A 42,525-nucleotide genomic window follows, 5' to 3' on the forward strand; every position below is an offset into this window, starting at 1 on the left:
CCCCGGCTTCCCCCGGCCGGAGGCCCCCTGGTGGGACCCGGGCGCGGACGCCTCCGTCGACCCGGCCAGGGACCACGTCCTGATCGACGGACAGAAGGTCCGGGCCGGAAGCCGGGTGGTGCTGCGGCCCCGGCTGCGGCACACCGACGCCCAGGACCTCTTCCTCGACGGCCGACGGGCCCTGGTGGAAGCGGTGCTGCACGACGTCGACGGCGGGGTGCACCTCGCGGTCACCGTCGAGGACGACCCGGGCGCCGACATCCGCCGGGAACAGGGCCGGTACCTCTACTTCCAGCCCGACGAGGTCGTCGTCGCGAGCACCGAGGAGGACGCGTGAGCAACGGGTCCGGCAGTCCCGCGCGCACCCTGGTCGCCGGGGTGGGCAACATCTTCCTGGGCGACGACGGCTTCGGCGTCGAAGCCGCCCGCGTCCTGGCCGGGCAGGACCTCCCGGAGGGCGTCGAGGTCGCCGACATCGGCATCCGCGGCGTGCACCTGGCCTACCAGCTGCTCGACGGCTACGACACGCTCGTCCTCCTCGACGCGACGGCACAGGGCGGCGAGCCGGGCACGCTGTACCTCATCGACGCCACCGACCCCGGGACCCGGCAGCAGCCGGACGGTGTCGCCCTGGACGGCCACCGCATGTCCCCGGACGCCGTACTGGCGCTGCTGGACGCCCTGTGCGCGGGCACCGGCGCACGACCGCCGCGGCGCACCCTGGTGGTGGGCTGCGAACCGGCCGCCGTCGAGGAGGGCATCGGCCTCAGCCCCCAGGTGGCCGCGGCGGTGCCCGAGGCGGTGCGCATGGTCGGTGAACTGATCCGCGCCGAGGCCGTCGTGACATGAACCACGTACGGACGAGCCGCCCATCCCTCCCATCCCCTTCACGGAGAGCACCATGAAGAAGCGAGTCATCGGCGGCGCCGCCGCCATGGTCACGGCCACCGCGCTCGCGGCGGTCGTCGCAGCCGTCTGGCCCGACGTGCAGCGTTATCTGCGCATCCGCAGGATGTGACCGCAGGATGTGCGCCCGCCCGCAGAGCGGTCCGCGCAGGGGCCTGCACCGATCGGGTTGTCCGGCCGGCCCGGCGCGGCGTGCCGGTCGGTGCACCGCAGCCGTCCCGCCTCTAATGGGCGGGGAGCACTTCCCGGCCCAGGACGGAGCGGCGATGCACGAGATGTCCGTCGCGCTGTCGGTGGTCGACCAGGTCGAGCAGGCGGCGCGGGCCAACGGGGCGCAGGGCGTGCGGCAGGTCGGGGTGGACATCGGCGAACTGGCCGGAGTCGTCCCGGACTCGCTCGCCTTCTGCTTCGAACTGGCCTGCGCCGGAACGGTACTGGAGGGCGCCCGGCTGGTGATGCGCTCCGTGCCGGGCCGGGCGAGCTGTCAGCCGTGCGGGCGCACCTGGGACACCGGGATGCCGCCCGACCTGGTGTGCGCGCAGTGCCACTCGGCCGCGACCGAGCTGCTGTCGGGGCGCGAGCTGCGCATCACCGAAGTGCAGTGGACCACGGAGGCCGACGCGCCCCCGCCCACACCCGCCGGTCGATCCGAGGAGAACTGACCATGTGCCGCACAGTCGACCTCCGGCAGGCCGTGCTCGCCAAGAACACCAGGGCGGCGAACATCCTGCGCACCGAACTGACGGCCCGCGGCACGACAGTGATCAACCTCCTGTCGAGCCCCGGCAGCGGCAAGACGGCCCTGCTGGAGCGTGAACTGCTGCTGGCCCGGGAACGCGGCATCGCCGCCGCTGCCCTCACCGCCGACCTCGCCACGGAGAACGACGCCACCCGCCTCGCCCGTTCCGGCGTCCCCGTCAAGCAGGTGCTCACCGACGGGCTGTGCCACCTGGAGGCGGACATGCTCGCCGGCCATCTGCACGACTGGCTGCCCGAGGACACCCGTCTGCTGTTCGTGGAGAACGTGGGCAATCTGGTCTGCCCGGCCTCCTACGACCTGGGCGAGTCGCTGCGCGTGGTGCTGGCCTCGGTCACCGAGGGCGAGGACAAACCGCTGAAGTACCCCACCGCCTTCGGCCTGGCCAACCTGGTGGTCGTCACCAAGTCCGACCTGGCCGGACCGGCCGAGTTCGACGAGGCCGCGTTCCGAGACCATGTGGAGCGGGTCAACCCGGGCGTGGAGGTGGTGCTCACCTCCGTGCGCAGCGGCGAGGGGGCCGGCGTGCTGGTCGACCGGGCGCTCGCCGCCGCCGAGGGGCAGGCCGTCCACGCCCCGGTGATGGCCCGGACCGAGGCGTGAGCGGCACCCCGGGCGTCGACGCCCCCGAGCGGGACGGACAGACCGTCCGTCGGGCCCGGATCGTCGTACGGGGCGTGGTGCAGGGCGTGGGGTTCCGGCCGTTCGTGTACGGGCTCGCCACCCGGCTGCGGCTCGCGGGGCATGTCACCAACACCGGCGAAGGCGTCGTGGTGGAGGTCGAGGGCCCGCCGGACGCGGTGGACCGCTTCCGCTCCCGGCTCGCCCCGGAGGCGCCACCGCTGGCCTCGGTCGAATCGGTCGAGTCGGCCGAGCTACCGGCCATCCGGGAGAGCGGCTTCCGCATCGTGCCGTCCCGTACGGACGGACCCGTCCGCACGCTGGTGGCACCCGACACCGCCACCTGCGACGCCTGCCTGAGGGAACTGTCCGACCCGCACGACCGGCGCCACCGCCATCCCTTCATCACCTGCACGCACTGCGGGCCGCGCTTCACCATCGTCACCGGCCTCCCCTACGACCGCGCGCACACGACGATGGCGCGCTTCCCGCTCTGCCCGGACTGCGACCGCGAGTACCACGACCCCGCCGACCGCAGATTCCACGCACAGCCCGTGGCCTGCCCGCACTGCGGCCCGCGGCTGAGCTTCGTCCCGGCGGAGGCCGCCACGGGCCCCGTGCACGGGGAGCCGGCCCTCGCCGCGGCCCGGGCGCTGCTCGCGGCGGGCGGGATCCTCGCCGTCAAGGGCCTCGGCGGATACCACCTCGCCTGCGACGCGACCCGGGCCGGCACAGTCGCCGAACTGCGCCGCCGCAAGGCACGCGGGGACAAACCGTTCGCGCTGATGGCCAGGGACGTCCACGACATCGAGCACCTGGTCCACCTGGGCCCGCTGGAACGGCAGTTGCTCACCGGGCGGGTACGCCCCATCGTCCTGCTGCGCCGACGCGCCGTCACCGAGCACTCGACCGGACGGCCCGTGCCCGCCGACGCGGTCGCCCCGGGCAGCCCGGACCTCGGGATCATGCTCCCGTACACGCCGCTGCACCATCTCCTGCTGGCCGAGGCCCGTCCGGGCACCGACGACGGCCCGGCGCCGGGCCTGCTGGTGATGACCAGCGGAAACCTCTCCGGAGAGCCCATCGTCACCGACGACGAGGAGGCCCTGGAACGCCTTGCCGTCCTCGCCGACGCCTGGCTGACGCACGACCGGCCGGTCCATGTGCCGTGCGACGACCCCGTGGTGCGGGTCTGCGACGGCGAGCCGCTGGTGCTGCGCCGCTCCCGGGGCTACGCCCCGCTGCCGGTCACGCTGCCCGTGCGGGTCGACGCGGCGCTCGCGGCCGGCGGCGACCTGAAGAACGTCCTCTGTCTCGGCCAGGGCGACAAGGCCTGGCTGTCCGCCCACATCGGCGACATGGACGACCTGGCCACCCAGCGCGCCTTCGGCCGCGCCGAGCGCCAACTGGAGTCGATCACCGGCGTCCGCCCCGGCCTCCTCGTCACCGACACGCACCCGGCCTACCGTTCGGCCGCCTGGGCGCGGCAGCACGCCGACGGCCGGACGGTTGCCCGGGTGCAGCACCATCACGCCCACATCGCCTCGGCGCTGGCCGAGAACGGCGCACCGGCGGGCACCGAGGTGATCGGGGTCGCCTTCGACGGCACCGGGCACGGCGACGACGGGGCCGTCTGGGGCGGCGAGTTCCTGCTCGCCGGCTACGGAGGCTTCCGCCGGTTCGCCCACCTGTCCTACGTTCCGCTGCCCGGCGGGGACACCGCCGTACGGCGCCCGTACCGCATGGCGCTGGCCCACCTGCACGCCGCGGGCGTGGCCGCCGACCCGGACCTGCCCTGCACGGCCGCCTGCCCGCCTCCCGAACTCGGCTTCCTTCGCCGTCAGTTGGAGCGTGGCCTGAACTGCGTACCGACCTCCAGCATGGGCCGGCTCTTCGACGCCGTCGCCTCGCTGGCCGGGGTCTGCCACTGGGCCGGCTACGAGGCCCAGGCCGCGATCGAGCTGGAGGCGGAGGCCGTCTCGGCGGGCACCGTGCCCGAGGACCCGCGCTACGTCTTCGACGTGGCCGGTGACGCATCGCAGGAGGGCGCACCGCTGACCGCGAACCCGGCGCCGCTGACCGCGAATCCGGCGCCGCTGCTGGCGGCCGTCGCGGCGGACGTGCGGCAAGGAGTACCCGCTCCCATGATCGCCGCCCGCTTCCATCTGGCCGTCGCCCGGATGGTGCGGGACGTGTGCCGCGCCGCCCGCGAGGCGTCCGGCCTGCACACGGTGGCGCTGACCGGCGGCGTCTTCGCCAACACGCTGCTCTCCTCGGCCTGCGCGCGGGGGCTGCGGGAGGACGGATTCACCGTGCTGCGCCATCGCGAGATCCCGCCCAACGACGGCGGGCTGGCCCTCGGGCAGCTCGTCGTCGCCGCACGGACAGGTGCGCCGGGCGCGGCAGTTGAGCATCAGCAGTGAGGAGACACGCATGTGCCTGGCGGTACCCGGCAGAGTGCTGGCCGTCGAGGAACGGGACGGCACCCGGATGGCCACCGTCGACTTCGGCGGGGTGGTCAAGGACGTGTGCCTGGAGTACCTGCCCGATCTGAAGGTCGGGGAGTACGCCATCGTCCACGTCGGCTTTGCCCTGCAACGGCTGGACGAGGAGTCCGCACGCCGGACCCTCGAGCTGTTCGAGAACCTCGGCATGCTCGAGGAGGAGTTCGGCGACCCGTGGGAACAGGCCGCGCAGGCCGGATCGGCAGACAGTGACCTGGCCGGGGAGGTGCGGCAGTGAAGTACATCGACGAATTCCAGAACCCTCAGCTCGCGCAGCGGCTGCTCGACGACATCAAGGCCACGGTGACCAGGCCGTGGGCGCTGATGGAGGTGTGCGGCGGGCAGACGCACACCATCATCCGGCACGGCATCGACCAACTGCTCCCCGAGGGAGTGGAGTTGATCCACGGCCCCGGCTGCCCGGTGTGCGTGACACCCCTGGAGGTCATCGACAAGGCGCTGGAGATCGCCTCCAGGCCCGACGTGATCTTCTGCTCCTTCGGTGACATGCTGCGCGTGCCCGGCACCGGACGGGACCTGTTCCAGGTGCGCGGCGAGGGCGGCGACGTACGCGTCGTGTACTCCCCGCTGGACGCGCTCCGCATCGCCGAGGAGAACCCGGACCGGCAGGTGGTCTTCTTCGGCATCGGCTTCGAGACGACCGCGCCCCCCAACGCCATGACGGTGTATCAGGCACGCAAGCGCGGCATCCGCAACTTCAGCCTGCTCGTCTCGCACGTCCGGGTCCCGCCCGCGATCGAGGCGATCATGCAGTCGCCCGACTGCCGGGTGCAGGGCTTCCTGGCCGCCGGCCATGTCTGCAGCGTGATGGGTACGCAGGAGTACCCGGAGCTCGCCGAACGCTTCAAGGTGCCCATCGTCGTCACCGGCTTCGAACCACTCGACATCCTCGAGGGGGTCCGGCGCACCCTGCAGCAGCTGGAGCGGGGCGAGCACATCGTCGACAACGCCTACCCGCGCGCGGTGCGGGCCGAGGGCAACCCGGCCGCGCAGGCCATGCTCGACGACGTCTTCGAGGTCACCGACCGCTCCTGGCGCGGCATCGGGGTCATCCCCGACAGCGGCTGGCGGCTGTCGTCCCGCTACCGGGACTACGACGCCGAGTACCGCTTCGACGTCGGCGACATCACCACCCGGGAACCGGCCGCCTGCCGCAGCGGCGAGGTGCTGCAGGGCCTGCTCAAACCCCATGAGTGCGAGGCGTTCGGCACGACCTGCACGCCGCGGACCCCGCTCGGCGCCACCATGGTCTCCAGCGAGGGCGCCTGCGCGGCCTACTACCTCTACCGGCGTCTCGACCTGCCGTCCCGCCCGCCCGCAGCCGCATCGACCGCCGACTCGACGTCCGCTCCAACCCCCGCTTCAACCCCTGCTTCAACCCCCGCTCCGACCTCCGCTTCGACCCCGGACCTGGAGGGCAGCTCCGTTGTCTGACACGAACGCTGTCGTGGACGCCCTGTCGTGGACGTGCCCGGCACCCCTGCGCGACCGGCCCAGGGTGGTGATGGGTCACGGGGGCGGCGGCGCCATGTCCGCCGAACTCGTCGAACAGGTACTGCTTCCCGCCCTCACCGGGCCCGAGCAGGCTTCCGCCCCGCTCACCGACTCCGCGGTGGTCGAACTCGGCGGCGCCCGCCTCGCCTTCTCCACCGACTCCTTCGTCGTCCGCCCGCTGTTCTTCCCGGGCGGCAGCATCGGCGACCTGGCCGTCAACGGCACCGTCAACGACCTCGCCATGAGCGGCGCCCGCGCGGCCTTCCTCTCCTGCGGGCTGATCCTGGAGGAGGGCGTCGGCATCGACACCGTCACCCAGGTCGCCGAGGCGATCGGCGCCGCCGCCCGCGCCGCGGACGTACGGGTGGTGACCGGCGACACCAAGGTGGTGGAGGCGGGCCACGGCGACGGCGTCTACATCAACACCGCCGGCGTCGGCCTGGTCCCGGCCGGGGTCGACCTGCGCCCCGACCGGGTGGTGCCGGGCGATGTGATCCTGCTCAGCGGCCCCATCGGCCTGCACGGCGTGGCGATCCTCAGCGAGCGGGAGAACCTGGCCTTCGAGAGCGACGTCCTCAGCGACTGCGCCGCGCTCGGCGGGCTGGCCGAGGCGATGCTGTCGGTCACCACCACGGACCTGCACGTCCTGCGCGACCCGACCCGCGGTGGCCTCGCCGCCTCGCTCAACGAGATCGCCACGGCCGCCGGCTGCGGGGTCGTCGTCCAGGAACGCGCCGTCCCCGTGCCGCCCTCCGTGGCCGGGGCCTGCGCCATGCTGGGCCTGGACCCGATGTACGTGGCCAACGAGGGCAAGCTGGTGGCCTTCGTGGCCCGCGAGCACGCCGACGCCGTCCTCGCCGCGATGCGGGCCCACCCGCTGGGCGCCGAGGCCGCGATCATCGGCGAGGCCGTCACCGACCACCCGGGCATGGTGGTGGCCCGGACCGGCCTCGGCGGCACCCGGGTCGTGGACATGCCGCTCGGCGAGCAACTACCCCGGATCTGCTGAACGCACGGGTACGTCATGGGCACCTAGCTAGGTGGCCGCGACCCCGGCCTTGGCGTAGGGAGGACAACCCCCGCAGGCGCGGGGACGACCGCACGATCAGGCTGCGGCCCGGCCGGGTGGCCGGACAACCCCCGCAGGCGCGGGGACGACGGTCAGGTGGCCAAGGGGCCCAGCGCGATCCAGGGACAACCCCCGCGGGCGCGGGGACGACGGCGCGACAGAGCAACCCCCGCGGGCGCGGGGAGGACAACCCCCGCGGGAGCGGGGACGACGCGGCGGATGCGGGTGCCTTCTCTGCCGCGGAGGGACAACCCCCGCGGGAGCGGGGACGACGCTTTCTGACCTGGGGTGTTGTTACGTGATCATGCTGTTTTGCTTCACCTCGTTCATGGGCCGCCACGGATGCCCGCTCTGACGTGTACGGGCGATCAGCGTGAGGCCATCGAAATCCACCGGTGTCCACCGCTCGCGGCCAGCGGTGCGGGTGGTCCAGCCCTGTTCTGTCGTCGCCGGTTCGATCATGACCGCTTGGCCGTCGTGGATTCGTTCGGCGAGGACGTTCTACAGCCGGTCGCGGATGCGGGGGTTCGGGTTGCCGACGTAAACGCCGGCGGCGACTTCGACGAACCACCGGGTGAGGTGGCCGCGCAGGCCGGGCGGGGCTGCGATGAGGACGATCACGGTCGTGCCGGCGCTCATGGTGGTGCCTCCCCGTGGGCGGAGTCGTCCGGTTGGGCGGGCTCCGGGATGATGTCGAGGTGGTCCGTGGCGCTCCAGTTGCGGCCGCTGGTGACGACGGTGTCGCCGTCGTCCCACAGGGCGCCGAGGCCCTCGTCGGGGAGTGCGGTTCCCTCAGGGACCAAGAGGTGTTTGATGTCGGCGACGATGCGGGGCAGCAGCTTGCCTTCGACGACTGCGTCGCGCAGGGCGGTTCGGGCGTCCCGTTCCGAGGTCAAGCCCTGGGCGGCGAGGTCGAAGGCCAGCGGGATGGTGTACTCCGCCTTGTAGAGGTCGGCGATGTCCAGGACGAAAGACGCGTTGATTCCTCGCCGACCTGTCGACTTACTGCGTGACCAGCGTGCAGCTGGCGCTGGCCTTCCCGGACCCGGGCAGCGGATTCCTGGGCGCGCTCGGCAAGCTGTGAGTGCTTGGCGTAGAGACTGCTGATGCGGTCCTCGAGACGGTGGACGTCCTGTGGCCCGGTACGCCACCACGGGTCAGCCATGGGCGGCTTCCTCGGTGGTGCGAATCGGAGCCAGCGTGAGGAGGCCCTGTCCGTAGCCCTTGGCGGGGCCGATGCCGCCGAGGAGAGTGGCGCGCAGGGCATCGGGGTCGGTGACGCGCAGACGCCCTTCGAAGGTGGCGGTGGACAGAGTGACGCGGGGGCCGTCCTTACGCTTGTTGAAGCGCAGGATGTCCCGGCTGACGACGGCGACCGCCGGCCCCGCAGTCGGTGCCTGGTCACCAGCCCCGTCCTCCCGAAGACCGGGGCCGGGAGGTGTGGCGATGGCTTCGGGGATGACGAAGCCATGGCGTTCGCACCGCTTGAGGAGCCACTCGAGCTGCTGGGCCACGGTGCGGTGGGCGACGCGGAAGCCACGGGTGCGGCCGCCGTTGTCGGCGTCTTCCTTGAGGCGGGCGGCCTGCTGCTCGCTTGGCCGGGCAGGTCGGGGGATGCTCTGGACGGGGTTGGCGGTGAGGCGGAAGCCGAAGTCCCGTCCGCGAGCGATGCGTTCGAGCAGGGGCGTGTAGTCGGCGATGAGCGGGGTGCCTCCGTCGGCTCCGGGCCAGCCGGCGTCGTCGACCAGGTGTGCCCAGGAAGGGTGACTCTCGGTGAGGACGAGAATCTCGGCCCGATGAGGATTGCTGTTCTCCAGTCTCCACAGGACGCGCTCGGTGACGGGCTGGACGGCCAGCCCAGCCAGGATGACGGCATGCAGGCGGTGTGGGTTGGAAAGAAGGGACACGGCGGCCCGGCGGCGCGGGTTGAGAGCGATCTTCGACAGGTAGGGCATGTGGTCACCAGCCCAGGAGGGCGAACGGGTCGTGGCCGGACTGCCCGGCGGCGCCGGCGTCCTGGTGGGGTGGCTGAGTGCGGCCGGTGGGGACGGTGACCCAGAGGTGTCGCACGGCACGTCGACCGAAAGTGGTTCCGGTCTTGAGGTTGTAGGTGTCGGGGACGTCGACGGCGAGGTGATCGCCGGCCGGGTCCTCCACGGTGGCTTCCAAGGACACGGTGGAGTCCTGGACTTGGCGACGGCGGTGCCTGCCCGCCTGCCAGGGCACCTCCCGGAGCGCGTCCTCCAGCCCCGTGTCGGGCCGCAGGCCGAGGCTGACGGGGCCGGTGGGCGGACAGGATCGGCGGCCGAGGGCAAGCGGGTGGACGGGATGCCGGACGGCTTCCTCCAGGCCCTCCACGAAGACCTGCGGACCGCGGAGGGCTACGACGAAGACGGCGTCCTGGAGGTAGAAGCGCTGTGTGACGCCGGTGTACTTGGCCGGTGTGGTCCGGGTCTGCTGTCCCTTGGCGTTGGTCTTGGCCGACAGCAGCGGGAGCCGTCGGTAATCGCTGAACGTGTGGTAGTCCCGCAGGAGGGTGCCCGGCTGGTCGACCCTGACACCGAGCTGCAATCCGACCAGGTCGGCAATGGATGCCTCACGGTCGCGGCCCTCGGCGGCTGCCAGGAGACCGAGGACTCCGGACTTGGTGGGCTGGGGGCGGGTTTCGCGCCGGTTGTAGCGGGACGGGCCGCCCCAGGACTGCAGGGGCGCAGCCAGGCGCAGCAGCAGGATCGCGTTTTCGGTGCCGGCCATCAGGCACCGGTCTCCGCGGCGTCACCGGTCTCTGCGGCGTCACCGGTCCGCGCGGCGTCACCGGTCCGCGCGGCGTCGGCCGGGGCCAGTTCCCTGCCGTCGAGCCAGTCGCCGAGCAGGGTGTCCACGGAGTCGAGGAGCACGGGGAAGGACAGGGAGGGGCCGAACACCTCGGTGATCTTGTCGCCTTCGGCGGTGTAGGTGGCCAGCGTCCGCAGCGGCTTGTTGCCCCACGTCTCGCCGACGGCCCTGAGCTCGTCGGCGAGCCGTGCGACGGATTCCGTGGCCAGGCCGGTGACACCGGTGACGGGCTCCTCGTATGCGGAGACCAGGTTCACCGGCTGGTCGGTGCGGAGGGTCAGCAGTACCAGGTGAGGCAGGGTGCGGTGGGCGAAGGAGTTCTGGTGCCCGGTGGGCATCGAGCGCGCGAACGCGTCGATGAAGCGGACCGCCGTCTTGCGGGTCTCGGCACTGTCGGAGAGGTTGTCGCGGAGCTGGTGCACACCCAGGACGGCGTACCGGTACAGAGTGGAGGAGTTGAACTCGACGGTGCCGATCATTCCGGCGCCGTGGTCTTCGGTGTTCTCGTCGTCGACCGCGGTGTAGTAGTCGAACTCGGTGCGCACGGCGTGGGTGGACAGGGCGTGCGCGACCTGCACGGAGGCGTCCACGTTCAGCGCGGGCAGGTCGGCGACCATGCGGCCGAAGAGAGCGACCTCCGCCGGGTGTCCGGTGGACAGCGTCTGGATGACGGGGAGCTTCTTCACCTCGCTCTTCAGCTCGTCGTCGGGCAGCGCGGCCAGTTCCGCGGCACGACCGTCGAGCAGCTTCACCAGGGCGTCGAGCTGCTTCTTGCCGAAGAACAGCAAGTACGCCGACTGCTCTTCCTTCTTCGAGGACTTGGTGATGCCGAGCGGCTCCAGCAGCGCGGCGGCCAGGCGGTCGGCCTGTTCCTCCGCGAGACCGGCTCCGCCCCTGTCGGCAGGGCTGGCGAGGCGCTGTCCGAGCAGGGCGGCGATTCGCTTGGTGCGGGTGGCCCGGTCGGCCTCGGGCACCTGCCGGGCGTACTCGGTGCGGGTAGCACGCTTCCACGCCTGTGAGGAGACGCGGGCACGGCGGGCACCGCCGAAGACGGCCTGCTTCGGGGTGCCGGAGTCGTCGCGGTTGACGTTGGACGGCGGCAGGCTCTGCAGGATGTGGACCTCGACGAACAGGTTCGGCTGGTTCATGGAACGGCTCCTTGAAGGCATGAGGCACCGCCGAGGCGGCACGCAGAAGTGAAGGTCGAAGTGGTAGGGGTGCGCGGGGTTCCGAACACGTCGGGAACCCTGGACGCCAGGGCAGCCGGGTGACCGGCTTTCCCAGGGAGTGGTGTCAGGACGTGGCCGCGGCGTGGAAGTCGCGGTCCCAGTTCTGTCGGAAGTACACAGCGGCGTCCGGACGACGTGGGTCGTCCCAAGCGCGCAGGGCGTCGTGGAGCAGGTCGTAGTCGAGTCCGATGCCGGCCTGGTGCAGCAGGGGTACGAGGGAGCGCAGGTGCATGGCGAGTTCGTCGGAGTCGGTGGATGTGAGCAGGACTCCGAAGCGCCGCTGGAGCGCCGCGGTGGCGTTCTTGCCCTCGCTGCCGGTGGCCGCCTTCCTGGCAAGCGAACCGGCGGCGATACCGGGGCTGTTGCCCGGGACGTGCATCCGGCGGGCATGCGTCTGCTGGTGACGGGCGAAAAGGGTGAGTGCCGCGTGTTCGGCCGCCAGCTCCCGAGTGAGGGCTCCCCTGTCGCGCCACGTGGACTCCATGTGGGTGCGGTGGAACGTCCACATGGCGGCCACTGTCCCCGCCTCGCGCCCGGTACCAGACCTCAGCGCGGCCAGTTCCGCGCCGGCGCTGCCACTGCCGGGGTCGAACGTCGCCCAGTACGGGGCGGACTCACGACACGGCCCGGCACCCTGCCCGTCCGTGTCGGCCTCGGCAGTGCGGGGAAGGAGGGTTCCAGGGTCGGTGTACTGCAGGCCCCAGGACCGCAGCGTGCGATTCCTGTCCGGTCCGTCCCACCGGGCAAGCTCACGGAACAGGCGTGTGTAGTCCAGTCCGACGCCCGCCCGTTGCAGGAGCGGCACGAGCCGCTGCAGGTGCTGCGCCAGTTCATGTACGTCCTGGGCGGTGGCGGCCGCGAACAGCCGCCGTTCCAGGGCGGCCTGCGTCAGCGTTTCGCCGCGCCGCAGTCTCAGACACGCGCTGCCCAGTCCGACGCCGGGGCGGTGGACAGGTTCGGACGCGCCGTGCTGGTGAAGGCCGAACAGCGTCAGTGCGTAGTGCTCGGCGACGTAGGGGCCGGGAAGACAGTCCAAGCCCTCGTCCGGGAGGGAGACGCGGTGGACGGTACGCATGGACGCGACAGCGCCGGCCTCTCGGCCCACCCCTTCGCGCACGGCCCTGAGGCTTCGCACGACGTACTCGGAGAATTCCGGCCGTCGTCCCTCGGCCTGCTTCGACTGCCAGTCCTGGGCAGCCTCCTCCCAGAAGAACTGCCGTGCGCGGCGCGTCGATGATCGCGTCCGGAAAGTGCTGTGGAGCGACGTCATACCGCGGCCTCCTGCGTCATGGCGCGCCGTTCGTCAGCGGCTCGATCCAGAATCTCGGCGAGCTTCGCCCGGAATGCGCCGATGGCCTTGCCGCTGCGGTACACGAACTCCTTGTCGCCGTTTCTGACGGTGCGGCCCACGACAGCACGCGGTGGGGCGGCTGCGAGCAGTTGGTCGGCTTCCCGGTTTGCGGCAATCTGCACGGACTGCTCCCAGGCCAGCTGAGCGCGCTCCAGGAGATCATCGTCGTCGTCCCCGACGGTCCGCAGCCCGACGAGGAGGCGTCGCACGGTCTGGTCGAGGGAGTGCAGGAAGCATGCGGACGGCCTGCTGCCCTTGTCCCTGGGCAGCGGATCACCGCCTGCGGCGCGCCGCACGTCGTTGTTGAGAGCGTCGAGCGCTCGGGCGACCCGGTCGGCCTGGCCGACGCACTCCAGCAGGGCTTCACGCAGCCACTTGTCCTGAGCCAGCAGGGCGTTGACGGGCAGAGGCAGGTCGTCGCCGATGGCGTTCTCCACGACTGCGGACTGCGTGCCGTACTCGAGACCCGAAGTCTCCGCGCCCAGTGGGTACCCCTGGGAAAGCACTTGGTCGGTCTGGAGATCCCCGATCTGCCGGAGCAGCAGCGACGTGTAGGGTCCGTCGCCCTGCTCGGGCAGGTTCATGGCCAGGAGGGTGCTCAGTCCCTGCCAGGCCGCCCGGCCCGAGGTGTGCCGACGGGGCCGCCGGTGCGGCTGGTCCTTCTTCGGCTTGGCCGTGTGCTGCCACGCGGTGTGCGGCTCGTACAAGGGGGTCCGCGCCAGCCGGTCACCGGCGGACACGATCACCCGGTTCACCCGCACCCCCTGCTGGGTCTCGCAGGTGAACAGACGCACCCGGCGCGCCTGGAAGGTCAGCAGGTCCAGCAGTCCGCTCGCCGGACGCTCCGACCAGGTGGGGCCAGCCGGTGACGTGCAGCCGAGCCTCGCCGGCCGCTCGTCCCAGGCCCATTGCGGCCGGTCACCGGCTTCCAGACCGTCGGGCAGCACCGGCGTGTTCAGCAGCAGCGTCTCGTACAGTGTCGCTCCGGTGGGAACGACGACACCGAGCTGGCCGAGAGGCCCAGTGGGGTTTCCGGTGGTTTTTCCGTTCTTCGCCTGAGGGTCACCCTCGGCGCCGGTCTTGATCGACGCGGTGTCCCAGCAGTGCACATGCAACAGCCACAGCGCGGCGTCGCCGGGCGTCAGCAGCAACTCGTCCGCCTCGCTCAGCGCACTGAACAGGGGCACGTTGTTGCCCGACGCCACGGACGGCACCAGCTGCGCGGCGGACTTCGTTTCTCCGTTCAGCGCCTTGAGTCCCGCGACCTGCGCGAACGGGCGCTCGGTGTCGAAGAGCCGGAACCGGTTGCCGTAACGGCCCGGTCCCAGGTACTCCCTGAGGCGCGTGAGCTCCTCCGCGGAGAACATCCCGCGGCGGAACCGCTCTCCCCACTCCTGCCGACTCCGTGGAACCCCGAGGGCGTCGAACGTGATCGGCAGCAGCAACTGGCGGAGCACCACCGGCAGCATCGTGTGCACCGGGAATTCCAGGCGCCGGATCCTGTGCGCTTCTGATAACGCGCTCAGCAGACCGTCCTGCCGAGCGTGGCCGTCCACATCGACCCCGGTGAGCATCGGGCCGTGGACCAAGTCTCCATTGACATCCATGGCGGCTTCCCCCCTCCATGAGGCAACCCCACGTCCCCCCGGACGTGAGGACGGCAATCCGATGCGGTTCTCCCCAAACCAGCATCTCCTTGCCGTTCGTCACGCTTCCACACAACTTTCAATGCTTGCAAGCTGGTTGACTGTTTTCGCGGTGGCGAATCGTTGCACCCCTGAGCCGTGGCCAATGGTTCAGTAGGCTCTGCGTGGGAGTGTGGAGCGTTCTCGCCTCCCCGCAATACCGGGGGTGCTCCGTTTCACTGCTTCATGTGGTCCCCGCACCTGCGGGGGTTGGTGGACTTGCGGGAGCGCTCCGCACTCTCCAGGCTCACTCACGTACGACGACGAGGCCCAGCACGTTGTCGTACGAGACCCGGTCCGCCCTCAACAACGCCGTTCCGTCACCCTCCAGCACCAGCGCCCGCCGGTACTTGAGCCATGGGCGATCCATCCATCCCGGCAGCGGGCGCAGCTCGGCCTCGGCGGCGGAGGTGAGACGAGCCGGGAGGCGGACGGTCCCGCCCATCAGCCGGTCGGTCGCCTCGTCGTCGTCCACTTCACCGTGCACGCCGAGCCAGGTGCCGTCGTACGCCCGGTAACCACCGGGAACCCGGTGGACGATCACCACCTCGATGGTGGGGTCGCCGTCCCGGACGACGGCGTCGAGCTGCTCCTGGGTGGCGGCTCGGCTGCCCGCATAGTGGAGACCCTCGAGTGTGGGAAAGGCCCACTCCCGCTGACGGCAGAGAAGGAACTCTTCGGCCTTCTCCTGCCGCTTCAGTTCCTTTGCCTGGCAGTGTTCCCAGGCTTCGGCCTCGTGCCAGTCCGGCGGGCAGATCTCATCGCCGTCGTAAGCCCGGTACACCAGAGCCGGTACGTCGGCGGGGATGCTCCACCCCTTCCCCGGCCGTGCATGCGCGGGGTGCGGATCCGCGGCGGCCGAAAGGGGGCCGGCGCTCTCCTCGACCAGGGCCGCTGCCCGCAGCAGGGACCATCTGCCGTAGATCGCCTCCGAAGCCCCGAGAAATCGCGGGACACCGTCCCGTCCTGCCGCCACACCAGTGACCAGAACCCTCGGCACGCTGTGGACTTCGGGGCGGCGAGTGCCGCTGTGCCGGTGCAGCCGGCCGATGCGCTGCAGGAGCAGGTCCGCAGGGGCGAGGTCGGTGATCAGCACATCGGCGTCCACGTCGAAGGACTGCTCCGCGAGCTGCGTGGCGATCACCACCATGCGCTCCGGCCGGTCCGCGCCGGCCTGCGGCCCCATCAGGCGCAGGCATTCCGCGGTCCGGTCGGCGCGGTGTGCGGCGCACAGCCGCGCGTGCAGCAAGTGCAGTTGTCCGTGGAAGTCTGCCTCTCGCAGTTCGGCGTAGATCGCTTGTGCGCGGGCGACCTGGTTGACCACGACCAGGGCCACTCCACCGTCGGCAACGGCGTCACGCGCCGCCTCCGCCACCCGCGCACCCGAGACCTCGGTATCGGGCAGCCAGGCGAGTTCCACCGGCATCGGCTCCCGCCAGGACTGCACTGCTTCACGCGACGTCTCTGCGACTGCCCGGCCGCCCACACCGTAGGCGACCGTGACACACGGGTACCCGGTCGGCTCCGGCGCCGGTTCGTGCACATCCGCCCGGCCCAGGACGCCGGAGAGGTAGGAGTCCACGAACAACTGGCGCTGAGCGGGCGGCAACGTGGCCGAAAGCAGCACCACCGGAACCCGCGCCTGGCCCAGCCAGCGGAGTGCCTCCACGAGGAACTGCCGCATGTAGACATCCGCGGCATGCACCTCGTCGATGATCACGACCTTCTGGGCCAGCCCGGCGAAGCGGAGCATGACGTGACGGGTACGGGTCGCCGCGTGGAGCAGATGGTCGACAGTGCCGACTGCGAACGCGGTGAGCAGGCCCCTCTTGTTGTCGAGGAACCAGTGGGCAGGGCCGTCCGCCTGGGAAGACGAGCCGCCCCCCGTCAACGGCTCGGCCGGGGCCATACCGTAGTCGGCATCCTCGTCGATGGCTCCGAAGTCGTCGTACCCGCCCGCGGTCCCGAGGTCGGCTTCTCCCCGCTCACACCCGCATCCGTCACTGTCGCTGTCGTCACTGTCACTGTCCGGACGCGGCTTCCCCTCCCAGATCGCCCGCCACCAGGCACTGAACCGCCGGCGTCCGTGCAGGAGAGCGACCTGCGACTCCAGCTCCGGGTCGAACGTGCGCACCCACTGCAGCACCTGCTCGTACATCGGGTCGCTCGTTGCCTGGGTCGGCATCGCCACGAATACACCATCGAGGCCGAACCGCGCTGCCAGGACCTCAGCGGCCGCAAGGGCCGCCTTCGTCTTGCCCTCCCCCATGGGGGCCTCGGCAATCAGGAGCCCCGGCACCGGAATCGACCACGCCCGTTCCACCAGCTCCCGCTGCGACGCCCGCGGAATCACACCCAGCCGGTCGGTCAATGGCGCCAGTTGGGTCTGCGGCAGCGGAAGACCCCGCCAGCCGCCGCGCAGCCGCAGCCCCGCCCACCACTCCTCCATGCAGCGCTGAGCCTCGTCGAACGAAACCAGTCCGGCGTCCGCCAGCCCTCGTCCCATGCGGCCGCCACTCGCGATCCAGTCCGCCATCACGATCAGACCCGACAGCGCGAGCTGCTCCGCCTTCTTCAGAGCACCCACCGGCCGCACGTCCGCCAAGTCCGCGAATCCGACAGCACGGGTGAACACGTCCACCACCGCACGCTGCGCCTCGGCCCAAGCAGGCCCGCGTCCTTGCACCTCCCGGTGCGGCGGCACAATGCCGCGAACGGACGGAAACGTGCCGTGATGCCCGGCCACCAGCGGCCATACCCATCCGACAGCTTCTTCGCTCCCCCATTCGGCAATCAGCCGCGGCTTCAGCAAGGCAGCGCCGGCGACGTCGTGCCGCCACATCTTCCGCCGGTCGGTCGGCAGCCGCCCCCAGTTCAGCCCGGCCGACAGAACCGAGGCGGCCTCGACCGCGTCCACGGCCTGGAACGCCGGACACGCCTTACCGCAGTCGTGGATGCCGCACACCCACATGAACCACAGCCGACCCCGACCACCGCTGATCTCATCCAACCTCTGCCGAAACGCCGGCGACAGGAACTGATCCCACATCAACTCCGCCACCGCTGCCGTGTCCAGCAGATGCCCCAGCAGCAGATGCCTCCGTCCGCCATTCCTCGCCGCCGACTTCCCCCAAAGCTGCGAAACCCGCTCCACAGTCTCCGGCGATAACCCCATCGCCTTCATCAACTGGACGACGGAACCCCCACGGTCCACCATGAAACCCCCTACTCATATGCCCTGGCACAATAGGCTGTGCCACTGACAACGGCCCCGGCCAAGACACAGGAACAGAACGCTAGTGAAGGAAAACCGCCCTCTTCACTAACATCACCGCAGGTCACGAAGTGTCGTCCCCGCGCCCGCGGGGGTTGCTCCCTGCTACGGCTCGGCGTGCCGCAGGACCCCAAGTCGTCCCCGCGCCCGCGGGGGTTGCTCTCTCGCGCTGACCGCGGTGTGCGTGACCGCGCTGTCGTCCCCGCGCCCGCGGGGGTTGCTCCCGGCTGTACCTGACCAAGCGCGAGGCGATCCGGTCGTCCCCGCGCCCGCGGGGGTTGCTCCGGCGTCTACACCGTGACCACGGGGTCGGGTGCGTCGTCCCCGCGCCCGCGGGGGTTGCTCCGTGAGGTCGGGGCCGATGGCCGAGGCGTCGACGTCGTCCCCGCGCCCGCGGGGGTTGCTCGCGAAGGTGCCCGCGTGCATGGCCCTGCTGATGGTCGTCCCCGCGCCCGCGGGGGTTGCTCCCCGTTCTCCGCGCCCGGCTGCAGCCCGAAGTCGTCGTCCCCGCGCCCGCGGGGGTTGCTCGCCCGAGGCGGTCCGGTTCCAGCTCCACGAGACGTCGTCCCCGCGCCCGCGGGGGTTGCTCGCTCGGCACCACCGCTGACGGGGCGATCCGCTAGTCGTCCCCGCGCCCGCGGGGGTTGCTCTCCGGAGGCACTCCTGTGAGCGAGCAGCAGACCGTCGTCCCCGCGCCCGCGGGGGTTGCTCCCACATCGGGCCACTCCGGCCCGAACTTACCGGGTCGTCCCCGCGCCCGCGGGGGTTGCTCCCCTCGAGGCGCTGTACGCCGCGCCCGCCGCAGGTCGTCCCCGCGCCCGCGGGGGTTGCTCCTCGTCGGCGGTGCCCTGCTCGATGGGGTGACCGTCGTCCCCGCGCCCGCGGGGGTTGCTCCGCGCAACCGGTGGACGACACGTCCACCACGGGGTCGTCCCCGCGCCCGCGGGGGTTGCTCGCGAACCATTCGAAGTTCGTGGTGAAGTTGGTGGTCGTCCCCGCGCCCGCGGGGGTTGCTCGAGCAAGCCAACGGCCCCCCGGTGCCACGGGGGGTCGTCCCCGCGCCCGCGGGGGTTGCTCGATCGGTGAGCAAGGAAGTGGTGAGCCCCTGAAGTCGTCCCCGCGCCCGCGGGGGTTGCTCCCGCAACGCGAGCGCCACCTTCAAGCTCAAGATGTCGTCCCCGCGCCCGCGGGGGTTGCTCGCCGTCCACGTTCGTCGCCGCGGCCATCGCGCAGTCGTCCCCGCGCCCGCGGGGGTTGCTCTCGCGATACCGCCACCGCCCGTACCGAGGCGCAGTCGTCCCCGCGCCCGCGGGGATTGCTCGTGCGTGCGCGCAGGGTGCGGCAAGCCCCCCTCGTCGTCCCCGCGCCCGCGGGGGTTGCTCCTGTGGGCCACGGCGGGCGCGGTCGCCTCGGCGGTCGTCCCCGCGCCCGCGGGGGTTGCTCCTGGTCCTGGGCGTCCTCGGTGAGGGTGTTGTAGTCGTCCCCGCGCCCGCGGGGGTTGCTCTGCCGAGTTGTCGGAGCGGGACGCTGTCCTGGCGTCGTCCCCGCGCCCGCGGGGGTTGCTCGCGGCCTGCGGCGATGTGCCGGGAGCAGCCGGCGTCGTCCCCGCGCCCGCGGGGGTTGCTCTGCTCCACATCCGTATCTGATCCATGCCTTTACGTCGTCCCCGCGCCCGCGGGGGTTGCTCCGCCATGTTGATCTCGGCGGCCACGCGATACTTGTCGTCCCCGCGCCCGCGGGGGTTGCTCGAGGCCATTGGCCGCTGGGCTATCCAGTTCGCCGTCGTCCCCGCGCCCGCGGGGGTTGCTCTCCGGTCACGGGTCCGGGCGAAAATGCCCCGGTGTCGTCCCCGCGCCCGCGGGGGTTGCTCGGGGTGCGGCTTCACTGGTCGTTGATCGCGAACGTCGTCCCCGCGCCCGCGGGGGTTGCTCCTTCCTTGACATCACGTGCAAGACCGGAAGTGGGTCGTCCCCGCGCCCGCGGGGGTTGCTCCTCCTCCTCGCACATCCAGCAGGCCCCGGCCGCGTCGTCCCCGCGCCCGCGGGGGTTGCTCCGCGGTACTGGTGTCCGCGTCGTCCCAGAGCGGGTCGTCCCCGCGCCCGCGGGGGTTGCTCTCCCAGCAGGTAGACGGGCTCTCGTCCGAGGATGTCGTCCCCGCGCCCGCGGGGGTTGCTCGACGCCTGGGACCAGCTCGACCCCGCGCTTCGCGTCGTCCCCGAGGCCGCGGGGGTTGCTCCTGGAGCCAGTGACATGCCGCCCACCTATGTCCGTCGTCCCCGCGCCCGCGGGGGTTGCTCCGTCGAAGAACATCAGCTGATATGGCCAGAAGCGTCGTCCCCGCGCCCGCGGGGGTTGCTCTCGAGCCAGGTGGACGCCCGCCGGCACGGTGAAGTCGTCCCCGCGCCCGCGGGGGTTGCTCTCCGTCACGTGACGGAATGCGGCCTCCGGTGGAGTCGTCCCCGCGCCCGCGGGGGTTGCTCGACGGGCCCGGGACATGAGCAGCCACACCATCAGTCGTCCCCGCGCCCGCGGGGGTTGCTCGCTGACCGTGACCGGCGGCGCCAACATCCTCACGTCGTCCCCGCGCCCGCGGGGGTTGCTCCGGATGCCGCCCACGCGCGGCAGCCGAGGGCTGGTCGTCCCCGCGCCCGCGGGGGTTGCTCCGGCGGCGGCTGGGTGGCCCCCATCGGCACGACCTCGTCTCCGGCTCGCGGGGGTTTGCTCCTAGACGTCCCGCCGGAGCAGCGCCAGCCCACGTGTCGTCCCCGCGCCCGCGGGGGTTGCTCGATCGTGACCACGGCTGAGGTCATCCGGTGGATGTCGTCCCCGCGCCGAGCCGCCCGCGCAGCCGCAGCGGCGCGTCAATGCCCACCGGCGGCCCGCGGGGGTTGCTCCTCAGCCGCCGGTGGACGTTTGCGCACACCGCCGTCCGGCTGCCCCCGGCGGGCAGCCCGTAGCTGGGCTCGATACTGGAGGACCTCAGGCAGGGTGCCCTGATCGACCTCTTCTAGCTGTCAGACATCCGGACCGCGCCGGACGCCCTCGGGGAGATGGCGATCGCGTCCCCTCGCGTCGAGAGCACCGCCCGGACGGTCTTCCCGACCGGCGGGAACGGTACGCAGTCCCAGTGATCGGCGAGGGCGGCGACCAGCGCGAGACCCCGGCCGCCGGACCGGAGCGCGTCGGCGTCGGCCGGGCCGGCCGGGAGCCGCGGGTGGAGGTCCCCGCGGGCGTCACTGACCTCCACCCGAAGCAGCCCGGCAGCCGGTTCGTGCACGAGCGTCAGCCGGAAGCAGCGGCCCGGCACATGCGCGTGCAGCACGGCGTTCGCCGCGAGCTCGGCGACGACCACCTCGGCACGCTCCACGAGGTCCTGCGGCATCTCCCAGGAGCGGAGCTGCCCCACCCCGAGCAGGCGGGCGAGCCGGGCGCCGCGCCGCGTGGCCGAGAGCAGCTGGGTGAAGCTGCCCGAACAGGCGGCGGGGTGAGGGGTGGTGTGCGGGGGAGCGCTCTGGTTCATGACGCCAGCGTGACGTCCGCTCACGGCCGTACACGAGCCTTCAGGTCCGTACGCTGAGTGAGCGTACGGGCGCAGAGGGTGGACGGTACGGAAGACCGACGGCCACGATGACGGGCGGCGTGGGGGCAGACGGGCCGTAGAGCCGACTGGAGAAAGGGGCGGCGGATGGACATTGCCGAAGCGGAGGTGGCGGCCACGGGCGTCGGCACCCGGGCGGTACCGCTGGGGGAGGGGGAGAGGGAACCCCACCCGTCGGACAGTCTGCGCACGTTCGGCGCGGTCGTCCAGGCGTTACGCGAACACGCGGGGCTCAGCAGGACCGACCTCGCGGCGGTCGTCCAGTACTCCAAGCACACCGTGGAATCGGTGGAGTTGGGACGCCGGATGCCCGACCAGGCCTTCGTCGAACGGGCGGAGGAGGCCCTGGGGAACACGGGCGCGCTGCGCAGGGCGGCGCGGCATCTCACCCGGGGTGAGGTGGGCCTGGCCGCCTGGTTCCGCCGGTGGGCTCGGCTGGAGCGGGAGGCGGTGAGTCTGTGCACCTACGAGTGCCGGCTGGTGCCGGGGCTGTTGCAGTCGGAGGCGTATGCGCGGGCGGTGTTCGAGGGGACGATTCCGTTGCTCACCGATGCACAGACGGAGGCCCAGCTCAGCGCGCGCATGGAGCGTCAGCGGATGATGCTGGAGCGGCCCACCGTGCCGTTCAGCTTCATCGTCGAGGAGTATGTCTTCCGGCGCAGGTTCGGGAGCGCGGAGGCGATGCGCGGGCTCGTGGACCACGTGCTGGAGCGGAGCGCTCTGCGCAACGTTACTCTGCAAGTGGTGCCGCTGGATGCGGGGTTGCACGCCTGCCTTGATGGACCGGTGCGCATTCTGGAGACCCCCGCCGGGCAGAAGCTCGGCTACTCCGAGGGGCAGGAGAATGGTCGGCTGATTGCGGACCGAAAAGAGATGAGCCTGCTCTGCCAACGCTATGAAACACTGCGCTCGCAGGCCCTGAGCCCTAGGGAGTCGAGGGACTTGCTGGAGCGACTGCGAGGAGAGCTATGAGCAGCGATACGACGGAACTCACCTGGTTCAAGTCCAGCTACAGCGGCAGCCAGGGCGACGACTGCGTGGAGATCGCGATCGCCGAACACGCTGTTCACGTGCGGGACTCCAAGGACGTGACCCGCCCGGCCTTCGCGGTGGACCGCGAGCGCTGGGCGCCCTTCGTCAGGTTCGTCGCGGAGGGCTCGCAGGCGCCCTGAGCCCCAACGAATCCAGGGCCCTGCTGGAGCGACTCCGAGGAGAGCTATGAGCAGCGACACGACGGAACTCGCGTGGTTCAAGTCCAGCTACAGCGGCACGCAGGGGGACAGCTGCGTGGAGATCGCAATCGCCGAACAGGCCGTTCACGTAAGGGACTCCAAAGACCTGACCCGTCCGCCCTTCGCGGTGGACCGCGAGCGCTGGGCGCCCTTCGTCAGGTTCGTCGCCGAGGGCACGGAGGCGTAACCGGCGCCGGTTCCCCTCCTGACCGATGGACACGGACCCACGGTCAGGAGGGGAGCGGCATGCAATACCGGGGACCTCAGATGTCCCGGAAGATCTCGATCTGCGCCCCGATCGAGTTCAGGCGCTCGGCGAGATCCTCGTAACCCCGGTTGATGACGTACACGTTGCGCAGGACCGACGTGCCCTCCGCCGCCATCATCGCCAGCAGGACGACGACCGCGGGGCGCAGCGCGGGCGGGCACATCATCTCGGCCGCGCGCCAGCGGGTCGGGCCCTCGACCAGGACGCGGTGCGGGTCGAGCAGCTGCAGGCGGCCGCCGAGGCGGTTGAGGTCGGTCAGGTAGATGGCGCGGTTGTCGTAGACCCAGTCGTGGATCAGCGTCTTGCCCTGCGCCACCGCCGCGATCGCCGCGAAGAACGGCACGTTGTCGATGTTCAGGCCGGGGAACGGCATCGGGTGGATCTTGTCGATGGGCGCCTCCAGCTTGGAGGGGCGCACCGTCAGGTCCACCAGGCGGGTACGGCCGTTGTCGGCGAAGTACTCGGGCGTGCGGTCGTGGTCGAGGCCCATCTCCTCCAGGACCGCCAGCTCGATCTCCAGGAACTCGATCGGCACCCGGCGGATCGTCAGCTCCGACTCGGTCACCACGGCGGCGGCGACCAGGCTCATGGCCTCGACCGGGTCCTCGGAGGGCGAGTAGTCGACGTCCACGTTGATGTCCGGGACGCCGTGCACGGTGAGTGTGGTGGTGCCGATGCCGTCGATCTTCACGCCCAGTGCCTCCAGGAAGAAGCACAGGTCCTGGACCATGTAGTTGGAGGAGGCGTTGCGGATGACGGTGATGCCGTCGTGCCGCGCGGCGGCAAGGAGGGCGTTCTCCGTGACCGTGTCCCCGCGCTCGGTCAGCACGATCGGGCGGTCGGGGCTGACCGAGCGGTCCACCACCGCGTGGTACTGGCCCTCGGTGGCGGCGATCTCCAGGCCGAACCGCCGCAGCGCGATCATGTGCGGCTCGACGGTGCGGGTGCCGAGGTCGCAGCCGCCGGCGTAGGGCAGCTTGAAGCGGTCCATGCGGTGCAGCAGCGGACCGAGGAACATGATGATCGAGCGGGTGCGGCGGGCGGCGTCCGCGTCGATGGCGTCCAGGTCCAGCTCGGCCGGCGGCACGATCTCCAGGTCGGTGCCGTCGTTGATCCACCGGGCGCGCACACCGATGGAGCCCAGCACCTCCAGGAGGCGGTAGACCTCCTCGATGCGGGCGACGCGGCGCAGCACGGTGCGTCCGCTGTTGAGCAGTGAGGCGCACAGCAGTGCCACGCAGGCGTTCTTGCTCGTCTTCACATCGATGGCGCCGGAGAGCCGGCGGCCGCCGACCACGCGCAGATGCATCGGACCGGCGTAACCCAGGGACACGATCTCGCTGTCCAGGGCCTCGCCGATGCGGGCAATCATCTCAAGGCTGATGTTCTGGTTGCCGCGCTCGATGCGGTTGACGGCGCTCTGGCTGGTGGCGAGGGCCTCGGCCAGCTGCGCCTGCGTCCAGCCCCGGTGTTGCCGGGCGTCGCGGATGAGCTTGCCGATGCGTACGAGGTAGTCGTCTGCCATGGGGTTGAGGTTATCTCAGATATGAGATGGCACCTCTTGGGGGGTCCATTCGGGTGACGTGGCGTCAAAGTTGCCCGATTCATCCCCTGGTGCTACGTGTGTCCCGCGTCCGCCGCCAGCCGAAAGGTCCCGGCAAATCCATGGATGTCGTACGACGTCCGGTACTGCTCCGAGTGTACCGGGGGCCCTTGCCGCCGCCGGTGGTGATGGACCAGGACCGCTTGTTGATGTTCAGCCGCACCCCGGGAAGGATCCGGAAGCTCTTGCGGAAAGTGAGCGGCACCCCTGCCTCCCTCGTATGAGTATCTGACCCTGCCTCAGTGCGGCTACCCCGAATGTACGGGGTCATGGACCGGGGATGCGGAGCTCGGGGTGCCGGGGTGCACTGGAGGGGGCCGTTCGGTCGTGCGCGGGTGTCGCGCCAGGGCATGCCGCAGGTCGCGCCGGGGCGCGCCGAGAGCCTGGGCATGACCATTCGGCGCCCGTGTACTAGAGTTATCTCGACATCGAGATATCTGCCGAGGCGCACCGCGATCGCCACTCGAGTTAGGCAAGCCTAACTTAGCCTGACCTCACCGGAACGGCCAAGCCGGCGTGGCGGCACGATTGACGGTGGTACGCGCACATCTATGAAGGAGACTGTCGTGTCGGCGAACAGCTTCGACGCCCGCAGCACGCTGCAGGTGGGCGACGAGTCGTACGAGATCTTCCGGCTGGACAAGGTCGAAGGCTCCGCGCGCCTTCCCTACAGCCTGAAGGTGCTGCTGGAGAACCTTCTCCGCACCGAGGACGGCGCGAACATCACCGCCGACCACATCCGCGCGCTCGGCTCCTGGGACTCCCAGGCCCAGCCGTCGCAGGAGATCCAGTTCACGCCGGCCCGCGTGATCATGCAGGACTTCACCGGCGTCCCCTGTGTCGTGGACCTCGCCACCATGCGTGAGGCCGTGAAGGAGCTGGGCGGCGACCCGTCGAAGATCAACCCGCTGGCCCCGGCGGAGCTGGTCATCGACCACTCCGTCATCGCCGACAAGTTCGGCACCAGCGACGCCTTCAAGGTGAACGTCGACCTGGAGTACGGCCGCAACAAGGAGCGCTACCAGTTCCTGCGCTGGGGCCAGACCGCCTTCGACGAGTTCAAGGTCGTCCCGCCCGGCACCGGCATCGTGCACCAGGTGAACATCGAGCACCTGGCCCGCGTGGTGATGACCCGCGACGGCAAGGCGTACCCCGACACCCTCGTCGGCACCGACTCGCACACCACGATGGTCAACGGCCTCGGCGTCCTCGGCTGGGGCGTCGGCGGCATCGAGGCCGAGGCCGCCATGCTCGGCCAGCCGGTCTCCATGCTGATCCCGCGCGTCGTCGGCTTCAAGCTCACCGGTGAGCTGCAGCCCGGCACCACCGCCACCGACCTGGTGCTCACCATCACCGAGATGCTGCGCAAGCACGGCGTCGTCGGCAAGTTCGTCGAGTTCTACGGCGAGGGCGTGGCCGCCACCTCGCTCGCCAACCGCGCCACCATCGGCAACATGTCCCCGGAGTTCGGCTCCACCGCCGCGATCTTCCCGATCGACGAGGAGACCATCAGCTACCTGCGCCTGACCGGCCGCAGCGAGAAGCAGATCGCGCTGGTCGAGGCGTACGCCAAGGAGCAGGGCCTCTGGCTGGACCCGAAGGCCGAGCCGGACTTCTCCGAGAAGCTCGAGCTGGACCTGTCCACCGTCGTCCCGTCCATCGCCGGCCCGAAGCGCCCGCAGGACCGCATCGTCCTGGCGAACGCCGCCGAGCAGTTCAAGCAGGACGTCCGCAACTACGTCAGCGACGAGTACGAGGCCAGCAAGGAGTCCTTCCCGAGCTCCGACGCCCCCTCGTCGATCCCGAACGGCACCCCGTCCAACCCGGTCCGGGTGACCGCCCCCGACGGCACCTCCTACGAGCTGGACCACGGTGCGGTGACGGTCGCGGCCATCACCTCCTGCACCAACACCTCCAACCCGTACGTCATGGTCGCCGCCGCCCTGGTCGCCAAGAAGGCGGTCGAGAAGGGCCTGACCCGCAAGCCGTGGGTCAAGACCACCCTCGCCCCGGGCTCCAAGGTCGTCACCGACTACTTCGACAAGGCGGGCCTGACCCCGTACCTGGACAAGGTCGGCTTCAACCTCGTCGGCTACGGCTGCACCACCTGCATCGGCAACTCCGGCCCGCTGCCGGAGGAGGTCTCCAAGGCCGTCAACGACCACGACCTCGCCGTCGTCTCGGTCCTGTCCGGCAACCGCAACTTCGAGGGCCGGATCAACCCCGACGTCAAGATGAACTACCTGGCGTCCCCGCCGCTGGTCGTCGCGTACGCCATCGCCGGCTCGATGAAGGTGGACATCACCAAGGACGCCCTGGGCACCGACCAGGACGGCAACCCGGTCTACCTCAAGGACATCTGGCCCTCCGAGGCCGAGGTCAACGACGTCGTGGCCAACGCCATCGGCGAGGACATGTTCTCCAAGTCCTACTCCGACGTCTTCGCCGGCGACGCCCAGTGGCAGGCGCTGCCCATCCCGACCGGCGACACCTTCGAGTGGGACCCGGAGTCCACCTACGTCCGCAAGCCCCCGTACTTCGAGGGCATGACGATGGAGCCGGCGCCGGTCGAGGACATCACCGGCGCCCGCGTCCTCGCCAAGCTGGGCGACTCGGTCACCACCGACCACATCTCCCCGGCCGGTGCGATCAAGGCCGACACCCCGGCCGGCAAGTACCTCACGGAGCACGGCGTCGAGCGCCGCGACTTCAACAGCTACGGCTCCCGCCGCGGCAACCACGAGGTCATGATCCGCGGTACGTTCGCCAACATCCGCCTGCGCAACCAGATCGCGCCGGGCACCGAGGGCGGCTACACGCGTGACTTCACGCAGGAGGGCGGGCCGGTCTCCTTCATCTACGACGCCGCCCAGAACTACCAGGCCGCCGGCATCCCGCTGGTCGTCCTGGCCGGCAAGGAGTACGGCTCCGGCTCGTCCCGCGACTGGGCCGCCAAGGGCACCGCGCTGCTCGGCGTGAAGGCCGTCATCGCCGAGTCCTACGAGCGCATCCACCGCTCCAACCTCATCGGCATGGGCGTCCTGCCGCTGCAGTTCCCCGAGGGACAGAGCGCCGACACCCTCGGCCTGACCGGCGAGGAGACCTTCTCCATCTCCGGCGTCACCGAGCTCAACAGCGGCACCACGCCGCGCACGGTGAAGGTCACCACCGACACCGGCGTCGAGTTCGACGCGGTCGTCCGCATCGACACCCCCGGTGAGGCGGACTACTACCGCAACGGCGGCATCATGCAGTACGTGCTGCGCAGCCTGCTCCGCAAGTAAGCGGCAGGTGCTCCGCAAGTAGGCGGCAGCGCACGGCAGTTGGGCCGCACCTCCGGCGCCGGAGGTGCGGCCCTCGCCGTGCTCCCCGTTGTACGCTGGAGCGACACCAGGCGACGGGGGGTGGCGGTGAGCCGCGGCAGGGAACACATGCAGCTCGTCCTGACCGGGCGTCAGGACAGCGACCAGGAAGAACTCGACGAACTGACCCGCCGGTTACGCGACCGGCTGCTCGAACTGGACGTGGACGACGTCCAGCTGCGCCGCGCCGGCGACCTCCCCGAGGGGGCCAAGCCGGTCGACGCGATCGCCGTGGGCGCTCTCGCGGTGACCATGGCGCCCATCGCCCTGCGCTCGGTGGTGAGCCTCGTACAGACCTGGATCGAGAACCGGCCGCTGCGCACGGTCAGCATCGCCCTCGGCGACAACAGCCTGGAACTGGAGGCCGTGTCCTCCGCCGACCAGCAGCGCCTCATCGAGGCTTTCCTCGCCGCCCACGAGGCCAGCACGGCAGGGGGCGGCTCCGACGACGGGGACGACCCCGACGAGGACCCCGACGACGGTCCCGAGGACCCCGGCCCCGCCGGCTCCTCCGCCGGCACCGGCCAGGGCGGCTGAAGGGCGGCCCCGAAGTGTCCGCGGGCCGCTTCGCCCTGCTCATCGCGACGGGCCACTACGAGAACAGGGAACTGAGCCGGCTGCGCTCACCCGCCCGGGACGCCGAGGGACTCGCCGGGGTGCTGCGCGACCCCGCCATCGGCGGCTTCACCGTGAAGCCGGTCGTCGACCGTCCCCACCACGAGGTGGCCCGCGCCATCGAGCACTTCTTCCTCGACCGGGCCCGCGACGACCTGCTCCTGCTGCACATCTCCAGCCACGGCGTGAAGAACGACGACGGCGAGCTGTACTTCGCCGCCGCCGACACCGACCGCCGCCTGCTCGCCTCCACCGCCGTCTCCGCCGAGTTCCTGCGCACCCAGATGCAGCGCTGCCGGGCCCGGTCGGTCGTGCTGCTGCTCGACTGCTGCTACAGCGGCGCCTTCCTGCCCGGCGCCAAGGGCGACACCGCCGTGCACCTCAGGGACGAACTGGCCGGACACGGCCGGGCGGTGCTCACCGCGACCAACCGCACCGAGTACGCCTGGGAGGGCGAACGCCTCGACGAACTCGACCCCGAGCCCTCCAGGTTCACCGGCGCGGTCATCAAGGGCCTCCGCTCGGGCGAGGCCGACCGCAACGGCGACGGCCTGATCAGCACGCAGGACCTCTACGAGTACGTCTACGACGAGCTGCGGGCGGCCGGGGTACGCCAGCGCCCGCAGCTGTGGGCGCAGGTGGAGCGCCAGCTGGTCATCGCCCGGTCGGTGACGGCCCCGCGGCAGCACCCGCTGCCCGGCATCCCGGCCCAGCCGGAAAGCCCGGCACCGTCCGTCCCTCCTCCGGCACCGTCCGTCCCTCCTCCGGTGCCGGAGGAGCCGGGGCCCGCCAACGGGCTCGCCCGGCTGCTGGTCCTCGCCAAGCTGCTGGGCGAACTGCCGTCCCTGGCGGACGTGCAGACCCGGATGCGGTTCGCCGTCGTCCTGGGCGAACAGCTGGGGCGCACCGTCGACCTGCGCGGTGTCCGGCTGCAGGAGGACGCGGCGATGCTGGCCCGGAGCGCCCAGACCGCCGAGGGCGGAGAGGACGCGCTGCTGCAGGTGATCGAGCTGTACGAGGGAGGCGCGGCGGCCGACCGCATACGGCAGCGTCTTCAGCGGGCGAGCGGGGAAGCCGGCGGGGCGGTCGGCGGCGGCGCGGGTGCCATGCGGCTGCTCCTCGACCTCACCGACGCCCTGTGCGCCCTGCCGTCCGTGCAGGACCCCCAGGGCCGCCAGAACGTCGCCTCGCTCCTCGCCGAGGTGCTGGGACGGACGGTCGACGTGCGCGGAATGCGGCTCCGCGAGGACGTGGTGGCCATCGTCCGTGCGGCGCTCAAGGCCCCCGGCGGTGAGCACGCGCTGGTGGACGTGATCCGTGTCCTCGACGGCGAGCAGCAGGCCGCCGAGCTCGAGCGGCGGCTCCAGACCGCCCCCTGAACATCGCTGCACAACGCACAGCGGGTCCGGGCCAGGCCCGGACCCGCCTCATGGCGTGGGTGGCGCCGCGTCAGCCCAGCAGCTCCACCTCCGTCAGCGTCGCCTCACCGCTCAGCACCAGCCGGTAGTGGCGGTAGGCGGCCGGCTTGTCCACCGAGAAGGCCCGGGTCTGCCGCTCCCAGCGGAAGGTCTCACCGGACCGCTCGTCCAGGTCCTTCCACGTCGTGCCGTCGGCCGAGCCCTGCAGCACCCAGCCGGTGGGCGCCTTCGCCGGGTCCGCGGAGGTCAGCGTGTACTGCACCGCCTCGGTGTCGCCGGTGACCGGCAGCTCGACCGTGGACACCGTGGCCCCGGTCCCCGAGGTGTTGTCGAACAGGGGACCGTCGCCCTTCAGCAGGTCCTTGCGCGGGCTGGGCACCTTGTCGTCGCGGGTGATGGACACCGGCGCCGCGTTCTTGCCGGTGCCCCACGTCGACGGGCGCGGGCCCATGTCGAACTCCAGGACGCCGCCCTTGGCGATCAGCGCGTGCGGGAGCGCGGTGGAGTTCCAGCGCTTGCCGTTGACCTTCAGGCCCTGCACATACACGTTGCGCGTGCTGTTCTCCGGGGCCTTGACCACCAGCGTGCGGCCGTTCTCCAGGTGCACGGTCGCCTTGGTGAACAGCGGGGAGCCGATGGCGTACTCGCCGCTGCCCATCACCAGCGGGTAGAAGCCGAGCGCGGAGAAGAGGTACCAGGCCGACTGCTCGCCGTTGTCCTCGTCGCCGTGGTAGCCCTGCCCGATCTCACTGCCGGTGTAGAGCCGCTGCAGCACCTCGCGCACGTTCTTCTGCGTCTTCCAGGGCTGCCCGGCCGCGTCGTACATGTACAGGGCGTGGTGGGCGACCTGGTTGGAGTGGCCGTACATGCCCATCCGCACGTCCCGCGCCTCGGTCATCTCGTGGATGACACCGCCGTAGGAGCCGACGAACTCGGGCGAGGCCGTCTCCGGGGTGGAGAGGTACTCGTCGAGCTTGTCGGCGAGGCCCTTCCGGCCGCCGTAGAGGTTGGCCAGGCCCCGGCTGTCCTGCGGTGCGGTGAAGGCGTAGCCCCAGCCGTTGGTCTCGGTGTAGTCGTAGCCCCACACCCGCGGGTCGTACTTCTCCGACGGCACCCGCCAGTCGCCCTTGAGGTTCCGGCCCTGGAAGAATCCGGCCTTCGTGTCGAAGAGGTTGACGTAGTCGCGCGCCCGGTTCAGGAAGTAGGCGGCCTCCTCCTGGTAGCGCTTCTTGCCGGTCTTCTTGTGCAGGGCCTCGGCCATCTTCGCGATGCCGTAGTCGTTGATGTAGCCCTCCAGCGCCCAGGACAGGCCCTCGTGGGTCTCGGTGGAGGTGTAGCCGAGGAACGGCGAGGTGGCCATGCCCTTGCGGCCCACGCCCGAGGAGGGCGGCACCACGGTGGCGTTCTTCACGGCCGCGTCGTACGCCGCCTCCGCGTCGAAGCCGACGCCCTTGACGTAGGCGTCCGCGAACGCCACGTCCGAGGAGGTGCCGGTCATCAGGTCCGCGTAGCCGGGGGAGGACCAGCGGGAGGTCCAGCCGCCGTCCTTGTAGTGCTGCACGAAGCCGTCGACCAGCTCACCCGCCCGGGACGGGGTGAGGAAGGAGTACGCCGGCCACGTCGTGCGGTAGGTGTCCCAGAAGCCGTTGTTGACGTACACCTTGCCTTCGACGATCTTCGCGCCGGTGTGGGTCGGGGTGTCCGGTCCGGTCATCCTCGAGAACGGGGAGGCGTACTTGTAGGTGCCGCCGACCTTCTCGAAGCCCGAGTTCGGGTACAGGTACAGCCGGTAGAGGCTGGAGTAGAGCGTGGTCAGCTGGTCCGGCGTGGCGCCCTCGACCTCCACCGTGCCCAGCAGCTCGTCCCACTGGCGCTGGGCGGCCTTCTTCACCGACTCGAAGGACCGGCTCGCGGGCAGCTCCTGGCGCAGATTGTCCTTCGCCTGGTCGACGCTGATCAGGGAGGTGGCAAGGCGCAGCGTCACCGTGCGGTCCTCGCCCGCGTCGAAGCGCAGATGACCCTTGACGCCGCTCGAGGCTCCGTCGACGACCTTCTTGTCGAACTCGCCGTAGACGAACAGCCGGGTGGCTCCGGTGGACAGGCCGGACTTGACGTCCGAGTAGCCGGTGACGACGCCGTTCTCCTGGTCGAGCGTCAGCCCCGCCTGGTCGGTGACGTTGTCGAAGATCACGCTCGCGTCGTCGCCGGGGTAGGTGAAGCGCAGCGCCGCCGCGTGGTCGGTCGGGGCCATCTCCGCCTTCAGGCCGTTCTCGAAGCGGACCCCGTAGTAGTACGGCCGGGCCGTCTCGTTCTCGTGCCGGAACGCCAGCTCCCGCGCCTCGCGGCCGGTGTCCGGGGTGCCGGCCGCGGCCGACGGCATCACCTGGAAGGTCTGCCGGTCACCCATCCACGGGCTCGGCTCGTGGCTGGCGCTGAACGCCTGGACGGTCGGCAGGTTGTCCCCGTTGTTGCCGCGGGCGTAGTCGTACAGCCAGGTCAGCGAGCCGGCGTTGGTCACCGGCGTCCAGAAGGTGAAGCCGTGCGGCACGGCGGTGGCCGGGAAGGTGTTGCCGCGCGAGAAGCCGCCGCTGGAGTTGGTGCCGCGCGTGGTCACCGCGTAGTCGGACAGGTGGGCCTTGGGCCCTTCGGGCGCCACCGGCTTCAGCTCCACGTCGTCCACCCAGCCCCGGAACTCCGCGGGGCCCTTGGGGGAGTCGTAGGCCACCAGGATCCGGTCGACCGTCTTGCCGCGGGCCACCGAGCCGATCCGGGAGACCACGTTGTTCCACTGGTTGACGTAGAGGACCTTCGCCGCGCCCTGGCCGCGCGGGGTGAGCGGGAAGCCGTGCTGGTCGGTGGCGCGCAGGTCGCTCAGGTACGTGCCGTCGGTGAAGGCGAGGTCCACCGAGACGTTGGTGGCGTCGTAGTCGAGGTCGCCGTCGGCCATCGAGGGGAAGATCCGGTACGACAGCCGGGTGTCCCGCTCCACCTTCACATGGACGTCGAAGACCTTGTTGTACGAGTAGGCCCGTCCCTCGGATGTGTGACGGCCGGCGTAACGCAGGGCACGCTTTCCGGTGAATCCGGCGCCCGCCTTCGCGGTGGGCGACCCGCTCGGGCCGCGGTCGGTCAGCGTCAGCATGTCCGGGGGCACCGGGCCGTCCTTGCCGCCGGTGGAGAACTGCACGTCGGCGAGCTGGACGATGGTGCCGCTGCCGTTCTTGGTGATCTCCAGCCGGAAGTGCCGGTACTCGGCGACCGCGCCGGCGTCCAGATCGTAGGTCTTCGTCTGGAACCGCTCGCCGAAGGTCTCGCCCGTCCGGGTGTCGAGGGTGGTCCACTCCTTGCCGTCCGCGGAGCCCTTCAGCGTCCAGTCCCGCGGGTCGCGTTCGGCGTGGTCATTGGCCGATGTGAGGGCGTATCGGGTGATCTTCACCGGTTCGTCCAGGTCGAACTCGGCCCAGCCGGTGGGCTCGAACGTCAGCCACTTGGTGCTCGGCTCGCCGTCGACGAGGTTCTCCTTCACCTCCCCGCCGCCGGTGTTCTCGGCGCTCGCCCGTACGTCGGTCACCCGGTCGGTCACATTCCCCGGGATGCCGCTGGTGTAGCCGCCGTCGACGCCCAAGGCGCGCTTGCCGCCGCCCGGTGCGGTCTCCACGGTGCTCACCCAGTCCGGGGCGGGGTCGCCCTGTTCGAACGAGGAGGCGAACGCCCGGTCGGTCTTCGCCGGTGCTCCTGGCAGGGCCACGGCCGCGCCCTGGGAGCTCACGGCCAAAGCGAAGGCGGTCGCCGCGACGACCGCCGTACTCCATCTGTGCCGTACTCCGTGCCGGACTCTGTGCAGCATGCGCGAGCACCCTCCCTGCGCCTGGACAACGTTGTCAGTTTCACTGCGCAAGGAACAGTAGTGGGTCAAGTGGCCCACGGTGTCAAGGTGTTGAATGCGGCATTCGAGATCGGAGGCCCGGATAATTCCGCCGAGAAGCGTGCCGGGAGCACATATTTCCGGCAGGTCTCAACTCGGAAAAGACCGGCAGCGAACCTTGCATTCGATCTTGCTCCGCTGGCGGGAAGTGGACTATACCTGTCGGCACTCCGGGGCATCTTCACCGCACCCGGCCATCAGTGACGTGTCACCGGGAACGTCCAGCACCACAGCACCTCGACAGCACTTCCAGCACGACCCAGCTTGACCCGAACGCGGTGCCGGGAAGGATCCGGTTCACCGCCTGAGTCCTGGAGAAGGCGAGGACTTGAGCATGGGATCCACCTCCGCCGAGAACAACGGCACCGGCGAGTTCGCCACCAGCGGCGTCGACCGCCGCAGTCTGATCAAGCGGTCCGCCGCGCTGGGGCTGGTCTCCGTACCCGCCATGGGCTTCCTGTCCGCGTGTGCCAGCGGGGGAGGGGGCGGCGATCAGGACAAGGCCAAGGCCGGCAAGAAGACCGCGAAGAACCCGCTCGGTGTCAATGACACCGCGCAGATGGAATTCGTCCTCTTCGACGGCGGCTTCGGCAAGGAGTACGCCCAGGACGCCGTCAAGATCTATGAGAAGAACTTCCCCAAGGCCAAGGTGAAGTTCTCCGCGACGCAGAAGATCCAGTCGACCCTGCAGCCGCGCTTCAACCAGGGCAACCCGCCCGACCTCATCGACAACTCCGGTGCCGAGCAGATGGACATGGGTGTCCTCGTCGGCAAGAACCAGCTCGCCGACCTCACCCCGCTCCTCGACGCCCCGTCCTACGACGACCCGAACAAGAAGGTCCGCGACACGCTGCGCCCCGGCATCGTCGAGATGGGCCAGTTCGACGGCGACAAGGTCTGGATCCTCTACTACGCCTACACGGTCTACGGCGTCTGGTACTCGAAGAAGGCCCTGGACTCGCTGGACGAGGAGTACCCGAAGACCTGGGACCAGATGCTCGCGGTCTGCGCCAAGGCCAAGAAGAAGGGCATGGCGGGCTGGACGTACGCGGGCAAGTACCCGTACTACATCCCCTTCTCGCTCTACCCGATGATCGGCAAGGTCGGCGGCCGCGAGGTGCTCGACGCCATCGACAACCTCGAGCCGAACGCCTGGAAGCACCCGGCGGTCAAGGACTGCTTCGAGGCCTACTACGAGCTCTACAAGAAGGGCTACATCCTCAAGGGCACCCCCGGCCTCGACCACATCCAGTCCCAGACCGCCTGGGCCCAGGGCAAGGCGCTGTTCCTTCCCAACGGCTCCTGGGTGGAGAACGAGTCGGCCAAGGTGATCCCGGCGGACTTCGAGGTCACGGTGTCCGCGCCCACCGGCCTCGACGACAACGACAAGATGCCCTTCGGCACCATCTGGGCCTCCGGCGGCGAGCCCTTCATCGTCCCGGCCAAGGCGAAGAACGGCCTGGGCGGCATGGAGCAGCTGCGCATCATGCTCAGCGAGGCCTCCTCGAAGAACTTCACCAGCAAGGTGAAGTCGCTGACCGCCTACAACGGCGGCACCGACGGCATCGAGCTCACCCCCGGCCTCAAGTCCGGTGTCGCGGCGCTGGAACTGGCCGGCGAGAACGTCCTGAACCCGCGCATCCAGGACTGGTACGTGCAGCTGCAGAAGGAGAAGATCGGTGTGGCGGGCCTCGGCGAGATGATGGCCGGCCGCATCACCCCGGCCGAGGCCATCAAGAAGATCCAGGCCTTCGCCGACGAGACCGCCAAGGACTCGTCGATCAAGCACTACAAGCACCAGTGAGAACCCGTCCCCAGGGCCTGTCCGGCGCACCCGCGCCGGGCCGGCCCTGGCGGCACCCGCGCGCAGATCGGGGTCGCTAGGAATGCAGCACGGCAAGTACCGGTTCATCGTGGGGTTCCTCGCGGTTCCCCTGGGGCTGTATGCGCTCTTCGTCATCTGGCCGTTCATCCAGTCGATCTACTACTCGTTCACGGACTGGACCGGTCTGAGTCCCGAGTTCTCGATGGTGGGCTTCGCCAACTACGAGCGCATGTGGGACGACTCCATCTTCTGGAAGTCGCTGCAGCACAGCCTGCTGTTCGCGCTGCTGGTGCCGGTGGTGACGATCGGTCTGGCGCTGTTCCTGTCGTTCATGATCAATGTGGGCGGCCGGCGGCGCCGGGGCGGACCGGTGATCAGCGGGGTCCGCGGCTCCGGCTTCTACAAGATCGTCTACTTCTTCCCGCAGGTGCTCTCGATCGCGATCGTCGCCCTGCTGTTCGCGTTCGCGTACAACCCGGACAGCGGTGCGGTCAACTCCGTCCTGCGGGCGGTCGGCCTCGACGACGTCCAGCCGCTGTGGCTGGGCGACCCGGACCTCGCCCTGTGGGCCGTGATGGCGGTGCTCGTCTGGTCCACGGTGGGCTTCTTCGTGGTCCTGTTCTCCGCGGGCATGGCCTCCATCCCGGCGGACCTGTACGAGGCCGCGCTGCTGGACGGGGCCGGCCGCTTCACCATGTTCTTCCGCATCACCCTGCCGCTGCTGTGGGACACCGTGCAGTCCGGCTGGGTGTACATGGGCATCCTCGCCCTGGGCGCCGAGTCGTTCGCGGTCGTACAGATCATGACGACCGGACCCGGCGGGCCCGACTACTCGACCACCGTCATGGTCCTGTACGTGTACCAGAAGGCGTTCCGTGACGGTCAGGCCGCCTATGCCACCACCATCGGTGTCGCCCTGCTCATCGTCACGCTGGCCTTCGCCGCCATCGTGATGCGGCTGGGGCGGCGCGAGCGGCTGGAGTACTGATCAGATGAAGACGACCGAGACCTCCGCTCCGGTACCCGCCGAGTCCGGCGCCCCTGTCACCAAGGCCGACCTGCCGGCGGCCGGGCCGACGCGTGGGAAGAAGGAGGGCACCGTCCTCAATGTCTTCTCCCACGGCATCCTCGTCATCTGGGCGATCATGGTGGTCATGCCGCTGGTGTGGGCGGTGATGACGTCCTTCAAGGACGACGCCTCCATCTTCGGCTCCCCCTGGTCGCTGCCCGACCGGCTGCACTTCGAGAACTGGTCGCGGGCCTGGACCCAGGCCCATATGAGCGACTACTTCCTCAACACCGTCCTGGTGGTGGGCGGCTCGCTCATCGGCACCCTCGTCCTGGGCTCGATGGCGGCCTATGTGCTGGCCCGCTTCGAATTCCCGGGCAACCGGTTCATCTACTACCTGTTCATCGGCGGCATGAGCTTCCCGATCATGCTCGCCCTGGTCCCGTTGTTCTACGTGGTCAACAACATGGGACTGCTGAACACCATCCACGGCCTGATCCTGGTCTACATCGCCTACTCATTGCCGTTCACGGTGTTCTTCCTGACCGCCTTCTTCCGCAGCCTGCCGACCTCCGTCGCCGAGGCCGCCTTCGTGGACGGCGCCTCGCACAGCCGGACGTTCTTCCAGATCATGCTGCCGATGGCCAAGCCGGGCCTGATCAGCGTGGGCATCTTCAACTTCCTGGGCCAGTGGAACCAGTACATGCTGCCCACCGTGCTGAACACCGACGAGGACAAGCACGTCCTCACCCAGGGCCTGGTGCAGCTGGCGGTCAGCCAGGGCTACAAGGGGGACTGGTCCGGGCTGTTCGCCGGGCTGGTGATGGCGATGCTCCCGGTACTCGCCGCCTACATCATCTTCCAGCGCCAGGTGGTCCAGGGCCTCACCGCGGGTGCGCTGAAGTAACGCTGCGCAGCCGAGGGACGCTGAGGTAACGCTGCGCATCCGCTCCCGCACGCGCCGCTCCCGGCTCCCGGGGGCGGCGTCCGTGTATGTGACCGTTCTCCCTGTCGTCCCCCGAAACGGTTCAACCTCTTGACGGGAGGCAACCCGAACAGCTCAGCTTAGAGTTCACTAGTTGGACATGAACGGGGCCTCACCGAAGCGGCCCCGCGCGCAGGAGGTCGTCGTGGAGACTCCGGGGTCGCAGTCGTCGCTGCACCGAGCCAACCTGGAGCGGGTCGTCCGAGCAGTACGTCTTGCGGGTTCTCTCACTCAGGCCGAGATCGCGAGGACGACAGGCCTGTCGGCGGCGACCGTATCGAACATCGTCCGGGAACTGAAAGAGGGCGGAACGGTCCAGGTCACCCCCACCTCGGCGGGCGGACGCAGGGCCCGCAGCGTCTCGCTGAGCGGGGACGCCGGCATCGTCATCGGGGTGGATTTCGGCCATACGCATCTACGCGTGGCGATCGGCAATCTCGCCCATCAGGTGCTGGACGAGAAGTCCGAGCCACTGGACGTGGACGCCTCCGCCACCCAGGGCTTCGACCGGGCGGAACAGCTGGTCAACAGGATGATCGACGCCACCGGGGTGGACCGTTCCAAGATCGCCGGGATCGGCCTCGGCGTGCCCGGCCCGATCGACGTGGAGTCCGGCACCCTGGGCTCCACCGCGATCCTGCCGGGCTGGGGCGGCACCAGACCGGCCGAGGAGCTGCGGGGGCGCCTCGGAGTGCCGGTGCACGTGGACAACGACGCCAACCTCGGCGCCCTCGGCGAGATGGTCTGGGGCAGCGGCCGGGGCGTGCGCGACCTGGCATACATCAAGGTCGCGAGCGGTGTCGGCGCCGGCCTGGTGATCGACGGGAAGATCTACCGGGGGCCCGGCGGCACCGCAGGCGAAATCGGGCATATTACACTCGATGAGTCCGGCCCCGTCTGCCGCTGCGGCAACCGCGGCTGCCTGGAGACCTTCGCGGCGGCCCGCTATGTGCTCCCGCTGCTCCATTCCAGCCACGGTACGGATCTGACCATGGAAAAGGTCGTGAGACTGGCGAGGGACGGCGACCCGGGCTGCCGTCGGGTGATCGCCGACGTCGGCCGCCATGTCGGCAGCGGAGTCGCCAATCTCTGCAACCTGCTGAACCCGAGCCGGATCGTCCTCGGCGGTGATCTCGCCGAGGCCGGTGAGCTGGTGCTCGGGCCGATCAGGGAGTCCGTCGGCCGCTACGCGATCCCCAGTGCGGCGCGCCAACTGTCCGTTCTCCCCGGGGCACTTGGGAGCCGTGCGGAGGTCCTCGGAGCGCTCGCCCTCGCCCTCAACGAAATGGGCGATTCGACCCTTTTGGACGGGACTGTGGCGGGGGCGCCGATGGCTGGTACACCTGCCTTCACTTAGAGAACGGATGGCACCGTTGCCATCTCGTTAAGTATTTACTTCTTGACGTCGCACGTGTGGCCGAGTTGACTTCCAGCCACCTCGGCCGCAACGACGCGGCCTCGTCAGGGAGGTTTGAAGAAGTGAACGCACGTATGCGTCGTGCCGCCGTTGCCATTGCCGCCGGTGCAATGGCCGTCTCGCTGGCCGCCTGTGGCAGCGCCAAGGAGTCGGGCGACAAGGACAATGGCGGCTCGGCCGCCAAGGGTGACGAGATCAAGGTCGGTCTGCTCCTGCCGGAGAACCAGACCGCGCGCTACGAGAAGTTCGACAAGCCCTTGATCGAGAAGAAGATCAAGGAGCTCACGAACAACAAGGCCGAGGTGGTCTACGCCAACGCCAAGCAGGACGCCAGCCTGCAGGCCCAGCAGGTCGACACCATGGTGACCAACAAGGTCGACGTGCTGATCCTGGACGCGGTGGACTCCAAGGCCATCGCCGGCTCGGTGAAGAAGGCCAAGGACGCCAAGATCCCGGTCGTCGCCTACGACCGTCTCGCCGAGGGTCCGATCGACGCCTACACGTCGTTCGACAACGTCACCGTCGGCAAGACCCAGGGCGAGGCCCTGCTGAAGGCGCTCGGCGACAAGGCCAAGGACGGCCAGATCGTCATGATGAACGGGTCCTCCACCGACCCGAACGCCGCCCAGTTCAAGAAGGGCGCCCACTCCGTCCTCGACGGCAAGGTGAAGATCGGCCGCGAGTACGACACCAAGGAGTGGAAGCCGGAGAACGCCAACCAGAACATGGAAGGCGCCATCTCCGCCCTCGGCAAGAAGAACATCGTCGGCGTCTACAGCGCCAACGACGGCATGGCGGGCGGCATCATCACCGCCCTGAAGGCGGCGGGCATCGACGACATCCCGGTCACCGGCCAGGACGCCGAGCTCGCGGGTGTGCAGCGCATCGTCACCGGTGAGCAGTACATGAGCGTCTACAAGCCGTACGCCCCGGAGGCCAACGCCGCCGCGGAGATGGCCGTCGCGCTCGCCCAGGGCAAGTCCCTGGACTCCATCGCCAAGGACAAGGTCGACAGCCCCACCACCAAGGGCGTCCCGGCCGTGCTGGTCCCGGTCGTCTCGCTGACCCAGGACAACATCAAGGACACGGTGGTCAAGGACGGCGTCTACACCATCGACGAGATCTGCGCGGGCAAGTACAAGGCCGCCTGCGACAAGATCGGTCTGAAGTAAGCAGCAAGGAGTCCCACGCAGTACGGGAGTCCACCCGATGACTCCCGTACGGGACCCGCTGCCCCGAGTTTCCGCCGGCGCCCCGCACACACCAGCCCCGCAAGCTACGCGGGGCGCCGGACGGAACACCCCCCGAAAACTTCTGCACAACCTCCCGCCGGGTCAGGCGGCGAAGGAGATGGTTCACGTGTCCGCTACGCCCGTGCTGGCGTTGCGCGGGGTCTCCAAGCGATTCGGTGCCGTCCAGGCGCTCACCGACGTAGAGCTTGAGGTCCACGCCGGTGAGGTGGTCGCCCTGGTCGGCGACAACGGCGCCGGAAAGTCCACGCTGGTCAAGACGATCGCCGGCGTGCATCCCATCGATGAGGGCGTCATCGAGTGGGAGGGCAAGCCCGTCCAGATCAGCAAGCCGCACGACGCCCAGAACCTGGGCATCGCGACGGTGTACCAGGACCTCGCGCTGTGCGACAACATCGATGTCGTCGGCAACCTCTTCCTCGGCCGGGAGATCCGCCGCCGCGGCGTCCTGGACGAGGTGGAGATGGAGCGCCGCTCCCGCCAGCTGCTCGACACCCTCTCGATCCGCATCCCCAGCGTCCGCATCCCGATCGCCTCGCTCTCCGGCGGTCAGCGCCAGGTCGTGGCCATTGCCCGGTCCATGCTCGGCGAGCCCAAGCTGGTGATCCTCGACGAGCCCACCGCAGCCCTCGGTGTCGAGCAGACCGCCCAGGTCCTCGACCTGGTGGAGCGCCTGCGCGAGCGCGGACACGCGGTGATCCTCATCAGCCACAACATGGCCGACGTCAAGGCCGTGGCGGACAAGGTCGCCGTGCTGCGCCTCGGCCGCAACAACGGCGTCTTCGAGGTCAAGTCGACCTCGCAGGAAGAGATCATCTCCGCCATCACGGGCGCCACGGACAACGCCGTGACCCGTCGTGCGGCGCGCACCAATGGGGAGATCAAGAAATGAGCACCGAGAAGACCACCACCCCCGCCGAGGACCACGTCGTGGAGAACCCCGAGGCGGCGGCCGCAGCGGTCACCGCCGTCGACCCCCGGCTGCTGGTGCGCGAGCAGGGCCTGAAGGGCTACGTCAACGAGTTCAAGCGGAAGATGAAGGCCGGTGACCTGGGCTCCCTCCCGGTCGTGGTCGGCCTGCTGATCATCTGGGGCATCTTCACCAGCCTGAACTCCAACTTCCTCACCGCCGGCAACTTCTCCGACATGTCGATCGCCATGGTCGGCACGGGCATGATCGCCGTCGGTATCGTCTTCGTTCTGCTGCTCGGCGAGATCGACCTGTCGGTCGGTTCGGTCAGCGGTGTCGCCGGCGCCACCTTCGCGGTGCTCAGCGTCACCCACGGGATGAACGAGGCGCTGGCCCTGGTGCTGGCGATCCTCACCGGCACGGTCGCCGGCGCCATCCACGGCTTCGTCTTCGCCCGCATCGGTGTGCCGGCCTTCGCCGTGACCCTGGCCGGTCTGCTGTTCTGGCAGGGCTTCATGCTCCAGCTCCTGGGCGAGAACGGCACCATCAACCTCGACGCCGACGGTCTGGTCGTCAAGCTGACCAGCTACTACTTCTCGGACGTGGCCGCCGCCTACGGCCTGGCGCTCGTCGCGACCGTGGGGTACTTCCTCACCTCGTTCTTCGACAACCGCCGCCGTGAGGCCGCCGGGGTGCCCTCCCGGCCGGTCAGCGAGATCGTGGTGCGGACCGCGCTGCTGGCCGTCGTGGCCTTCGCCGTGGCGATCGTCTTCAACCAGAACAAGGGCCTGCCGCTGGCCGTGGTGATCTTCCTCGCGGTCCTGGTGATCACCGACTTCGTGCTGCGCCGCACCTCCTACGGCCGCAAGGTGTACGCCCTCGGCGGCAGCGTCGAGGCCTCCCGCCGCGCCGGTATCAACGTCGAGCTGGTGCGCATCTCGGTGTTCGCCATCTCCGGTACGTTCGCCGCCATCGGCGGTCTGTTCGTCGCCTCGAAGATCGCCTCCGCGAACCAGGGCGCCGGTACCGGTGAGTTCCTGATGAACGTCATCGCCGCGGCGGTGATCGGTGGTACCTCGCTGTTCGGCGGACGCGGCCGGACCTGGGACGCCCTGCTCGGTGTGATGGTGATCATCTCGATCACCTACGGCCTGGCGCTCGAGGGCATCGCCTCGCCGGTCCAGTACATGATCACCGGTGGCGTGCTGCTGGCCACCGTCATCATCGACGCGGTCACCCGCCGGACGCAGAAGACCGCGGGCCGCGCCTAGCGCCCGCCCCCGGCCCGTGCGAGGCCGGCCCGCCTCCAGGGGCGCCCGCCTCGCACGGACGGCGTCCGCATTCCCTCGGGGAACCTCACAG

The 42,525-nt window shown here is 70.1% G+C and carries 32 protein-coding genes, 3 pseudogenes and 2 CRISPR repeat arrays; of the genes and pseudogenes, 23 read left to right on the forward strand and 12 right to left on the reverse strand.

Annotated features, from left to right (window positions below; all coding sequences use genetic code 11):
- The 9 genes and pseudogenes from ABD207_RS15270 to hypE form a co-directional block, all read left to right on the forward strand.
- Positions 1 to 337 (forward strand): annotated as a pseudogene (locus ABD207_RS15270) (hypothetical protein); the annotation flags it as partial.
- Positions 334 to 849, forward strand: a complete 516-nt coding sequence (locus tag ABD207_RS15275) for a hydrogenase maturation protease (protein ID WP_344013342.1) — start codon at positions 334 to 336, stop codon at positions 847 to 849. The pseudogene ABD207_RS15270 and the gene ABD207_RS15275, both read left to right, overlap by 4 nt.
- 52 nt (positions 850 to 901) lie before the next feature.
- Positions 902 to 1,018, forward strand: coding sequence for a DUF6893 family small protein (locus ABD207_RS32130; RefSeq protein ID WP_425580415.1), 117 nt, complete (start codon positions 902 to 904; stop codon positions 1,016 to 1,018).
- Between the two features lie 154 nt (positions 1,019 to 1,172).
- Positions 1,173 to 1,568 carry a hydrogenase maturation nickel metallochaperone HypA gene (gene hypA, locus ABD207_RS15280; protein WP_344013343.1) on the forward strand — a complete coding sequence of 132 codons (396 nt, stop codon included), beginning with the start codon at positions 1,173 to 1,175 and terminating at the stop codon, positions 1,566 to 1,568.
- A gap of 2 nt (positions 1,569 to 1,570) precedes the next feature.
- On the forward strand, positions 1,571 to 2,266 hold the full coding sequence (hypB, locus tag ABD207_RS15285; protein WP_344013344.1) for a hydrogenase nickel incorporation protein HypB: 696 nt from the start codon (positions 1,571 to 1,573) through the stop codon (positions 2,264 to 2,266).
- Complete coding sequence (hypF, locus tag ABD207_RS15290; RefSeq protein ID WP_344013345.1) at positions 2,263 to 4,707, forward strand: carbamoyltransferase HypF; 2,445 nt, start codon at positions 2,263 to 2,265, stop codon at positions 4,705 to 4,707. Before hypB ends, hypF begins: the two co-directional genes overlap by 4 nt.
- A gap of 10 nt (positions 4,708 to 4,717) precedes the next feature.
- Positions 4,718 to 5,026, forward strand: coding sequence for a HypC/HybG/HupF family hydrogenase formation chaperone (locus tag ABD207_RS15295; protein WP_343998044.1), 309 nt, complete (start codon positions 4,718 to 4,720; stop codon positions 5,024 to 5,026).
- Positions 5,023 to 6,243 (forward strand): hydrogenase formation protein HypD, encoded by a 1,221-nt coding sequence (gene hypD, locus ABD207_RS15300; RefSeq protein ID WP_344013347.1) that lies wholly within the window; start codon positions 5,023 to 5,025, stop codon positions 6,241 to 6,243. Before ABD207_RS15295 ends, hypD begins: the two co-directional genes overlap by 4 nt.
- A 70-nt stretch (positions 6,244 to 6,313) precedes the next feature.
- Complete coding sequence (hypE, locus tag ABD207_RS15305; RefSeq protein WP_344013615.1) at positions 6,314 to 7,312, forward strand: hydrogenase expression/formation protein HypE; 999 nt, start codon at positions 6,314 to 6,316, stop codon at positions 7,310 to 7,312.
- 61 nt (positions 7,313 to 7,373) lie between these two features.
- A CRISPR array of direct repeats spans positions 7,374 to 7,645; the repeat unit is 28 nt; unit sequence GGACAACCCCCGCAGGCGCGGGGACGAC.
- 21 nt (positions 7,646 to 7,666) lie between these two features.
- Here the strand turns inward: hypE and cas2e are convergent.
- Both cas2e and ABD207_RS15315 read right to left on the reverse strand, forming a co-directional pair.
- Positions 7,667 to 8,011, reverse strand: a pseudogene (gene cas2e, locus ABD207_RS15310) (type I-E CRISPR-associated endoribonuclease Cas2e).
- A complete protein-coding gene (locus ABD207_RS15315; RefSeq protein WP_425580726.1) occupies positions 8,008 to 8,268 on the reverse strand; it encodes a hypothetical protein in 261 nt (86 codons plus the stop codon). Before ABD207_RS15315 ends, cas2e begins: the two are co-directional and overlap by 4 nt.
- An 86-nt stretch (positions 8,269 to 8,354) precedes the next feature.
- Here ABD207_RS15315 and ABD207_RS15320 point away from each other — a divergent pair.
- Positions 8,355 to 8,450 (forward strand): annotated as a pseudogene (locus ABD207_RS15320) (energy-coupling factor ABC transporter permease); the annotation flags it as partial.
- Between the two features lie 79 nt (positions 8,451 to 8,529).
- Here the strand turns inward: ABD207_RS15320 and cas6e are convergent.
- The 7 genes from cas6e to ABD207_RS15355 all read right to left on the reverse strand — a co-directional run bounded on the left by cas6e (position 8,530) and on the right by ABD207_RS15355 (position 21,266).
- Positions 8,530 to 9,327, reverse strand: coding sequence for a type I-E CRISPR-associated protein Cas6/Cse3/CasE (gene cas6e, locus ABD207_RS15325; protein ID WP_344013349.1), 798 nt, complete (start codon positions 9,325 to 9,327; stop codon positions 8,530 to 8,532).
- A 4-nt stretch (positions 9,328 to 9,331) separates the two neighbouring features.
- A complete protein-coding gene (cas5e, locus tag ABD207_RS15330) occupies positions 9,332 to 10,126 on the reverse strand; it encodes a type I-E CRISPR-associated protein Cas5/CasD (protein ID WP_344013351.1) in 795 nt (264 codons plus the stop codon).
- Complete coding sequence (gene cas7e / locus ABD207_RS15335) at positions 10,126 to 11,355, reverse strand: type I-E CRISPR-associated protein Cas7/Cse4/CasC (protein WP_344013353.1); 1,230 nt, start codon at positions 11,353 to 11,355, stop codon at positions 10,126 to 10,128. The genes cas5e and cas7e overlap by 1 nt, the downstream gene beginning before the upstream one ends.
- Positions 11,356 to 11,500: 145 nt before the next feature.
- Complete coding sequence (gene casB, locus ABD207_RS15340) at positions 11,501 to 12,706, reverse strand: type I-E CRISPR-associated protein Cse2/CasB (protein WP_344013355.1); 1,206 nt, start codon at positions 12,704 to 12,706, stop codon at positions 11,501 to 11,503.
- A complete protein-coding gene (gene casA / locus ABD207_RS15345; protein ID WP_344013356.1) occupies positions 12,703 to 14,394 on the reverse strand; it encodes a type I-E CRISPR-associated protein Cse1/CasA in 1,692 nt (563 codons plus the stop codon). The genes casB and casA overlap by 4 nt, the downstream gene beginning before the upstream one ends.
- A 325-nt stretch (positions 14,395 to 14,719) precedes the next feature.
- A complete protein-coding gene (gene cas3 / locus ABD207_RS15350) occupies positions 14,720 to 17,689 on the reverse strand; it encodes a CRISPR-associated helicase Cas3' (RefSeq protein WP_344013357.1) in 2,970 nt (989 codons plus the stop codon).
- A 130-nt stretch (positions 17,690 to 17,819) separates the two neighbouring features.
- A CRISPR array of direct repeats spans positions 17,820 to 20,409; the repeat unit is 28 nt; unit sequence GTCGTCCCCGCGCCCGCGGGGGTTGCTC.
- A 344-nt stretch (positions 20,410 to 20,753) separates the two neighbouring features.
- Entirely contained in the window at positions 20,754 to 21,266 is a 513-nt protein-coding gene (locus ABD207_RS15355) for an ATP-binding protein (protein WP_344013358.1), read from the reverse strand.
- 165 nt (positions 21,267 to 21,431) lie between these two features.
- On the opposite strand from ABD207_RS15355, the gene ABD207_RS15360 reads away from it, so the two are divergent.
- Genes ABD207_RS15360 through ABD207_RS15370 form a run of 3 tightly spaced genes read left to right on the forward strand, consistent with a single transcriptional unit; the run spans position 21,432 to position 22,763 of the window.
- Complete coding sequence (locus ABD207_RS15360) at positions 21,432 to 22,316, forward strand: helix-turn-helix domain-containing protein (RefSeq protein ID WP_344013361.1); 885 nt, start codon at positions 21,432 to 21,434, stop codon at positions 22,314 to 22,316.
- Positions 22,313 to 22,516 carry a DUF397 domain-containing protein gene (locus ABD207_RS15365; protein WP_344013364.1) on the forward strand — a complete coding sequence of 68 codons (204 nt, stop codon included), beginning with the start codon at positions 22,313 to 22,315 and terminating at the stop codon, positions 22,514 to 22,516. The genes ABD207_RS15360 and ABD207_RS15365 overlap by 4 nt, the downstream gene beginning before the upstream one ends.
- 46 nt (positions 22,517 to 22,562) lie before the next feature.
- Positions 22,563 to 22,763: a DUF397 domain-containing protein gene (locus tag ABD207_RS15370; RefSeq protein ID WP_344013366.1), complete on the forward strand. Its 201-nt coding sequence runs from the start codon at positions 22,563 to 22,565 to the stop codon at positions 22,761 to 22,763.
- Between the two features lie 76 nt (positions 22,764 to 22,839).
- Here ABD207_RS15370 and ABD207_RS15375 read toward each other — a convergent pair whose 3' ends face one another.
- Together ABD207_RS15375 and ABD207_RS15380 are read right to left on the reverse strand one after the other, a co-directional pair.
- The gene (locus tag ABD207_RS15375; RefSeq protein WP_344013368.1) at positions 22,840 to 24,369 is read right to left on the reverse strand and encodes a UDP-N-acetylglucosamine 1-carboxyvinyltransferase; all 1,530 of its coding nucleotides are present in this window, start codon (positions 24,367 to 24,369) and stop codon (positions 22,840 to 22,842) included.
- A 79-nt stretch (positions 24,370 to 24,448) separates the two neighbouring features.
- Entirely contained in the window at positions 24,449 to 24,652 is a 204-nt protein-coding gene (locus tag ABD207_RS15380; protein ID WP_344013370.1) for a DUF4236 domain-containing protein, read from the reverse strand.
- A 361-nt stretch (positions 24,653 to 25,013) separates the two neighbouring features.
- On the opposite strand from ABD207_RS15380, the gene acnA reads away from it, so the two are divergent.
- The 3 genes from acnA (at position 25,014) to ABD207_RS15395 (ending at position 29,803) form a co-directional block, all read left to right on the forward strand.
- Positions 25,014 to 27,731 (forward strand): aconitate hydratase AcnA, encoded by a 2,718-nt coding sequence (acnA, locus tag ABD207_RS15385; RefSeq protein ID WP_344013372.1) that lies wholly within the window; start codon positions 25,014 to 25,016, stop codon positions 27,729 to 27,731.
- A 147-nt stretch (positions 27,732 to 27,878) separates the two neighbouring features.
- Entirely contained in the window at positions 27,879 to 28,346 is a 468-nt protein-coding gene (locus ABD207_RS15390) for a hypothetical protein (protein WP_344013373.1), read from the forward strand.
- A gap of 14 nt (positions 28,347 to 28,360) precedes the next feature.
- Entirely contained in the window at positions 28,361 to 29,803 is a 1,443-nt protein-coding gene (locus tag ABD207_RS15395) for a caspase, EACC1-associated type (protein ID WP_344013374.1), read from the forward strand.
- A gap of 70 nt (positions 29,804 to 29,873) precedes the next feature.
- Here ABD207_RS15395 and ABD207_RS15400 read toward each other — a convergent pair whose 3' ends face one another.
- Complete coding sequence (locus ABD207_RS15400; RefSeq protein ID WP_344013375.1) at positions 29,874 to 33,689, reverse strand: GH92 family glycosyl hydrolase; 3,816 nt, start codon at positions 33,687 to 33,689, stop codon at positions 29,874 to 29,876.
- 412 nt (positions 33,690 to 34,101) lie between these two features.
- On the opposite strand from ABD207_RS15400, the gene ngcE reads away from it, so the two are divergent.
- The 7 genes from ngcE to ABD207_RS15435 all read left to right on the forward strand — a co-directional run bounded on the left by ngcE (position 34,102) and on the right by ABD207_RS15435 (position 42,434).
- Positions 34,102 to 35,571 (forward strand): N-acetylglucosamine/diacetylchitobiose ABC transporter substrate-binding protein, encoded by a 1,470-nt coding sequence (ngcE, locus tag ABD207_RS15405; protein ID WP_344013376.1) that lies wholly within the window; start codon positions 34,102 to 34,104, stop codon positions 35,569 to 35,571.
- 82 nt (positions 35,572 to 35,653) lie between these two features.
- Entirely contained in the window at positions 35,654 to 36,580 is a 927-nt protein-coding gene (locus ABD207_RS15410) for a carbohydrate ABC transporter permease (protein WP_344013378.1), read from the forward strand.
- Positions 36,581 to 36,584: 4 nt separating this feature from the next.
- Positions 36,585 to 37,508 carry a carbohydrate ABC transporter permease gene (locus ABD207_RS15415; RefSeq protein WP_344013380.1) on the forward strand — a complete coding sequence of 308 codons (924 nt, stop codon included), beginning with the start codon at positions 36,585 to 36,587 and terminating at the stop codon, positions 37,506 to 37,508.
- A 223-nt stretch (positions 37,509 to 37,731) separates the two neighbouring features.
- Entirely contained in the window at positions 37,732 to 38,943 is a 1,212-nt protein-coding gene (locus tag ABD207_RS15420) for an ROK family transcriptional regulator (protein WP_344013381.1), read from the forward strand.
- 134 nt (positions 38,944 to 39,077) lie between these two features.
- On the forward strand, positions 39,078 to 40,175 hold the full coding sequence (locus tag ABD207_RS15425) for a substrate-binding domain-containing protein (protein ID WP_344013616.1): 1,098 nt from the start codon (positions 39,078 to 39,080) through the stop codon (positions 40,173 to 40,175).
- Positions 40,176 to 40,353: 178 nt separating this feature from the next.
- Positions 40,354 to 41,145: an ATP-binding cassette domain-containing protein gene (locus ABD207_RS15430; RefSeq protein WP_344013383.1), complete on the forward strand. Its 792-nt coding sequence runs from the start codon at positions 40,354 to 40,356 to the stop codon at positions 41,143 to 41,145.
- Positions 41,142 to 42,434 (forward strand): sugar ABC transporter permease, encoded by a 1,293-nt coding sequence (locus tag ABD207_RS15435; RefSeq protein WP_344013385.1) that lies wholly within the window; start codon positions 41,142 to 41,144, stop codon positions 42,432 to 42,434. Before ABD207_RS15430 ends, ABD207_RS15435 begins: the two co-directional genes overlap by 4 nt.
- Positions 42,435 to 42,525: the final 91 nt, after the last annotated feature.

The organism is Streptomyces thermospinosisporus, assembly GCF_039526425.1.
Taxonomy (GTDB): Bacteria; Actinomycetota; Actinomycetes; order Streptomycetales; family Streptomycetaceae; genus Streptomyces; species Streptomyces thermocarboxydovorans.

Bases quoted from the DNA above. Each gene is read 5' to 3' on its own strand.
- ABD207_RS32130 (WP_425580415.1), top strand. From the start codon at position 902: ATGAAGAAGCGAGTCATCGGCGGCGCCGCCGCCATGGTCACGGCCACC.
- hypA (WP_344013343.1), top strand. From the start codon at position 1,173: ATGCACGAGATGTCCGTCGCGCTGTCGGTGGTCGACCAGGTCGAGCAG.
- hypB (WP_344013344.1), top strand. From the start codon at position 1,571: ATGTGCCGCACAGTCGACCTCCGGCAGGCCGTGCTCGCCAAGAACACC.
- ABD207_RS15295 (WP_343998044.1), top strand. From the start codon at position 4,718: ATGTGCCTGGCGGTACCCGGCAGAGTGCTGGCCGTCGAGGAACGGGAC.
- hypE (WP_344013615.1), top strand. From the start codon at position 6,314: ATGGGTCACGGGGGCGGCGGCGCCATGTCCGCCGAACTCGTCGAACAG.
- cas6e (WP_344013349.1), bottom strand. From the start codon at position 9,327: ATGCCCTACCTGTCGAAGATCGCTCTCAACCCGCGCCGCCGGGCCGCC.
- cas5e (WP_344013351.1), bottom strand. From the start codon at position 10,126: ATGGCCGGCACCGAAAACGCGATCCTGCTGCTGCGCCTGGCTGCGCCC.
- cas7e (WP_344013353.1), bottom strand. From the start codon at position 11,355: ATGAACCAGCCGAACCTGTTCGTCGAGGTCCACATCCTGCAGAGCCTG.
- casB (WP_344013355.1), bottom strand. From the start codon at position 12,706: ATGACGTCGCTCCACAGCACTTTCCGGACGCGATCATCGACGCGCCGC.
- casA (WP_344013356.1), bottom strand. From the start codon at position 14,394: ATGGATGTCAATGGAGACTTGGTCCACGGCCCGATGCTCACCGGGGTC.
- cas3 (WP_344013357.1), bottom strand. From the start codon at position 17,689: ATGGTGGACCGTGGGGGTTCCGTCGTCCAGTTGATGAAGGCGATGGGG.
- ABD207_RS15355 (WP_344013358.1), bottom strand. From the start codon at position 21,266: ATGAACCAGAGCGCTCCCCCGCACACCACCCCTCACCCCGCCGCCTGT.
- ABD207_RS15360 (WP_344013361.1), top strand. From the start codon at position 21,432: ATGGACATTGCCGAAGCGGAGGTGGCGGCCACGGGCGTCGGCACCCGG.
- ABD207_RS15365 (WP_344013364.1), top strand. From the start codon at position 22,313: ATGAGCAGCGATACGACGGAACTCACCTGGTTCAAGTCCAGCTACAGC.
- ABD207_RS15370 (WP_344013366.1), top strand. From the start codon at position 22,563: ATGAGCAGCGACACGACGGAACTCGCGTGGTTCAAGTCCAGCTACAGC.
- ABD207_RS15375 (WP_344013368.1), bottom strand. From the start codon at position 24,369: ATGGCAGACGACTACCTCGTACGCATCGGCAAGCTCATCCGCGACGCC.
- ABD207_RS15390 (WP_344013373.1), top strand. From the start codon at position 27,879: ATGCAGCTCGTCCTGACCGGGCGTCAGGACAGCGACCAGGAAGAACTC.
- ABD207_RS15400 (WP_344013375.1), bottom strand. From the start codon at position 33,689: ATGCTGCACAGAGTCCGGCACGGAGTACGGCACAGATGGAGTACGGCG.
- ngcE (WP_344013376.1), top strand. From the start codon at position 34,102: ATGGGATCCACCTCCGCCGAGAACAACGGCACCGGCGAGTTCGCCACC.
- ABD207_RS15410 (WP_344013378.1), top strand. From the start codon at position 35,654: ATGCAGCACGGCAAGTACCGGTTCATCGTGGGGTTCCTCGCGGTTCCC.
- ABD207_RS15415 (WP_344013380.1), top strand. From the start codon at position 36,585: ATGAAGACGACCGAGACCTCCGCTCCGGTACCCGCCGAGTCCGGCGCC.
- ABD207_RS15425 (WP_344013616.1), top strand. From the start codon at position 39,078: ATGCGTCGTGCCGCCGTTGCCATTGCCGCCGGTGCAATGGCCGTCTCG.
- ABD207_RS15430 (WP_344013383.1), top strand. From the start codon at position 40,354: ATGGTTCACGTGTCCGCTACGCCCGTGCTGGCGTTGCGCGGGGTCTCC.
- ABD207_RS15435 (WP_344013385.1), top strand. From the start codon at position 41,142: ATGAGCACCGAGAAGACCACCACCCCCGCCGAGGACCACGTCGTGGAG.